Source organism: Pseudomonas sp. NPDC088885 (genome assembly GCF_044750025.1).
Taxonomy (GTDB): Bacteria; Pseudomonadota; Gammaproteobacteria; order Pseudomonadales; family Pseudomonadaceae; genus Aquipseudomonas; species Aquipseudomonas rustica.
The window spans coordinates 1-56,627 of sequence record NZ_JBIVJB010000017.1 but is presented as its reverse complement, the minus strand read 5'-3'; the positions used below and the strand labels follow the sequence as shown (position 1 = coordinate 56,627).

General features: G+C 59.4%; 52 protein-coding genes (1 of these 52 running past the window's edge). 28 read left to right on the top strand and 24 right to left on the bottom strand.

What is annotated here, in order from left to right:
- Positions 1-275, bottom strand: the 5' end (the start) of a protein-coding gene (locus tag ACIP1X_RS10710) for an ABC transporter permease (RefSeq protein WP_400751789.1). 547 nt of this gene lie to the left of the window's left edge; the window shows 275 of its 822 coding nt (coding positions 1-275); the start codon lies at positions 273-275; its stop codon lies beyond the left edge, outside the window.
- Between the two features lie 693 nt (positions 276-968).
- On the opposite strand from ACIP1X_RS10710, the gene ACIP1X_RS10705 reads away from it, so the two are divergent.
- The 4 genes from ACIP1X_RS10705 (at position 969) to fabF (ending at position 5,714) form a co-directional block, all read left to right on the top strand.
- On the top strand, positions 969-2,963 hold the full coding sequence (locus tag ACIP1X_RS10705) for a polysaccharide biosynthesis protein (RefSeq protein ID WP_400751787.1): 1,995 nt from the start codon (positions 969-971) through the stop codon (positions 2,961-2,963).
- Positions 2,964-3,075: 112 nt separating this feature from the next.
- Positions 3,076-3,411: a ComEA family DNA-binding protein gene (locus ACIP1X_RS10700; RefSeq protein WP_400751784.1), complete on the top strand. Its 336-nt coding sequence runs from the start codon at positions 3,076-3,078 to the stop codon at positions 3,409-3,411.
- Positions 3,412-3,611: 200 nt separating this feature from the next.
- A complete protein-coding gene (locus tag ACIP1X_RS10695) occupies positions 3,612-4,406 on the top strand; it encodes an SDR family NAD(P)-dependent oxidoreductase (protein ID WP_400751782.1) in 795 nt (264 codons plus the stop codon).
- Between the two features lie 33 nt (positions 4,407-4,439).
- Positions 4,440-5,714, top strand: a complete 1,275-nt coding sequence (gene fabF / locus ACIP1X_RS10690) for a beta-ketoacyl-ACP synthase II (protein ID WP_400751780.1) — start codon at positions 4,440-4,442, stop codon at positions 5,712-5,714.
- On the opposite strand, the gene ACIP1X_RS10685 is transcribed toward fabF, so the two are convergent.
- From ACIP1X_RS10685 to eat, 3 genes are all read right to left on the bottom strand, one after another.
- Positions 5,711-6,268, bottom strand: a complete 558-nt coding sequence (locus ACIP1X_RS10685; protein WP_212543728.1) for a TetR/AcrR family transcriptional regulator — start codon at positions 6,266-6,268, stop codon at positions 5,711-5,713. The two genes, fabF and ACIP1X_RS10685, sit on opposite strands and share 4 nt — an antisense overlap.
- 139 nt (positions 6,269-6,407) lie before the next feature.
- Positions 6,408-6,575 carry a DUF2897 family protein gene (locus ACIP1X_RS10680; protein ID WP_080896048.1) on the bottom strand — a complete coding sequence of 56 codons (168 nt, stop codon included), beginning with the start codon at positions 6,573-6,575 and terminating at the stop codon, positions 6,408-6,410.
- A 222-nt stretch (positions 6,576-6,797) separates the two neighbouring features.
- Positions 6,798-8,162, bottom strand: a complete 1,365-nt coding sequence (eat, locus tag ACIP1X_RS10675) for an ethanolamine permease (protein ID WP_400751777.1) — start codon at positions 8,160-8,162, stop codon at positions 6,798-6,800.
- A gap of 400 nt (positions 8,163-8,562) precedes the next feature.
- Here eat and kdpF point away from each other — a divergent pair, with 400 nt between their 5' ends.
- From kdpF to ACIP1X_RS10645, 6 genes are all read left to right on the top strand, one after another.
- A complete protein-coding gene (kdpF, locus tag ACIP1X_RS10670) occupies positions 8,563-8,652 on the top strand; it encodes a K(+)-transporting ATPase subunit F (protein ID WP_007899818.1) in 90 nt (29 codons plus the stop codon).
- An 8-nt stretch (positions 8,653-8,660) separates the two neighbouring features.
- Positions 8,661-10,355: a potassium-transporting ATPase subunit KdpA gene (gene kdpA, locus ACIP1X_RS10665; RefSeq protein WP_159811558.1), complete on the top strand. Its 1,695-nt coding sequence runs from the start codon at positions 8,661-8,663 to the stop codon at positions 10,353-10,355.
- Positions 10,356-10,365: 10 nt separating this feature from the next.
- A complete protein-coding gene (gene kdpB, locus ACIP1X_RS10660; protein WP_400751773.1) occupies positions 10,366-12,423 on the top strand; it encodes a potassium-transporting ATPase subunit KdpB in 2,058 nt (685 codons plus the stop codon).
- Positions 12,424-12,652: 229 nt separating this feature from the next.
- A complete protein-coding gene (gene kdpC, locus ACIP1X_RS10655) occupies positions 12,653-13,198 on the top strand; it encodes a potassium-transporting ATPase subunit KdpC (protein ID WP_159811560.1) in 546 nt (181 codons plus the stop codon).
- Positions 13,199-13,334: 136 nt separating this feature from the next.
- Entirely contained in the window at positions 13,335-15,986 is a 2,652-nt protein-coding gene (locus ACIP1X_RS10650) for a DUF4118 domain-containing protein (RefSeq protein WP_400751770.1), read from the top strand.
- Positions 15,987-16,034: 48 nt separating this feature from the next.
- Positions 16,035-16,730, top strand: a complete 696-nt coding sequence (locus ACIP1X_RS10645) for a response regulator (RefSeq protein WP_400751767.1) — start codon at positions 16,035-16,037, stop codon at positions 16,728-16,730.
- Between the two features lie 100 nt (positions 16,731-16,830).
- On the opposite strand, the gene ACIP1X_RS10640 is transcribed toward ACIP1X_RS10645, so the two are convergent.
- Entirely contained in the window at positions 16,831-17,877 is a 1,047-nt protein-coding gene (locus tag ACIP1X_RS10640) for a patatin-like phospholipase family protein (protein WP_212543723.1), read from the bottom strand.
- A gap of 217 nt (positions 17,878-18,094) precedes the next feature.
- Between ACIP1X_RS10640 and ACIP1X_RS10635 the strand changes: the two genes are divergently transcribed.
- From ACIP1X_RS10635 to ACIP1X_RS10625, 3 genes are all read left to right on the top strand, one after another.
- A complete protein-coding gene (locus ACIP1X_RS10635; protein ID WP_053122404.1) occupies positions 18,095-18,373 on the top strand; it encodes a hypothetical protein in 279 nt (92 codons plus the stop codon).
- A gap of 76 nt (positions 18,374-18,449) precedes the next feature.
- Entirely contained in the window at positions 18,450-19,217 is a 768-nt protein-coding gene (locus ACIP1X_RS10630; RefSeq protein ID WP_400751765.1) for a CHAD domain-containing protein, read from the top strand.
- A gap of 202 nt (positions 19,218-19,419) precedes the next feature.
- Positions 19,420-20,214, top strand: coding sequence for an acyl-CoA thioesterase II (locus ACIP1X_RS10625; RefSeq protein ID WP_053122383.1), 795 nt, complete (start codon positions 19,420-19,422; stop codon positions 20,212-20,214).
- Position 20,215: 1 nt separating this feature from the next.
- On the opposite strand, the gene ACIP1X_RS10620 is transcribed toward ACIP1X_RS10625, so the two are convergent.
- The 3 genes from ACIP1X_RS10620 to ACIP1X_RS10610 all read right to left on the bottom strand — a co-directional run bounded on the left by ACIP1X_RS10620 (position 20,216) and on the right by ACIP1X_RS10610 (position 23,282).
- Positions 20,216-20,581, bottom strand: a complete 366-nt coding sequence (locus tag ACIP1X_RS10620; protein WP_053122382.1) for an Mpo1-like protein — start codon at positions 20,579-20,581, stop codon at positions 20,216-20,218.
- A 203-nt stretch (positions 20,582-20,784) separates the two neighbouring features.
- Positions 20,785-22,266, bottom strand: coding sequence for a methyl-accepting chemotaxis protein (locus ACIP1X_RS10615; RefSeq protein WP_400751762.1), 1,482 nt, complete (start codon positions 22,264-22,266; stop codon positions 20,785-20,787).
- Between the two features lie 209 nt (positions 22,267-22,475).
- Positions 22,476-23,282: a TatD family hydrolase gene (locus tag ACIP1X_RS10610; protein WP_400751759.1), complete on the bottom strand. Its 807-nt coding sequence runs from the start codon at positions 23,280-23,282 to the stop codon at positions 22,476-22,478.
- 236 nt (positions 23,283-23,518) lie between these two features.
- Here ACIP1X_RS10610 and ACIP1X_RS10605 point away from each other — a divergent pair, with 236 nt between their 5' ends.
- Complete coding sequence (locus tag ACIP1X_RS10605) at positions 23,519-24,940, top strand: transglycosylase SLT domain-containing protein (protein WP_053122376.1); 1,422 nt, start codon at positions 23,519-23,521, stop codon at positions 24,938-24,940.
- 109 nt (positions 24,941-25,049) lie between these two features.
- Positions 25,050-25,484 carry a DoxX family protein gene (locus tag ACIP1X_RS10600; RefSeq protein WP_053122374.1) on the top strand — a complete coding sequence of 145 codons (435 nt, stop codon included), beginning with the start codon at positions 25,050-25,052 and terminating at the stop codon, positions 25,482-25,484.
- Positions 25,485-25,568: 84 nt separating this feature from the next.
- Here ACIP1X_RS10600 and htpX read toward each other — a convergent pair whose 3' ends face one another.
- A complete protein-coding gene (gene htpX / locus ACIP1X_RS10595) occupies positions 25,569-26,456 on the bottom strand; it encodes a protease HtpX (protein ID WP_053122372.1) in 888 nt (295 codons plus the stop codon).
- Positions 26,457-26,761: 305 nt separating this feature from the next.
- Positions 26,762-27,973 (bottom strand): pyridoxal phosphate-dependent aminotransferase, encoded by a 1,212-nt coding sequence (locus tag ACIP1X_RS10590; RefSeq protein ID WP_400751756.1) that lies wholly within the window; start codon positions 27,971-27,973, stop codon positions 26,762-26,764.
- A gap of 226 nt (positions 27,974-28,199) precedes the next feature.
- On the opposite strand from ACIP1X_RS10590, the gene msrB reads away from it, so the two are divergent.
- From msrB to ACIP1X_RS10575, 3 genes are all read left to right on the top strand, one after another.
- Positions 28,200-28,595, top strand: a complete 396-nt coding sequence (msrB, locus tag ACIP1X_RS10585) for a peptide-methionine (R)-S-oxide reductase MsrB (protein ID WP_400751753.1) — start codon at positions 28,200-28,202, stop codon at positions 28,593-28,595.
- A 185-nt stretch (positions 28,596-28,780) separates the two neighbouring features.
- Positions 28,781-29,266, top strand: a complete 486-nt coding sequence (locus tag ACIP1X_RS10580; protein WP_053122369.1) for a glutathione peroxidase — start codon at positions 28,781-28,783, stop codon at positions 29,264-29,266.
- Entirely contained in the window at positions 29,263-29,724 is a 462-nt protein-coding gene (locus ACIP1X_RS10575) for a MarR family winged helix-turn-helix transcriptional regulator (protein WP_400751750.1), read from the top strand. The genes ACIP1X_RS10580 and ACIP1X_RS10575 overlap by 4 nt, the downstream gene beginning before the upstream one ends.
- Here the strand turns inward: ACIP1X_RS10575 and ACIP1X_RS10570 are convergent.
- Complete coding sequence (locus ACIP1X_RS10570) at positions 29,708-32,029, bottom strand: response regulator (protein WP_400751747.1); 2,322 nt, start codon at positions 32,027-32,029, stop codon at positions 29,708-29,710. The genes ACIP1X_RS10575 and ACIP1X_RS10570 overlap by 17 nt on opposite strands.
- A gap of 166 nt (positions 32,030-32,195) precedes the next feature.
- Between ACIP1X_RS10570 and ACIP1X_RS10565 the strand changes: the two genes are divergently transcribed.
- On the top strand, positions 32,196-33,086 hold the full coding sequence (locus ACIP1X_RS10565) for an ATP-binding protein (protein ID WP_400751744.1): 891 nt from the start codon (positions 32,196-32,198) through the stop codon (positions 33,084-33,086).
- Positions 33,083-33,565 carry a GAF domain-containing protein gene (locus ACIP1X_RS10560; protein ID WP_053122361.1) on the top strand — a complete coding sequence of 161 codons (483 nt, stop codon included), beginning with the start codon at positions 33,083-33,085 and terminating at the stop codon, positions 33,563-33,565. The genes ACIP1X_RS10565 and ACIP1X_RS10560 overlap by 4 nt, the downstream gene beginning before the upstream one ends.
- Here ACIP1X_RS10560 and ACIP1X_RS10555 read toward each other — a convergent pair whose 3' ends face one another.
- The 8 genes from ACIP1X_RS10555 to ACIP1X_RS10520 form a co-directional block, all read right to left on the bottom strand.
- Positions 33,566-36,511 carry an HD domain-containing phosphohydrolase gene (locus ACIP1X_RS10555; protein WP_400751742.1) on the bottom strand — a complete coding sequence of 982 codons (2,946 nt, stop codon included), beginning with the start codon at positions 36,509-36,511 and terminating at the stop codon, positions 33,566-33,568.
- A 48-nt stretch (positions 36,512-36,559) separates the two neighbouring features.
- Positions 36,560-40,204 (bottom strand): transporter substrate-binding domain-containing protein, encoded by a 3,645-nt coding sequence (locus ACIP1X_RS10550; protein WP_400751739.1) that lies wholly within the window; start codon positions 40,202-40,204, stop codon positions 36,560-36,562.
- Positions 40,205-40,212: 8 nt separating this feature from the next.
- The gene (locus ACIP1X_RS10545; RefSeq protein ID WP_053122385.1) at positions 40,213-40,839 is read right to left on the bottom strand and encodes a response regulator transcription factor; all 627 of its coding nucleotides are present in this window, start codon (positions 40,837-40,839) and stop codon (positions 40,213-40,215) included.
- A 329-nt stretch (positions 40,840-41,168) separates the two neighbouring features.
- The gene (locus ACIP1X_RS10540) at positions 41,169-42,497 is read right to left on the bottom strand and encodes a deoxyguanosinetriphosphate triphosphohydrolase (RefSeq protein ID WP_053122321.1); all 1,329 of its coding nucleotides are present in this window, start codon (positions 42,495-42,497) and stop codon (positions 41,169-41,171) included.
- A gap of 69 nt (positions 42,498-42,566) precedes the next feature.
- Entirely contained in the window at positions 42,567-43,730 is a 1,164-nt protein-coding gene (locus ACIP1X_RS10535) for an EAL domain-containing protein (protein ID WP_400751736.1), read from the bottom strand.
- Positions 43,731-43,853: 123 nt separating this feature from the next.
- Positions 43,854-44,192, bottom strand: coding sequence for a hypothetical protein (locus tag ACIP1X_RS10530; RefSeq protein ID WP_053122317.1), 339 nt, complete (start codon positions 44,190-44,192; stop codon positions 43,854-43,856).
- The gene (locus ACIP1X_RS10525) at positions 44,189-44,575 is read right to left on the bottom strand and encodes a phage holin family protein (RefSeq protein ID WP_008079909.1); all 387 of its coding nucleotides are present in this window, start codon (positions 44,573-44,575) and stop codon (positions 44,189-44,191) included. The genes ACIP1X_RS10530 and ACIP1X_RS10525 overlap by 4 nt, the downstream gene beginning before the upstream one ends.
- 2 nt (positions 44,576-44,577) lie before the next feature.
- Entirely contained in the window at positions 44,578-44,892 is a 315-nt protein-coding gene (locus ACIP1X_RS10520) for a YqjD family protein (protein WP_053122315.1), read from the bottom strand.
- Between the two features lie 307 nt (positions 44,893-45,199).
- On the opposite strand from ACIP1X_RS10520, the gene ACIP1X_RS10515 reads away from it, so the two are divergent.
- The gene (locus ACIP1X_RS10515; RefSeq protein WP_400751734.1) at positions 45,200-46,408 is read left to right on the top strand and encodes an ammonium transporter; all 1,209 of its coding nucleotides are present in this window, start codon (positions 45,200-45,202) and stop codon (positions 46,406-46,408) included.
- On the opposite strand, the gene ACIP1X_RS10510 is transcribed toward ACIP1X_RS10515, so the two are convergent.
- Complete coding sequence (locus ACIP1X_RS10510) at positions 46,405-48,117, bottom strand: cation:proton antiporter (RefSeq protein ID WP_400751731.1); 1,713 nt, start codon at positions 48,115-48,117, stop codon at positions 46,405-46,407. The two genes, ACIP1X_RS10515 and ACIP1X_RS10510, sit on opposite strands and share 4 nt — an antisense overlap.
- Before the next feature lie 209 nt (positions 48,118-48,326).
- On the opposite strand from ACIP1X_RS10510, the gene ACIP1X_RS10505 reads away from it, so the two are divergent.
- The 4 genes from ACIP1X_RS10505 (at position 48,327) to ACIP1X_RS10490 (ending at position 50,526) form a co-directional block, all read left to right on the top strand.
- Entirely contained in the window at positions 48,327-48,563 is a 237-nt protein-coding gene (locus ACIP1X_RS10505) for a glutaredoxin family protein (RefSeq protein ID WP_053122310.1), read from the top strand.
- Positions 48,564-48,728: 165 nt separating this feature from the next.
- Positions 48,729-49,046: a transcriptional regulator gene (locus ACIP1X_RS10500; RefSeq protein WP_053122309.1), complete on the top strand. Its 318-nt coding sequence runs from the start codon at positions 48,729-48,731 to the stop codon at positions 49,044-49,046.
- Between the two features lie 71 nt (positions 49,047-49,117).
- Positions 49,118-50,008 carry a pseudouridine synthase gene (locus ACIP1X_RS10495; protein WP_400751728.1) on the top strand — a complete coding sequence of 297 codons (891 nt, stop codon included), beginning with the start codon at positions 49,118-49,120 and terminating at the stop codon, positions 50,006-50,008.
- A 209-nt stretch (positions 50,009-50,217) separates the two neighbouring features.
- On the top strand, positions 50,218-50,526 hold the full coding sequence (locus ACIP1X_RS10490) for a class I SAM-dependent methyltransferase (protein ID WP_212549039.1): 309 nt from the start codon (positions 50,218-50,220) through the stop codon (positions 50,524-50,526).
- Positions 50,527-50,530: 4 nt separating this feature from the next.
- Here ACIP1X_RS10490 and greB read toward each other — a convergent pair whose 3' ends face one another.
- The 3 genes from greB to ACIP1X_RS10475 are packed head-to-tail and all read right to left on the bottom strand — an operon-like array spanning position 50,531 to position 54,250.
- On the bottom strand, positions 50,531-51,028 hold the full coding sequence (gene greB, locus ACIP1X_RS10485; protein WP_053122307.1) for a transcription elongation factor GreB: 498 nt from the start codon (positions 51,026-51,028) through the stop codon (positions 50,531-50,533).
- Positions 51,029-51,062: 34 nt separating this feature from the next.
- Positions 51,063-53,567, bottom strand: a complete 2,505-nt coding sequence (locus tag ACIP1X_RS10480; RefSeq protein WP_400751725.1) for an ABC transporter permease — start codon at positions 53,565-53,567, stop codon at positions 51,063-51,065.
- Entirely contained in the window at positions 53,567-54,250 is a 684-nt protein-coding gene (locus ACIP1X_RS10475) for an ABC transporter ATP-binding protein (RefSeq protein WP_159811583.1), read from the bottom strand. The genes ACIP1X_RS10480 and ACIP1X_RS10475 overlap by 1 nt, the downstream gene beginning before the upstream one ends.
- Positions 54,251-54,260: 10 nt before the next feature.
- On the opposite strand from ACIP1X_RS10475, the gene ACIP1X_RS10470 reads away from it, so the two are divergent.
- From ACIP1X_RS10470 to ACIP1X_RS10460, 3 genes are all read left to right on the top strand, one after another.
- Positions 54,261-54,866 (top strand): arylesterase, encoded by a 606-nt coding sequence (locus ACIP1X_RS10470; protein ID WP_053122303.1) that lies wholly within the window; start codon positions 54,261-54,263, stop codon positions 54,864-54,866.
- Between the two features lie 57 nt (positions 54,867-54,923).
- Complete coding sequence (locus ACIP1X_RS10465; RefSeq protein WP_007908575.1) at positions 54,924-55,217, top strand: hypothetical protein; 294 nt, start codon at positions 54,924-54,926, stop codon at positions 55,215-55,217.
- 200 nt (positions 55,218-55,417) lie between these two features.
- Positions 55,418-56,389, top strand: coding sequence for a L,D-transpeptidase family protein (locus ACIP1X_RS10460; protein WP_053122301.1), 972 nt, complete (start codon positions 55,418-55,420; stop codon positions 56,387-56,389).
- A 126-nt stretch (positions 56,390-56,515) separates the two neighbouring features.
- On the opposite strand, the gene ACIP1X_RS10455 is transcribed toward ACIP1X_RS10460, so the two are convergent.
- The coding region (locus ACIP1X_RS10455; RefSeq protein WP_400751831.1) for an alanine-zipper protein at positions 56,516-56,627 on the bottom strand (112 nt) is incomplete at its 5' end.

The window sequence follows — 56,627 nt, the reverse complement described above, 5'->3', positions numbered from 1 at the left end:
AATAAGCCATGGATGAGTAGTCCTACGAATAGAATGATTGCAAAGTCAGTTTTGCTTTCGTCGGCAGATACACCCCAGCGTGCTTTGAATACGACCGAAAATACGAAGGTGTATATGACAAGCATTAAAATCGGGTTGAAAAAAGACCATGATAGACCCAGCGTCGAACCGCGGTAGCGTCCGAGGACTTCGCGTTTGCTCAATTGCATTATCAAACGCTTGTTGCACCAAAAACTATTTATCATTTCTAACGGGCTAGCTGAATAATTTTTCATCAGTGTTTGACTCGATTTCTAATGCAGAGGCTTTGCGGCATTCAATTTTGGCAGTGATGAAATGCTACCCGTTTGTTGAGCAAGTCGGAAAAAGCTCAAATTGTTGGTACGAATCCATGCGTATATTGCCTTGAAAAAAGGAGCGACAGGTCGCTCAAGGGCTCGCCCGGTTCGGTGAGCTCAGGGTTACGTTCGAGACGCGCATGGTATCGTATCGGGCTATGGAATTTCACCCTGTAATCGCCGTTTTTGATGTATTTAAAGTAGGCTCGGAACCCCCACGAGAATTCGGCGCTCAAGCCGGTCGGGCGTAGATAAACGCGGGCCATGGGAGAACGATGTCCTGTAATTTCGACGAAGGGTAGGCGTTTTGAGTGGGCTGGCAGTAGGCCGTATTAAAGGAAGCAGTGCTATGGACGAAAAAATTCGATGAGTTTTTGAGTTTTTTCCCAACCTTTCGTAAGGTTTTGAAGGCTCTGGCTACATATTTTTGCCCGACGCTCACACATTTTAAAGTCGGAAGCTCTGGAAGTGACGCTGGCATATTGCCTTCTTCCAGGTGTCGCTGGGGGGGCTCCCCCCTCGAAGCCCAGTCGCCGCTCTTCGCGAGCCGCGTGGGGTACTTATTTCGTGTAATACTACATTTGATTTTGCAAAGAAAAATTCGATGAGGTGAGGGGGAGCGCCAGATTTATGGATAAATTCAGGGTTTTCTTGCTGAGTCTGCCTCGACGGCAAAAACGGCTGCTGCAAGTGACGACGGACTGCTTGCTTGTTTGGTTAGCGCTGTGGCTCGCCTTTATCGTCCGCCTCGGCATAGACGATATGTACAATCCTTTTCGGGTTCACTTTTGGCTATTTCTCTGCGCTCCCTTGGTCGCCATTCCGTTGTTTATACGATTTGGCATGTACCGGGCGGTAATGCGTTATTTCGGTAATGATGCGCTAGTTGTCATCATTAAGGCGGTGAGTCTTTCGTCTTTGATTCTGGCATTGGTGGTCTATTGGTACAGCAACCATGAAGCGGTGATTCCGCGTTCCATTATCTTCAATTACTGGTGGCTGAGCCTCGTGATTATCGGCGGATTACGCTTGTGTATGCGTCAATATTTCATGGGTGACTGGTTCATTGCTGCCCAGCACGTACCCTTTACCAGTCGGGATGACGGCCTCACCAAGGTCGCAGTTTACGGAGCCGGTGTTGCGGGTAATCAACTGGTTGCTGCGCTTCGAATGGGGCGCACCATGCGCCCGGTGGCCTTTGTTGATGATGATGCCAGTATCGCCGAGCGTTCTATTTCCGGGCTTCAGGTCTACAAGCCCAGACACATCCAGCAGATGATCGACGTGACCGGGGCTGAGGAAATACTTCTGGCGCTGCCGTCTTCTACCCGCGCTAGACGTCGCGAAATCCTTAATTTATTGGAGGGGTTTCCCCTTCATGTCCGAAGCGTACCTAATTTTACAGACCTGGCCAGTGGGCGAGTTAAAGTCGATGATATACAGGAAGTTGATATCGCCGATCTTCTCGGGCGAGATGCGGTTCCAGCGCAGCCTGACCTTTTAGCGCGCTGCATTACGGGAAAAACTGTCATGGTCACGGGCGCAGGGGGGTCCATAGGATCCGAACTGTGCCGTCAGATTTTTTCACTCAGCCCGACCACGCTGTTGTTGTTTGAACACAGTGAGTTCAATTTATACAGTATTCTTTCTGAACTTGAGCAGCGTGGATGTCGGGAAGCTGTCGCCGTGCAAGTGTTGCCGATTCTTGGCTCAATCCGCCATGTAGAAAAGTTGCACGACATCATGCAAACGTGGAAGGTTGATACTGTCTATCATGCGGCAGCCTATAAACATGTACCCATGGTTGAGCACAATATCGCTGAGGGCGTTCTTAATAATGTCATCGGCACGCTCAATACAGCACAAGCGGCATTGCAGTCAGGTGTTTCTAACTTTGTTCTTATCTCGACCGACAAAGCCGTCAGGCCAACCAATGTAATGGGAAGCACTAAGCGGCTTGCAGAGTTGACTTTACAAGCGCTCAGCAGGGAAATTGCTCCGGTCATGTTCGGCGATAAGGCGAATGTCTCACAGGTCAACAAAACCCGCTTCACAATGGTGCGTTTCGGCAATGTGCTAGGCTCGTCCGGCTCGGTGATTCCGTTATTTCACAGTCAGATCAAGTCTGGTGGGCCACTGACAGTTACACACCCGAAAATCACTCGTTACTTCATGACTATTCCAGAGGCCGCGCAACTGGTTATTCAGGCCGGTTCAATGGGGCAAGGTGGCGACGTCTTCGTACTGGACATGGGCGAGCCGGTCAAAATTGTCGAACTGGCCGAGAAAATGATTCACCTGTCCGGCTTGAGTATTCGCTCTGATCGTAATCCGCATGGTGACATTTCTATTGATTTCACCGGATTGCGCCCTGGCGAAAAACTCTACGAGGAGCTTTTGATTGGCGATAACGTCGCAGCGACTTCGCACCCGATGATCATGACGGCCAGCGAAGATCATCTGCCCTGGGATGTTTTGAAGGGGCGCTTGAGCGAGCTGTTGGTTGCTGTCGAGAAGGATGATTACACCCGCGTCCGCCAACTCCTGCGAGAAACCGTCTCCGGCTACACCCCCGACGGCGAGATCGTCGACTGGATCTACCAGCAACGCCGCCTCGAGCCCTGATTGTTTCACATCCAGTAACGTACACACTTTTGACTTGTGCCCACCATGACCTAGGGTTGAGAAGCAGCTTGGGAAAAGCTGCTTCTCAATTCGATGTCATGGAGCTTCAACTATGCGTACCAGTTACTTCTATTCTTTGATTTTTGCTCTGTTTGCCAGCGTCTCGATCGCCGCCGCAGCGGCGCCAGCGACGATCTCAGAGACTTCAAAGGCGCCTCTCGTCATCGAGACGGCAGCGATCCCAGAGCATTCGAAACTTGATCTAAATGACGCGGATGCGGCGACCCTGCAGAAGGAACTGTCGGGTGTCGGGGCAGCCAAGGCTAAAGCGATTGTTGCGTATCGTGAAACAAATGGCCCGTTCGCATCGGTGGATGAATTGCTGGAAGTGAAGGGCATCGGTAAAGCGATACTTGATCGTAATCGTGAAAAGCTGGAAGTGAACTAAGCTGATTGTTCAACGCCAAGGGGCCGGTCATTGACCGGCCTTTCTGTTTTCTGGCGGGCAGACCCAGTAGGGGATTTCGCGAGCGTTCGTCGGACAGCTAAAAATTACGGCTATCATATTGCGTTTAAATTATGCCTATAATAATTTCGCGATCAATGATCGAAACCCATTTTCCTTTTGTGAATTTCAGGAGCACCGTCATGAATGCTGTTAAGCCCCAAGGTACCGCTCTCGTCACCGGCGCATCGTCAGGCATTGGTGCGATTTACGCAGAAAGGTTGGCTACCCGCGGGTTCGATTTGCTGCTGGTGGCGCGTGACAAGGAGCGTCTGGAAACCACCGCGAGCCATTTGCGCGAGGCCCACGGCATTCAGGTTGAAGTGCTTAAAGCGGATCTGACGCAAAAGGATGATGTGCTCAAACTCGAGCAACGTCTTCGCAGCGACTCAAGCATCAGCCTGTTGGTGAACAATGCCGGGGTTGCCGCTGATGGTCTGTTGGCCAATGCCGATATGGATAAGCTCGAGCGTCTGATTCAGCTTAACGTCACCACGGTGACTCGTTTGGCTTCGGCTGCGGCAGCGAGTTTTGCCAAAGCCGGACGCGGCACGATTATTAATATCGCCTCAGTAGTGGCGCTGTTCCCCGAGCGTTTCAACGCCACGTACAGTGCGAGCAAGGCTTATGTGTTGAGCCTGACTCAATCGCTGCATGCTGAACTCGACGGCACGGGCGTCAAGATTCAAGCCGTGCTGCCTGGCGTGACCCGAACCGAAATCTGGGAACGCTCCGGCATCGATGCCAGTGGCATTCCTGCAGAAATGGTCATGGAAGCGGGCGAGATGGTCGATGCTGCACTGGCCGGTCTGGATCAGGGCGAATTGATCACCATTCCTTCCCTGCCTGATGCTGGCGAATGGCAAGCGTTTGTTGCGGCCCGGCATGTCATGGCGCCGAACCTGTCCCGCAGTGCTGCTGCCAGTCGTTATAAGTAAGTCCCTTGCAAGTTGGTCAGAGGAAAGCGCGGTATGAATCAGCGTCGAATTGTAGTTACCGGGATGGGTCTGGTTTCGCCTTTGGGCAGTGATGTCGAAGTCGTTTGGCAGCGGTTACTGGGCGCGCGATCTGGTTTGCGCACTCTACCGGAAGCGGTGAGCGCTGATTTGCCCACCTGGGTCGGCGGCATAGTGCCAACGCTGGCGGAGGACGCCGAAGGCGGTTTCGATCCCGATCGCGCCACGCCGCCGAAAGAACAGAAGAAGATGGATCGCTTCATTCTGTTCGCCATGGAGGCGGCGCGGCAGGCGTTGGAGCAGGCAGGATGGCATCCGACCGACGCTGCGGGTCAGGAGCGTACGGCGACGATCATCGGTTCCGGCGTAGGTGGCTTCGGTGCGATCGCCGATGCAGTACGCACCACGGACAGCCGTGGCCCGCGACGTTTGTCGCCGTTCACCATTCCGTCATTCCTGGTGAATCTGGCCGCTGGTCATGTATCGATCCAGCATGGTTTGAAAGGCCCGTTGGGTGCACCGGTAACGGCATGTGCTGCTGGCGTTCAGGCAATCGGCGATGCGGCGCGCATGGTTCGTGCGGGCGAAGCGGACATTGCTGTGTGCGGCGGTGCGGAGGCGGCGATTGATCGGGTCAGCCTTGCTGGTTTTGCGGCAGCCCGAGCCCTGTCCAGCGGTTACAACGACACGCCGGAACGTGCCTCGCGTCCATTCGACAGTGGTCGTGACGGTTTTGTGATGGGCGAGGGCGCCGGGCTGCTGGTCATTGAGTCACTGGAGCATGCGCTTGCGCGCGGGGCAAAACCGCTGGCCGAATTGGTCGGTTACGGTACCAGCGCTGACGCTTATCACCTGACTGCCGGGCCTGAAGATGGCAGCGGTGCGCGACGGGCGATGGAGCTGGCACTGGCTCAGGCCGGCATTAAAGCTTCTGATGTGCAGCATCTCAACGCCCACGCCACTTCAACGCCGGTCGGGGATCTCGGCGAGTTGGCGGCGATCAAAAGTGTGTTCGGTACAGAAAACAAAATCGCCGTGACTTCGACCAAGTCATCGACCGGGCATTTGCTCGGCGCTGCGGGCGGGTTGGAGGCGATCTTCACGCTGTTGGCGATTCGTGATCAGGTGGTGCCGCCGACGCTCAATTTTGAAAATCCGGATCCTGCGAGTGAAGGCGTGTACATCGTGCACGGCAAGGCGCGTTCGATGCCAATCGAATATGCCTTGTCGAACGGCTTCGGCTTCGGTGGGGTCAATGCCAGCGTGTTGTTCAAACGCTGGAAAGACTAGTCCTGCTGATTTTTCAGATGCGCGCGCGTAACGCCGAGGATGCGCTGGGCCAGCTCCGGATCTTCGACGCTACGCGCAAGTACCAATGCTCCCAACAGAGTGGCCATGATCACGATGCTGCGATCAGCGGCACTCTCGCCACCGAGGGTGTTCTGCACTTGCTCGAGTCGCGCATTAAGCACAGCGTCGGTGGTCGGGCTTGGCTGTCCGCGCAAACCGAGCTCCGAAGACATGGTCGGTAACGGGCAGCCTTCATGGGGCGAGGTGTAGTGCCATTCGGACAGGTAACTGTCGATGAAGGCTTCCAGAGGTTGTTCTTCAGAAAACAACATCGCGCAGTGCGCGTCGAGTTGTGCGCCGGCTTCTTGCAGGGCCTTCTCCACCAATTCGTCCTTGGATTTGAAGTGCGAGTAGAAGCCACCGTGGGTCAACCCCAGTGCCTTCATCAAGGGTTGCAAGCCTGTGGCGCCGATTCCGTCCTTGCGAAATCGTGCCGAGGCCTCCTTGATGATGCGCTGATGGGTCTGGGCTTTATGGTCCTGCGAGTAACGCATCTGAAACTCTCTCCGCAACAATGCCCCCATCTTAACCACACAAAATTAAATGGTGACTGTACTTCTACTTCTAAAAAGCATGCAGATAAGTCCAAAGCGTGTAAAAAACACAAACCCCGCCGATTGGGCGGGGTCTGGTTCAGCGGTCTTGCGCTTCTTTGGCGTCCGCTTCGGCGTTGCGTGCAGCCACGCGTTTGCGTTCTTCATCAGTCAGTTCGACCTTGTTGGCGGTGTCTCGCAACATCATCAAACCGCCAACGATCGAGCCGATTGCAACGACCAGAATCAACCAGGCATACCAGGGCATAACGGCTCTCCTTAATAGCAGATCGATCGACGAGGATTTCGCCGTGCGACGCTGCGTACCACTTTTGAGCGAAGCGACTTCGCAGTGGTTCCATTCTAGGCCTGATATCCCTGCAGCACCTTAATTCCCTGTAGGAGCTGCCGAAGGCTGCGATCTGTTGATCTTGTGTTTTTAACAAGCAAAGTCAAAAGATCGCAGCGTGCCGCAGCTCCTACAGGGGACTTATTGGCCCGTGAGCATGGCGTCGGCCGGCGCATTGGCGCGCAACTGGCCGGTGAGCAGGAAGTAGCCGAAGCCCACGGCCATGAAGCCGAGGAAAATCAGCCCGATCAACGCGTTGAACCACGCCATCGCCACCAGGCACACCACCGCCAAAACCAGCGCGATCATCGGGATCAACGGATAGCACGGCGCGCGGAAAGTACGCTCCAGGTTCGGCTCCGATTTGCGCAGTTTGAACAGGCTGAGCATGCTCATGATGTACATGACGATCGCGCCGAACACCGCCATGGTGATCATCGCGGCGGTGAGGGTCATGCCGCCGAGATTGATCAGGCCGTCGCTGTAGATCGCCGCGATGCCGATGATGCCGCCGACAATGATCGCGCGGTGCGGCGTCTGGAAGCGCGAGAGTTTTGCCAGCGAAGCGGGCAGGTAACCGGCGCGGGCGAGGGCGAAGAACTGCCGCGAGTAGCCAAGGATGATCCCGTGGAAACTCGCCACCAGCCCGAACAGGCCGATCCAGACCAGCATGTGCAGCCAGCCCGAATTGTCGCCGACCACGGTTTTCATGGCTTGCGGCAGTGGGTCGTTGATGTTGGCCAAGGTGCGCCAGTCACCGACGCCGCCGGCAAAGAACATCACGCCCATTGCCAATAAAACCAGAGTGAGAATGCCGCTGATGTAGGCCTTGGGAATCGTGCGTTTCGGATCCTTGGCTTCTTCGGCGGCCATCGCCGCGCCTTCGATGGCGAGGAAAAACCAGATCGCAAACGGAATCGCCGCGAACATCCCGGCAATCGCGGGTGCGCCGAATACGTCGGAACCGGCCCAGCCATTCAGAGCGAAGTTGCTGAAGCTGAAGGCCGGCGCGACCACGCCCATGAACACCAGCAACTCGGCGACGGCCAGCACGCAGACGATCAATTCAAACGTTGCCGCCAGTTTCACCCCGAGAATGTTCAGACCCATAAAGACGATGTACGCGCCGACCGCTGCGTGTTTTGGGTCGAGCCCCGGAAACTGCACATTCAGATAAGCGCCGATGGCCAGCGCAATCGCCGGTGGCGCGAAGACGAATTCGATCAGCGTCGCCAACCCTGCGATCAGCCCACCTTTCTCTCCGAAGGCGCGACGGCTGTAGGCAAACGGCCCGCCAGCATGGGGAATCGCGGTGGTCAGTTCGGTGAAACTGAAGATAAAGCAGGTGTACATGGTCGCGACCATGAACGAAGTCACCAGAAAGCCCAGCGTGCCAGCGACGCCCCAGCCGTAACTCCAGCCGAAATATTCGCCGGAAATCACCAGGCCGACGGCGATGCCCCACAGGTGCAACGTGCCCAGCGTGGGTTTGAGTTGTGTGTTCATGCGCTTGCTCCCTGAACGGTTTGGAAAGCTCGGGGGAGGGCGCGTGCAGTGGGCGTGCCATTGCGGTGAAATAAGTCGTAATAAGTTGAATGGGGTCGTATCGGGGATGGTTGCAGTGAGATAGCTGCATTTTGTGCGCCAGTTGAGTGCGGTGTTGGTTGTGCTGCCGTCTTCGCGAGCAAGCCCGCTCCCACAATTTGGAATGCATTCCCCCTGTGGGAGCGAGCCTGCTCGCGAAGAGGCCGGCCCAGACACCGCAAAACCCAGATGTAACGGCCGCTTAAACCCACTCTTTACGCTTTCTTTATGCCCAGCCAACCCCCTCGGTCTCGTTCCTTTACAGCCTCCTTTCCGACAATCACCCCACACGCGGCAATACGCCGTAACACGGAGATCTTCCATGAGCGTTCTGGACGGGGTGTCACTGCTACTGGCAGTGGGGCTGTTCATTTATTTGTTGGTTGCGCTGTTGCGCGCGGATCGGAACTAGGAGCGGCTATGCACAGTTATGACTATTGGCTGATCCTCGCGTTTTTTGCGTTGGTCTTGCTGCCGGCGCCGTTCCTCGGGCGCTTCTACTACAAAGTGATGGAAGGTCAGCGCACCTGGCTGACGCCGATTCTTGGCCCGGTCGAGCGCGGTTGCTACCGCATCTCCGGTGTCGATCCCGAGGCTGAACAGAGCTGGCAGAAGTACACCCTGGCGCTGCTGGCGTTCAACCTTGCCGGTTTCCTGCTGCTGTTCGCGATTCTGTTGTTCCAGGATCACTTGCCGCTGAACCCACAGAACCTGCCGGGCCAGGAATGGACGCAGGCGTTCAACACCGCGATCAGTTTCATGACCAACACCAACTGGCAGTCCTACAGCGGCGAAGCGACCCTCAGCTACCTGAGCCAGATGGTCGGCCTCACCGTGCAGAACTTCGTCAGCGCCGCCACCGGCCTCGCCGTACTGGTCGCGCTGTGCCGTGGCATCGGTCGCAAATCGACGAAAACCCTCGGCAACTTCTGGGTCGACATGACCCGCGCCACCCTCTATGGCCTGCTACCGCTGTGCCTGCTGCTGGCGTTGTATCTGGTCTGGCAAGGCGTGCCGCAAACCTTCGCGCAGTATGTGCATGCGGTAACGATGCAGGGCGTTGATCAAGTGATTCCGCTCGGCCCTGCGGCCAGCCAGATTGCGATCAAACAACTGGGCACCAACGGTGGCGGCTTCTTCGGCGTCAACTCGGCGCATCCATTCGAGAACCCGACCGCGTGGAGCAATCTGTTCGAAGTCACGTCGATCATTCTGATCCCGGTGGCGCTGGTGTTCACCTTCGGCCATTACGTCAAAGACCTGCGTCAGAGCCGCGCGATCATCGCCTGCATGCTGGCGCTGTTCCTGATCGGCGGCGCGACCTCGTTGTGGGCCGAGTACCAACCGAACCCGACCCTGAACAACGCCGCCGTTGAACAGACCGCGCCGCTGGAAGGCAAGGAAGCACGTTTCGGCACCACCGCCACCGTGCTGTGGTCGGTGACCACCACGGCCGCGTCGAACGGTTCGGTCAACGGCATGCACGACAGCCTCAACCCGCTCAGCGGCATGGTCGCGCTGGTCAACATGATGGTCGGCGAAGTGATCTTCGGCGGCGTCGGTGCCGGACTCTACGGCATGTTGCTCAACGTGCTGATCGCGGTGTTCCTCGCCGGTTTGATGATCGGACGTACCCCGGAATACCTCGGCAAAAAACTCCAGGCGCGGGAAGTGCAATTGCTGGTGGTGACCTTGCTGGTGATGCCGGTCGGCGTGCTGGTGCTCGGTGCGATTGCCGCAGCGGTGCCCAGTGCTGCGGCGACCATCAGCAACCCCGGCCCGCACGGTTTCAGCCAGTTGCTCTACGCCTACACCTCGGCGAGTGCCAACAACGGCTCGGCGTTCGGTGGCCTGAGCGCGAACACGCCGTTCCACAACTTGATGTTGGGTCTGGGCATGTTGATCGGTCGCTTCGGTTACATCCTCCCGGTTCTGGCCTTGGCTGGCAGTCTGGCGATGAAGAAAACCGCACCGATCGGCCAGAACAGCTTCCCGACCCACGGCCCGCTGTTCGTGACCCTGTTGACCGTGACCATTTTGCTGGTGGGCGGCCTGACCTTCTTGCCGACTCTGGCGCTCGGCCCAATCGCCGAACACCTGAGCATGGGCTTCTGAGGACTTATCGATGAATATGCCCGCAATCAAACCCGCTGCCGTCAAGGCGCCGGAACAAGCGAAAACCGCGATCTCGGCCCTGTGGCGGCCGGCGCTGGTGCAAGCTTTCGTCAAGCTCGACCCTCGGCAATTGAAGCGTTCGCCGGTGATGCTGGTGGTCGAACTGACCGCGATTTTCACCACCGTGCTGTGCTTCCTCCCGGATGCCGATGTACCGACCTTCGTCGCCGCACAAATCGCTCTGTGGCTGTGGTTCACCGTGCTGTTCGCCAACTTCGCCGAGGCCTTGGCCGAAGGTCGCGGCAAGGCCCGCGCCGACAGCCTCAAGGCTGGCAGCGAAGGCCTCAGCGCTCGACGCAAACAAGCCAATGGCAGCTTTCAGGTCGTGCCTGCGGCAAGTCTGCGCAAGGGCGATGTGGTGCGCGTCGAAGCCGGGGAAATGATCCCCGGTGACGGCGAAGTCATCGAAGGCATCGCGGCGGTCAACGAAGCGGCGATCACCGGTGAGTCCGCGCCAGTGATTCGCGAGTCCGGTGGCGACCGTTCGGCCGTCACCGGCAACACCCGACTGGTATCCGACTGGTTGCTGGTGAAGATCACCGTCAACCCGGGCGAGTCGACCCTCGATCGCATGATCGCCCTGGTCGAAGGCGCCAAACGCCAGAAAACCCCGAACGAAGTGGCGCTGGATATTCTGCTGATCGGCCTGACGTTGATCTTCCTGTTGGTCGTGGTGACCCTGCAACCGTTCGCCCATTTCGCTAACGGCAGCTTGCCGCTGGTGTTTCTGGTGGCGCTGCTGGTCACACTGATTCCGACCACCATTGGCGGTCTGCTGTCGGCCATCGGTATTGCCGGGATGGATCGTCTGGTGCGCCTCAACGTCATCGCCAAGTCTGGCCGCGCGGTGGAAGCGGCGGGCGACGTGCACGTGCTGCTGCTCGACAAGACCGGCACCATCACTTTCGGTAACCGTCGCTGCAGCGCGGTGTATGCCGCGCCGGGTGTGAATGGTCGTGAGTTGGCCGAGGGCGCGCTGTTCGCCTCGCTGGCCGACGACACCGCTGAAGGCAAGTCGATCGTCGAATACCTGCGCGGTCTGCATCCGCAAGCTGAACCGGCGCCGGAAACGCTGACGGGCGTGCCGTTCAGCGCCGAGACGCGTTTATCCGGCGTCGACTATCAGGGCCGTGTGTATCGCAAAGGCGCGGTGGATTCGCTGCTGAGTTTCCTCGGTCAGAAACGCGCGGATCTGGCCCCGGCGCTGGCGCGAGAAATCGACAAGATCGCGCAGAGCGGTGGCACGCCGTTGCTGGTTTGCGCGGGCGGTAAATTGCTCGGTGCGATCCACCTCAAGGACGTGGTTAAACCAGGGATTCGTGAGCGCTTTGCTGAGCTGCGCAAACTCGGGATTCGCACCGTGATGGTCACCGGCGACAACCCGCTGACCGCTGCGGCGATTGCTGCTGAAGCAGGTGTGGATGATGTGCTCGCCGAAGCCACGCCAGAGAAAAAACTCGCGCGTATTCGTCACGAGCAAAACGACGGTCGTCTGGTTGCGATGTGCGGCGACGGCGCTAACGATGCTCCGGCGCTGGCCCAGGCTGACGTTGGTATGGCGATGAACGACGGCACACAAGCGGCGCGTGAAGCGGCGAACATGGTCGATCTCGACAGCGACCCGACCAAGCTGCTCGACGTGGTGCAGATCGGCAAGGAATTGCTGGTGACCCGTGGTGCGCTGACGACCTTTTCCATCGCCAACGACGTGGCCAAATACTTCGCCATTCTGCCAGCGCTGTTTGCCTCGATTTATCCGCAACTGGGGGTGCTGAACATCATGCAGTTGACCAGCCCGCAGAGCGCGATTCTCTCGGCGATTGTGTTTAACGCATTGATCATCGTTGTGCTGATTCCGCTGGCATTGCGCGGTGTGCGCGTGCAGGCAGCGAGTGCGGCGGCGTTGTTGCGGCGCAATCTGTTGATCTATGGATTGGGCGGGATTCTGGTGCCGTTTGTGGGGATCAAGGCTATCGACATGTTGCTCACGGCGTTGCATTTGGTTTGATTCTTGAAGAGCCCCTCACCCTAGCCCTCTCCCGGAGGGAGAGGGGACTGACCGAGTGGTTTATCAGAGGTACGTCGACCTGAGCTATCGAGTCGAACTCAGGTTTTGAAAAGCACAGCGATCGGCTCCCTTTCCCCTCGCCCCCTTGGGGGAGAGGGCTGGGGTGAGGGGGAAGCGATCCCCCTGACACCCCACAAAAAGTTTGCCCAACGAATTCGAGGATTTTGAAATGTCCACAATGATACGTCCCGCCCTCAGCCTGCTGGTGCTGATGACCCTGGTCACCGGCGTCGCCTACCCGCTGGTGGTCACTGGCATCGCTCAGGTCGCTTTCCCCGAGCAAGCCAACGGCAGCCTCGTCCACGATGCCACCGGCAAAGTCCGCGGCTCGTCCCTGATTGCTCAGGATTTCGTCGGCGACGCCTGGTTCCATCCACGTCCTTCCGCCGGCGCTTTCGCCACCGTGTCCAGCAGCGCCAGCAACCTCGCGCCGAGCAACCCGGCACTCGCCACGCGTGTGATCGACGACGCCAACAAATTGCAGGTGCCAGGCCAGGGCCCGGTGCCGTTGGCGCTGTTGACCACCTCCGGCAGCGGCCTCGATCCGCACTTGCCACCGGCGGCAATTGCCTATCAACTGGCGCGAGTCGCGGCAGCGCGCAACCTGCCGGTAGCGACCGTGCAGCAACTGCTCGATGCGCACATCGAACAGCCGCTGGTGGGGCCGCCGGTGGTCAATGTGCTGGAGCTGAACATGGCACTGGAAAAACTGTAGAGATGATCGTTCCCACGCTCTGCGTGGGAATGCATCAATGGACGCTCCGCGTCCGCTTTGGTGGGACGCAGAGCGTCCCGGGCTGCATTCCCACGCAGAGCGTGGGAACGATCATCAGGAAGAGAGAGCATCAAGCATGAGCGACTCCGGCCGCGCCGACGCACTGTTAGCAGATCTGCCCCGCGATGGCCGGGGCCGGCTCAAGGTTTTCCTCGGCGCCGCCCCCGGTGTCGGCAAAACCTACGCCATGCTCCAGGCCGCGCACACGCAACTGCGCCAAGGCGTAAAAGTACTCGCCGGCGTCGTCGAAACCCATGGCCGTGCCGAAACCGAAGCGCTCCTTGGCGGCTTGCCGCAGCAACCGCTGCTGCGCTCGGAATACCGTGGCGTGATGCTCGAAGAGATGGATCTCGACGGCATCCTCGCGGCCAAACCGAAACTGGTGCTGGTCGATGAACTGGCCCACAGCAACGCCCCCGGCAGTCGCCACGACAAACGCTGGCAAGACATTCAGGAATTGCTCGCCGCCGGTATCGACGTGTTCACCACGGTCAACGTCCAGCACCTCGAAAGTCTTAACGATCAGGTACGCGGCATCACCGGTGTGCAGGTGCGCGAAACCCTGCCGGACTGGGTGCTGCAAGAAGCCTACGAACTGCTGCTGATCGACCTGCCGCCACGCGAATTGCTTGAGCGTCTGCGCGAAGGCAAGGTCTACGTGCCGGAGCAGGCGCGTGCGGCGATCGATGCGTTTTTCACCCAGACCAACCTCACTGCATTGCGCGAACTGGCGATGCAAACCGCCGCCGCGCAAGTCGATAACGATCTTGCGCAAGGTTATCGCCAACTCGGTCAAGCCGCGCCGGCGGTGCGTGGCAGATTGTTGGTCGGAGTCGATGGCGACGCGCAGGCCGAACGCCTTGTGCGCCACGCCAGCCGCGTCGCGCAGCGTCGGCATTTGCCGTGGAGTCTGGTGCACGTCGACAATGGCAGTGTGCGCGACGAGCAATCGCGGCTGCGCCTGCAAAGCGCTCAGCAACTGGCCGAACGCCTCGGCGGTGAAGTGGTTTTGTTGCGCGCCGGTGAGGTGGCGAAAACCCTGATCCAGCATGCCGCCGAACGTCGCGCGAGTCTGGTGCTGGTCGGCCAGTCGCGACCGCGTTTGCGTCGTCGACTGTTCGGTGGCGGTCTCGCAGCGCGTTTGCTGCGCCAGGCCCACGGTCTGGAAATCAACGTCCTCGACAGCGATCACCAACAGCATCAACCGCGCCAACGCAATCCGCTGACGCTGGTGTGGTTCGATTACGCGCTGGCACTGGTCGCCACGCTATTGGCCAGTGCCTTGGCGTGGGCGGTGTCGAGTGTGTTGCCGCTGCCGAACATCTCGCTGGTGTTCCTCGCGGCGGTGTTGCTGGTGGCAGTGCGCAGCAGCCTCGGCCCGGCGCTGGCCTGTGCGGCGCTGTCGTTTCTGACCTACGATTTTTTATTCATTCCGCCGAATTTTTCCTTCAGCATCCAGCGCGAAGAAGACGTGCTGACCCTGCTGTTTTTCCTGTTGATGGCGGCGCTCACCGGCAACCTTGCGGCGCGTCAGCGTCGACAATTGCAGGCGTTGCGCGACACCCAGGAAGAGACCACCGAACTGCTCGATCTGTCGCGCAAACTCACCGCCGCCACCGATCGCCAGGCCGTGGTCAGTGCCGCTGCGCAACACCTCAACGGCTGGAGCGATCTGCAACTGTGCCTGCTCAATCGTGACGATCAGGGCGGCTGGAAAGTCGAGACCGGCGGGCCGCTGCAATTCACTGAATCCGAACGCGCCGCCGCCGATTGGGCCTGGCAACACGATCAACCGGCGGGCATGGGCACCGGCACGTTGCCGCTCGGGCGTTGGTGGTGGTGGCCATTGTCGGTCGAGGATGGCCCGCTGGCGCTGCTCGGCGTTTGCGCCAAAGAAAGCCAGACCTTGAGCGGCCAGCGCCGACGTCTGCTGACCGCGTTGAGCCAGCCGCTGGCGCAGGCACTGGCCCGCGCGCAACTGGCCGACGATCTCGAAGCCGCACGCCTGCATGGCGAAACCGAGCAATTGCGCAGTGCGCTGCTGGCCTCGGTTTCACATGATTTGCGCACACCGTTGACCGCCATGCGCGGCAGCATCGACAGCCTGTTGGCGCTCGGCGAAGCGATCCCGTTGGAGGATCGCCGCGAGCTGCTCGAAGGCACTCGTGATGAAGCCGAACGCCTCGACCGCTATATCCAGAATCTGCTCGACATGACCCGCCTCGGCCACGGCGCGTTGAAGCTGGCGCGGGACTGGGTGTCGCCGGCGGACATCGTCGGCAGTTCGCTCAATCGTCTACGCGCGGTGCTGGCGCCGTTGCAGGTCAGCACCGAGGTGCCGGCGGAGTTGCCGTTGCTGTTCGTGCATGCAGCGCTGATCGAACAGGCGCTGGTCAACGTGATGGAAAACGCCGCACGGTTTTCGCCAAATCACGGTCGTCTGGAATTACGCGCCGGCGCCGATGACAGGGAGATTTTCTTCTCGGTCAGTGACGAAGGCCCGGGGATTCCCGAAGACGAGCGCGCGAAGATTTTCGACATGTTCTACACCGCCGCTCGCGGTGATCGCGGCGGGCAGGGCACCGGTCTCGGGCTGGCAATCTGTCAGGGCATGGTCGGTGCGCATGGCGGACGCATCACCGTCGCTGACGGCATCGAAGGGCGCGGCACCTGCATCACCCTGCACTTGCCGTTGCAGGCGCAACCGGGGATGGACAATGAAGCCTGATGCCGACTGCGCTACTCTCTTGCCCATCTTTTCTGTTGATGTGAATTCATGAGCCAGATCGCGACCATTCTGGTCATCGACGACGAACCGCAGATCCGCAAATTCCTGCGCATCAGCCTCGCCTCACAAGGCTACAAAGTGCTCGAGGCTGGCACCGGCGCCGAGGGCCTGGCGCAAGCGGCGCTGAATAAACCGGACTTGCTGGTGCTCGACCTCGGCCTGCCGGACATGGACGGCCAGCAAGTGCTCCGTGAGTTTCGCGAATGGGCCACGGCGCCAGTGCTGGTGCTGTCGGTGCGTGCCAGCGAAGGGCAGAAGGTCGAGGCACTGGATGGCGGCGCCAACGACTACGTGACCAAGCCGTTCGGCATTCAGGAATTTCTTGCGCGGGTGCGGGCGTTGTTGCGTCAGGCGCCGGCGGGGGAGGCGCAACAAGCGGCGTTGAGTTTTGGCCCGCTAACCGTGGATCTGGCCTATCGGCGGGTGCTGCTCGACGGCGTTGAAGTGGCGCTGACCCGTAAGGAATACGCGGTGCTGGCGCAACTGGCGCGGCATCCGGGAAGGGTGATCACCCAGCAGCAATTGCTTAAGGATATCTGGGGGCCGACGCACACCGAGGACAGTCATTATCTGCGGATAGTGGTGGGGCATTTGCGGCAGAAACTGGCGGATGATCCGACGCGGCCACGGTTTATTGTGACGGAGGCGGGGGTTGGGTATCGGCTGTTGAGTGAGGTTGGCTGATCTGACGCCTTCGCGAGCAAGCCCGCTCCCACAGGAGGAATGCTTTCCAAATGTGGGAGCGGGCTTGCTCGCGAAGAGGCCCTTAAATCTCACAAAGCAATCAGCTCCGATCTCCCTGCTCACTCTCATACCGATCCATCGTATCCCGCGCAATCTCCCGCCCCAGCGCGATCAATTCCGGCGCTTTGTAAAACTCGAAAAACCGGCAAACCCGCTTCGGCACGTTGATCAAAATATCCGGTGGATACCCGGCAATCTTGTACTGCGCCAACGAAGTCTGCATCACCTCGAAACTCTGGTTGATCAGATCCAGCAATGACGCCGGCCCGACGTTATCGATGATGAACGAACCCGTCGCCGATTTCGGTGCGCCTTCACGCTCAGGCGCGGCGGCCGGTTGCTGATTGTCGGGGTCGGCGCCTTCCAGCCACGGATTGATATCCGCTGCCTCAGCACGCAACGCTTCCTGTTCCAGCTTCAACAACTGTTCAGCCTGGGTGCGGCGAAACGGCATCTTCGAGCCCAACGAACTGATCAAACTGTCGAAACGCGAACGAAACGCCGGCGGACGCTGGATCACCGGCAGTTTGTAATGCCGCTGGTTGGTCGAGTTGAGATTGACCGCGATGATCAAATCACAGTGGCTGGACACCACCGGCACGATCGGCAGCGGGTTGAGAATGCCGCCATCGACCAGCATGCGATTGCCTTGCATCACTGGCGTGAACAGGCTGGGAATCGCCGCCGAAGCGCGCATGGCCTGGTGCAGACAGCCTTCCTGAAACCAGATTTCCTGTTGATTGGTGAGGTCGGCGGCGACGGCGGTGTAGGGGATGCGCAGGTCTTCGATATTGATCTCGCCGACGATTTTGCGGATCTGCCCAAAGACTTTTTCACCGCGAATCGCGCCGAGGCGGAAGCTCACATCGACCAGTCGCAGCACGTCGAGGTAGTCGAGGCTTTCGATCCAGTTGCGGTATTCATCGAGTTTGCCGGCGGCGTAGATACCGCCAACCACCGCGCCCATCGAACAACCGGCAATGCAGGCGATTTCGTAACCGCGTTTTTCGATTTCTTCAATGACTCCGATATGGGCATAGCCCCGGGCGCCACCGGAGCCCAGTACCAGCGCGACACGCTTTTTCATCCAGCTTCCTCCCGACAAGGTTGCACAATGCACCCATCGGGCAAGCGGCTCAATCGCCGAGGTCGCTCAGCGGCGCGGTCGCGTCGTTTTTTCGATACTTCATGGCCGCGCGGGGCTATCCTTTTCGCCACCGCAGAATCACGGCCGCACAAGGCACTTTTTCGCCGCCGAACCGTCTTACCTGCACGACTGTTGACCTATTTTTGAGGTGTAAGTGATGAAAGCCTGGATCTGTGTGCCCTTGATCGCCCTGGCATTGGCCGGTTGCGCCGGCAAGACTGCGTACCGCGACAGTTGCGGCAGCCAGCTCGACACGGCGTGGCATGAGCTGGATCTGGCCAAGGCCGAAGGCTTTGCCGGCACCGTCAGTTATTCCAAAGCGCTGTCGTTGCTGACGGCGGCCAAAACCCAGCAGCAATTCGAAGGTTTCGAAGGTTGCGCGAGCAAGGCCGAGAAGGCGCGTTTCTACATTCGCGAATCCCGCGCCGGCCGTTAAGCGGCTTACCTGAAGCAAGGATGCTGCGCTGACGAGGCGCCAGACTCCTCCCCAAGACGTTCTGAAGGAGCAAGTGATGTCTGCGTTGGTTGATCGGTTGGTGGCTCATATCCTGAGCATTGAAGTGCGATTGCTCAGTTGCCAGGCGCGGCTGACGGCGCGTACTGATCCTGAGGCGCTGCACGATCTGCGCACCACAGTGCGTCGCTTGCGCAGCTTGTTGCGGCCGTTGCGCGGCTTGCCCGGGGTTGAGCAACTGGAAGACGCGGCCTCGGCAGTCGGTCAATTGACCACGCCGTGGCGCGATCGTGAAGTGCTCGCGGCTTACTTGCTCGAACACGATCAACCCGAGGCGGCGCAACGGCGCATGGCGCAGATGGCGGAGGCGTATCCGGCACTGGCGGCGAGTGCCGAGGTGGCCTCGCTGCTGATGATTCTCGACGCTTTTCCACGGTTTATTCGTGCGTCTCAGCGTCAGGGCTTGCTCAAAGGTCTGGCTAAACGCATCGAAAAACGCCTCGGCAAACAATGGAAGAATCTCGATCAGGCGCTGCATGATCCGGCGCATGATCGCCATCGTCTGCGTCTGTTGATCAAGCGTGTGCGTTACGGCATCGAGGCGTATCCAGAACTGGATCGCCTGCCGGAAGCGGCGCTGCCACGCTTGAAGTCTGCGCAAGGGGCTCTGGGCGATTGGCACGATTGCTGGCAGTGGCTGGCGAAATCCGAACTGGAAACCGATCTGCAACCGTGTGTCGCCACCTGGCAGGCAGGTTTGATCCAAGCCGAGACCAAGGCGGATCGTGTGCTCGAAAAACTCAGCAGCACCTGCTTCAAATCCTGAACACACCGCATCACCCCCTGTAGGAGCTGTCGCAGGCTGCGATCTTTTGATCTTGTTTTTCAACATCAAAAGATCGCAGCCTGCGGCAGCTCCTACAGGGAGTGGTGTCTGATCTGTCAGCGCATTTGACCGGAATAGACGCTGCGGTGCTCTCCGGCTGTGGTTAAGATCCCTCCATTCATTTTCGTTTTCTGAGGTTGCCATGCGCTTTTGTGATCTGCTCGATGCGGTGCGCCGCCAGCCGGAACTGTCGATCCCCGCCGAATGGGCTCAGGGCCGCGCCAGTTTTGGTGGCCTCGTCGCCGCGCTGCAATACGAAGCCATGCGCGCGAAAGTGCCGGCGGATCGACCAGTGCGTTCGCTGGCGATCACCTTCGTCGGCCCGGTCGAGCCGGAAGTCCCGGTGAGTTTTGAAGTGGATGTGCTGCGTGAAGGCAAAGCCGTCAGCCAGGTGCTGGGCCGGGCGATGCAGAACGGTCAGGTGGTCACGCTGGTGCAAGGCAGTTTTGGCGCCTCGCGTCCTTCGGAAGTGGCGATTGCCGCTGAGCCTGCGCCGGACATGAAGCACTGGGACGAATGTCAGGAACTGCCGTACATCAAAGGTGTGCTGCCGGAATTCATGCGCCACCTGGCGATGCGCTGGACGATCGGCGGTTTGCCGTTCACCGGTAATTCTTCGCGGGACATGGGCGGTTGGGTGCGTTTGCGTGGCGACGTGAAGGAAGAGCCAGTGACCGAGGCGCACATTCTCGCGCTGGTCGACGCATGGCCGCCGTCGCTGCTGCCACATCTGAAGAAACCGGCCATGGGCAGCACGCTGACCTGGACCATCGAATTCGTTCAGCCATTACGTGAATTGAGCACACTGGACTGGTGCAAGTACCGCGTGGAAACCGAGTACGCCGCCGACGGCTACGGGCATGCCGCCGCGAAACTGTGGAGCGCGGAAGGTGAGTTGATTGCCATGAGTCGGCAGACCGTCACGATCTTCGCCTGACTCAATGCCGACGGTGACGCTCTCGCCAGGCGCGCCACCAGCCGCCGCTGAGAAAGAACCGTGGAAAAGTCAGAAACTGCTCGACCAGCAAACGTGAAATCGCGTCTTTGCGATCACTGAACGGCTCGGAGGCTTGCGCCTCCAGGCGGTGACCATGGCGTTGCAAGCCCAGCGCCGCGACGATGCCAATCACGCCGATGGCGACACTGGCCAGGCTCAGACTGAACACGCCAGAGACGATCAACAAAAACGCCACGATGAACAACGGCACGGCAATCAGGTGCAACACCAGATTGGTCGGGTGCTGATGATTGCCCGGGTACGCGCGCCATTGCCACGCGGGAAGGTTGGGGTGACGTTTGCCCATGATGTGGCTACTCCTCGATCCATGTTGATTGCATGGATGAAGAATAGGCCGGGCCGGGAAGGGCGGCGAATCGAGGTTGGCTATTGAAGTGATAGGCGTCATGTTCGGATTCGATGTCGGCCCATCTGACGCCTTCGCGAGCAAGCTTTGCTCCTACAGATCCGTGCACAACTGTAGGAGCAAAGCTTGCTCGCGAAAGGCCCTCAGAGTTTCAACTGCCCAATCGCCTTGCTCAATTCCCCAGCCAACGTCGCCAACTCATTACTGGTCGTCGCCGAATCCACCGTCTGCTGCACGGTGTTCTCGGTCACATCGCGAATGCTCACCACCGCCCGGTTCATCTCCTCGGCAACCTGACTCTGCTGCTCAGCAGCCACGGCAATCTGCGTATTGCTCTCGCGCATCTGCGCCACCGCGCCGGTGATCTCGGCCAGCGCCGCGCCAGCTTCCTGCGCCTGCTGCACACAATCGTCTGCCTTATACGAACTCTCTTGCATGAAATCCACCGCATCGCGCGTGCCGGCCTGCAAAGCCGACACCATCGTGGTGATCTCATCAGTGGAAGCCTGCACACGTTTCGCGAGGTGGCGCACTTCATCGGCGACCACCGCAAAACCACGGCCCATTTCCCCCGCACGCGCGGCCTCGATGGCAGCATTGAGAGCAAGCAGATTGGTCTGTTCGGCGATGCTGTGAATCACGCTGACCACACCGTTGATCTTCTGACTGTCCTCAGCCAGGCGTTGAATCATCTCGGCCGTCTGCTGTACGCCGCTGGACAGACCGGCGATCGAATGCTGCACCCGCGCGACCACTTGCTGACCACTGCCGGCCAGACCGTCAGCGGTCTGCGACAAATCGCGGGTGGCGCCCGCGTGCTGGGCGATGTGATAGACCGTGGCGGTCATTTCATTGATCGCCGTGGCCGCTTGATCGGTTTCACTCTGCTGACCGAGCATGCCGTGACGCACTTCGTCCATGCTCGCCGCCAGCCGCGCCGCGCCGACGTCCAGTTGCCGCGCGGTGTTGGCAACGGTGGTGACCACACGCTGATAACCCGCCTGCATCGCGTTGAACGCACTGGCCATCTGCCCGACTTCATCTGTGCAGGCCAATGGCACGCGGGCCGAGAGGTCGCCGCTTTTCTCGACGTGAAGCATCACGTCTTTCAGGGTGTTGAGTTGGCTGAGCAGGAAGCGGATTAGCAGTTGTGAGGCGCCGAGCATGGCCAGCATCAGGATCAATACGGCCACGGCGAAGTTGGCAAAACGCTCATCGAATACCTGCGTCAGGCTCGGGCCATAAGCGATCACGGCGACGCGTTGACCGTCGGCACGGCTGAACACCTCGGCGCCCATCAACGGGTTTTTGCCGAACAATGGCATCGGGTTGATCTCGATCCAGCCGTTGCTGTCGGCGATTTCCAATAACGGTTGATCGTTGAGGCGCGGCGCTTCACCGCGTTTGAAGGTCAGCACTTGATCGGCTTTGGGCAGCGCTTGCCCGACCGGCCAGGCCTTGAGCAACTGCGCCTGGGCCTGCGCGGAGGCCTTTGACGCATGACTGCGCGCCTGTTGTTCGAGGTGTACGGCGTACAACACCAACAACAACGTGGTGACGAAGGCGACCGCATTGACCGCCCAGAATTTATATTTCAGCGAGATATTGCTAAGCCAGGCACCCATGGAGGTCTTCTCTGATAGCGGAAACAGCATTGGCAAGGTGCCAGTATTGTGCCGCTATGCAGATCTGCAGAACTTGATGTACATCAAAAGACCACACAGTCCCCTGTGGGAGCGGGCTTGCTCGCGAATGCGGTGTGTCATTTAAATCATTTTTGCCTGACACAGCGCTTTCGCGAGCAAGCCCGCTCCCACAGGAGGAATTTGGTGGGTCAGGGGAGGGTGGGGAGATTGAAGAATGCGCGGGCGCACGCGGTGGTGTGCGCAGCCAGGTCTTCCCCGGTTTCCCCGCGATGCAGAGCAACCTCGCGCAACACCTCCGTCAGATACGCCGGCTCATTACGCCCGTTCTTCGGTTTCGGTCGCAACGTACGCGGCAACAAATAAGGCGCATCGCTTTCCAGCATCAGCCGTCCGCGTTTGATTTCTTTTACCAGCGGATGCAAATGCGTGCCCCGACGCTCGTCGCAGATCCAGCCGGTAATGCCGATGTGCAGATCCATGTCGAGATAACTGAACAGCGCTTTTTGCTCACCGGTAAAGCAATGCACCACCGCAGCAGGCAACTGATCGCGGAAGCCTTTCAGTATCTCCAGTAGTCGCTGACTGGCATCGCGCTCATGCAGGAACACCGGCAACTGCAGCTCAACGGCCAGCGCCAGATGCTCTTCCAACACCTTCTCCTGCTGCGGGCGCGGCGAGAAATCGCGATTGAAATCCAGCCCGCATTCGCCCACCGCGACCACGTTCGATTCCTTCAGCAAACTGCGCAAACGCCCCGCGCTATCAGCGCTCCAGTCGCTGGCCGAGTGTGGGTGAATGCCAGCGGTGGCGAACAGCCGTTGACCGCTTTCATCCAGTTGCTGGCTCAGCTCCAGCGCCTGTTCGCTACCCTCGACGCTGGTGCCGGTCAGCACCAGTTGGCAGACCCCGGCGGCGTAGGCGCGGTCGCGTACGGCCTGGTGTTTGTCGGCGAAACTTGGGTTGGTCAGGTTGACGCCGATATCGATGAGTTGCATGGTTGCTACCTCGGGCCGAAGGCCGGAAAGCATACCAGAGCTGTAGATTCATAAGAAAAGCCAAGAACTACAGCGAGTTAAAGCTGTCTTTTGATGCCGCGAGACCCGTCTGATTGGCAGCAATGCCAACGCTGTGCCAGTCTCTCGCACCTTGCCAGCGCTCCAGGCGCTCTGTTTTCGTCGGTGATTTCGACCGTTCAGCGGTGAAATTGCCCCGTATTCTTTCCGGAGAGTGGATGGTTCGTCCCTCGGTTTTGTTGCTGTTGTGTGGATCGCTGCTGCTGCCGATGACGGCGGTTGCGCGCCTGCCCGGGCCGCTGCAAGCCGTGCCGGCCGCCAAAGTGCGCGATCTCTCGGAGATCCGCAGCAGTCGCGTGTTGCGGGTGCTGGTCAACCAGAGCCGCAACAGCTCCGGCGAAGTCCAGGGCCAGGCCATCGGCGTCGAATACCATCGCCTGCGCGCCTTCGAGCAATACCTCAACGGTCACGCCCGTGACGGTCAGGAAATCACCCTCAAGATCATCCCCAAATCCAAGGATCAATTGCTCGGCGCCTTACAGCGTGGCGAAGGTGATCTGGTGGCGCCGGGAGAATTGCTCGACCTGCAACCGGGTCACGCGGTGGCCAGCAGCGAACCGATCGCCAGCAACGTGCCGCTGATCCTGGTCGGCATCAAGGGCGAGCGACGCTACACCAAGGTTGAACAGCTCTCCGGTAAAACCCTCGCCTTGCCGACCGGCAGCGCAGCGGGGGAGGCCGTCAGCCAGCTGAATCAGAAACTGGCGCTGCATAAACTGGCGCCGATCAAGATCGAATGGGTCGACCCGACACTGGCGGTCGAGGATGTGCTGGAGATGGTGCAGGGCGGGATTTTCCACCTGACCATCGTCGAGCAACCCATCGCCGAGCGTTGGGGCAAGATCCTGCCGAAATTGCGTTTTGATCGGCAGTTGATGATCAGCGAGCCTGGCGAAGAGTACTGGTTCGTCCGCCGCGACGCCTCGATGCTGCGGGCGAGCATTGATCGCTTCTTGACCGGTTACAAAAAACCGTCCAACGAAGATGCGGCGTTTCTGCGCATCTACCGTCGCCTCTATCAAGTTCACTATCCGTTGGCCAAGGCTGACCGACAGCGTCTGGAAAAACTGCGCCCGACCCTGCAAAAACACGCTGACGCGCAAAAAATGGATTGGCTGAACCTGGCGGCGCTGGCGTTCAAGGAGTCCGCGCTGCAACCCAATGCCCGCAGCGGCAGTGGCCCGACCGGGCTGATGCAGATCACCCCGTCCGCCGCGCAACGCGTCGGCGTCGACAATATTCAGAATCTCGATGCGAACGTGCAGGCAGGGGCCAAATACCTCGCGATGATCCGGCGCAAGTTCTTCAACAGTCCCAAGCTCAACGAGCGCGAGCGCATGGCCTTCACGCTCGCGGCTTACAACATCGGCCCGGAGCGGGTGCAAGGCATGCGCGCCGAAGCGCGACGGCGTGGCTTGAACCCCAATCAGTGGTTCTTCCAGGTCGAGCGCATTGCCATGGAGCAGGTGGGAATGGGGCCGGTCAGCTATGTTAATAGCGTGAACAAGTATTACTTGGCGTTCGACCGGGAGCGGGAGTCGTTGGAGCCCGGAGGACAAAAAGTAGCCTCACGGAAATGATCTAATAATTTGATTGTTATGGCGGAATAATTGCGCTTTTATCATGAAATTAACTGATTAATATAGCGGCCAACCAACACACATTTCTCGCAAAACAAGGAACGCTTTCATGAGCTCACTGATCAACAAAGTTCTGTTCACCCGCGCCGGTTACGGTCTGACCATTCTGCGCATCGCTGTTGGTGTGATCTTCGCGGCTCACGGTTCGCAAAAGCTGTTTGGACTGTTCGGTGGTTATGGCTTGTCCGGCACTGCGCAATACATGGACAGCATCGGTCTGCACCCGGGTTACCTGATGGCGACGCTGGCGGGTGGTACCGAGTTCTTCGCCGGTCTGGCGCTGATCATCGGTTTGCTGGTTCGTCCGGCGGCGCTGGGCCTGACCTTTCTGTCGCTGGTGGCGATCTTCACCGTACACATCAGCAACGGTTTGTTCATGGCCAACAACGGTTACGAATTTGCCCTGGCCCTGCTCGGTGGCAGCCTCGCGGTACTGATCGAAGGCGCCGGCAAACTCTCGGTGGATCGCGCCATCGCTGGCTGATCGCTAAACCCGGACAAAAAAAGGCCCGTATCGTGAGATACGGGCCTTTTTGTTTGTTACTGCCACTGGCTTGCTGCGCCGGGTTTAACCGCGACGGCGCAGGGCGTCGATACGCTCTTCCAGCGGCGGGTGGCTCATGAACATGCGCGCGAAGCCCTGCTTGATGCCACCGTTGATGCCGAAGGCATTCAGGGTGTCCGGCATATGCACTGGCAGGCCCTGTTCGGCGCGCAGACGCTGCAGGGCACCGATCATTGCGCTGGTACCGGCCAGACGTGCACCGGCTTCGTCTGCACGGAATTCACGTTTACGCGAGAACCACATGACGATCGAGCTGGCCAGAATGCCCAGCACCAGTTCGGCGAAGATGGTCGCCACGTAGTAGGCGATGCCTTGGCCTTCTTCGTTTTTAAAGATCACTTTGTCGACGAAGTTACCGATGATCCGTGCAAAGAACATCACGAAGGTGTTCACCACGCCTTGGATCAGCGCCAGCGTGACCATGTCACCGTTGGCCACGTGGCCGATTTCGTGAGCCAGCACGGCCTTCACTTCGTCGGGCGAAAAACGCTCGAGCAAGCCCTGACTGACCGCGACCAGCGCGTCGTTCTTGTTCCAGCCAGTGGCGAAGGCGTTCGCCTCGTAGGCCGGGAAAATACCGACTTCGGGCATCTTGATCCCGGCTTCGCGGGACAATTGCTCGACGGTTTGCAGCAGCCATTGCTCATGCCGGGTGCGTGGCTGGCTGATGATCTGGGTGCTGGTGCTCATCTTCGCCATCCACTTGGAGATGAACAGCGAGAACAGCGAACCGGCAAAACCAAAGACCGCACAGAAAACCAGCAGCTGACTAAGGTTGAGATCAACCCCGTTGGCCGCCATGAACCCGTTGAAGCCGAACAGGCTCAGGGTGATGCTGGCTATCAGCACGACCGCCAGGTTAGTGGCCAAAAACAGCAGGATGCGCATCATGGTTGTAGAAATCTCCTCAAGCTAAAGATGTAGCGTACTGCGGGGTATATAAGGTGCTGCAGCGGGCTATTCAACTGAGTGACTATTTCAAACTGTGTCCTACAGTGAATTCTTCGGTGCAAGGTTCATTTCCCACAACGTAAACCGACAGGGATGACAAACAGCCGCGACCCGTCGCGACTACGTCAGACGCACGTGATCGGTACGAGTCGCAAGTGTAGAAGGCGTACGCAAAGGGTGGGGCGCAGAAGTGTTGCCGAATCAGACAGTGCGCAACGTTCGGGGCGTTGCGCACTGCTGGCCTATTACTGGCGGTAGGACTTGAGGAAGTTGCCGATGCGGCCGATGGCCATTTCCAGATCATCGACGCGCGGCAGGGTGACCACACGGAAGTGATCCGGCCACGGCCAGTTGAACGCCGTGCCTTGCACCACCAGCAGCTTCTCGGAGAGCAGCAGATCGAGAACGAATTTTTCGTCGTTATGGATCGGGCAGACCTTTGGATCGATTTTCGGGAACGCGTACAGCGCGCCCATCGGCTTGACGCAACTCACGCCCGGAATGTCGTTGAGCAATTCCCACGTGCGATTGCGTTGTTCCAGCAGACGCCCTTGCGGCAGCACCAGATCATTGATGCTCTGATAGCCGCCGAGTGCGGTCTGAATCGCGTGCTGGCTCGGCACGTTGGCGCACAGGCGCATGTTGGCCAGCATGTCGATGCCTTCGATGTAGCTCTGCGCGTTGTGTTTCGGCCCGGTGATGGCGATCCAGCCCGAGCGGAACCCGGCCACGCGGTAGGACTTCGACAGACCGTTGAAGGTCAGGCACAGCAGATCCGGGGCCAGCGAAGCGGTGCAGATGTGCACGGCGTCGTCATACAGAATCTTGTCGTAGATTTCGTCGGAGAACACCACCAGGTTGTGTGCGCGGGCGATTTCCAGCATGCCCAGCAACACTTCCTTGGAATACACCGCGCCGGTCGGGTTATTCGGGTTGATGATCACCATCGCTTTGGTGTTCGGGGTGATCTTGGCCTTGATGTCGGCCAGATCCGGGAACCAGTCGGCGCCTTCGTCGCACAGGTAATGCACGGCGTTACCACCCGCCAGGCTCACGGCCGCGGTCCACAGCGGATAGTCCGGGGCCGGCACCAGCACTTCGTCGCCGTTGTTGAGCAGCGCCTGCAGCGACATCACGATCAGCTCGGACACGCCGTTGCCCAGGTAGATGTCTTCGATGCCGACACCTTCAACCTGCTTCTGCTGGTAGTACTGCATCACCGCTTTGCGCGCGCTGAACAGGCCTTTGGAATCGCTGTAGCCTTGCGCGGTCGGCAGGTTGCGGATCACATCCTGAAGAATTTCGTCCGGCGCCTCGAAACCAAACGGTGCCGGGTTGCCGATATTCAGCTTGAGGATGCGCTGGCCTTCCTCTTCCAGACGTTTGGCGTGCTTGAGCACCGGGCCGCGAATGTCGTAGCAGACGTTGGCGAGCTTGTTCGATTTGCTGAACTGCATGGCGATGTGATCCCGAAAATGAACGATCCAGACGCTGTATGAACTACCGTACTGGGATTCCTGCGTTTGCATGCCAACCGGGTGCCGGAACGTGACGCTGCAAAAAATCCGTTTGAGTGCATGTAACGCGGCTGCCAGACTGGCATCAAATGAGGCGCAATCATACGTGCCGCTCGATCCGTGGAAAAGGTACAGATCGGGCTTTTTCAGCCGCTGAGGTGTGATGATGGAAAAGTTGGATAAAACCCTGGAAGAATGGCGTGAGATGCTCGACCCCGAGCAGTACAACGTTTGCCGTCTCAGTGCGACCGAACGACCGTTCTCCGGCAAGTACAATGCGACCAAAACCGACGGTGTTTATCATTGCGTGTGCTGCAATGAGCCACTGTTCGATTCCAAGACCAAATTCGACTCCGGCTGCGGCTGGCCGAGCTTCTACGCGCCCATCGGCGAAAGCGCGATGACCGAAATCCGTGACACCACTCACGGCATGATTCGCACGGAAGTGAAATGCGCTCGCTGCGACGCTCACTTGGGTCACGTATTCCCGGACGGCCCGCCGCCGACCGGTCTGCGTTATTGCATCAATTCGGTGTGCCTGAACCTCGAACCACGCGAGTAACCTCACGATAAAACCCCTGTAGGAGCTGCCGAAGGCTGCGATCTTTTGATCTTGCTTTAAAAAACAACGTCAAAAGATCGCAGCCTTCGGCAGCTCCTACAGGGGTGTAATCCGATAAATTAAATTGCACACAATTTAATTGCTCGCTATGTTTGCCCTTTGCCACTTCCTGCGGAGCCCGACCCATGAGCGACAACCTGCTGAATATCCCGTGCACAACCATCAAGGGTGAGCAAAAGACCCTGGCCGACTACGCCGGTAAAGCGGTGCTGGTGGTCAACACGGCGAGCAAGTGCGGTTTCACCCCGCAATACAAAGGCCTCGAAGAACTGTGGCAGACCTACAAGGATCAGGGCCTGGTGGTGCTGGGCTTTCCGTGCAATCAGTTCGGCAAGCAGGAGCCGGGCAATGAAGGCGCGATCAGTGAGTTCTGCGAGCTGAATTTCGGCGTTAGTTTCCCGCTGTTCAAGAAGATCGACGTCAACGGTGCTGATGCGCATCCGCTGTTCGTGCAATTGAAAAAGCGCGCGCCGGGTCTGCTGGGTTCGCAGGGCATCAAGTGGAATTTCACCAAGTTCCTGATCGGCAAGGATGGTCAACTGGTCAAGCGTTTCGCCCCGACCACCAAACCACAGGATCTGAACGGCGAGATCGAAGCGCTGCTGAAATGAACAGCCTGTCCGTCGATTCGATGCAGCTCGACAACCAGTTGTGTTTCAAGCTGTACGCCGCATCTCGCGCAGTGATTCGCGCCTACAAGCCGATGCTCGATCAGCTCGGCCTGACCTATCCGCAATATCTGGTGATGCTGGTGTTGTGGGAGTGGCAGGAAAGCGCCCCGGAGCAACCGACGGTGAAAGCGCTGGGCGAACGTCTGGCACTGGATTCCGGGACGCTGACGCCGTTGCTCAAGCGTCTGGAGCAAATGCAATGGGTGCAGCGCCAGCGTTCGGCTCGCGATGAGCGTGAGGTGCATTTGAGCCTGACGCCCGCCGGGCAAGCATTGCGCGAGCAGGTCGGGCCGCTCAAAGCAAAATTGTTGTGCGACAGCGGCGTGGATCTCGATCGGCTCAACGAATTGCGCAACGGCCTCGATCACTTGCTCGGGCAGATCAAGGCTTTGGCGTAACCGGCACCCATTGATCAAGCAGCGCTGCCAGTTCTTCGCGGCGAAACGGTTTGGCCAGATAGTCGCTCATGCCCGCCGCGCGGCAGCGTTCTCGCTCTTCGGACATGGCGTTGGCGGTCAGGGCGACGATCGGCAATTGTGGCCAGCGCCCGCTCTGGCGAATCTGCCGACTCGCTTCGTAGCCGTCCATCACCGGCATGTTGCAGTCCATCAGCACCATGTCGAAATCATGGAATTCCAGTTGATCCAACGCCTCGGCACCGTGAGCCGCGACCACCACTTCGCAGCCAAGCTTGCCGAGCATGCCTTTGGCTACCAGTTGATTGACCGGGTTATCCTCGACCAACAGAACCCGAGCGCGTCGAAGCGAGGGTGCAGCCTCCAGAGGTGTGTCACCAACGTCGGCGATGTCCGCTTGCAAGGTTCTGCGCAAATTCTGATACAGCGCGTTGCGAGCCAGCGGTCGCGCTTGCTGCTGCAGTGGCGCCAGCGCCGCGGCTTCTTCGCTGGGCAGAAAGCTGCCGTAAGCCGTGACGAGGAGAATCGGTGCCTTGATTGTAGGGCGCAGGCCGAACAGGCATTCCGGGCAATCGGTGATCAATACGTCAGGCGTGCGGCCCAGCAATGAATCATCAATCGTGCACTGGTCGTATTCGATGCCCCAGCCCGGCAGCAAACTTTTCAGCAGTTCTGCCAGACCACTGCTGCCAGCGGTGATGGCGAGGACTTTGCCGTGCAGCGGTGCCGGAGCGATCGCGCGGGTATGGCTGGGCAGCGGCAATTCGGCGCAGAACTGGCTGCCGAAACCGGCTTCCGAACTGATCGTCAGACGGCCCTGCATGGCTTCGCACAGGTTGTAGGTCAGCGCCAGACCCAGCCCGGTGCCGCCATATTGCCGAGTGATGCCAGCGCCAGCCTGAGTAAACGGCTGGAAGATTTTCACCTGCGCTTCCTGCGCGATGCCGATCCCGGTGTCACAGACTTCGATGCGCACGCCATCCTTATAGGCCGACAAGCGCACATCGACGCGACCGAAACGGGTGAACTTCAGCGCGTTCGACAGCAGGTTGCTGACGATCTGCCGAACCCGGGTCGGGTCGCCGAGTACCAGCGCGGGGAAGTGCGGATCGATCAGGCAGGTCAGTTCGACGCTCGGCGCAGCGTTCTGCGAGAGCAGATTGGCGGTGTCTTCGACCAGCGCACCGAGGTCGAACGGAATGTGTTCGAGCTCCAGTTGCCCGGCATCGAATTTCGACAGATCGAGAATATCGTTGAGCAATTCCACCAGCACTTTGCCCGAGTCGTGGGCGATCGCCAGTTGTTGTTGCTGTTCGGCATTCAGCGGGCCGTCCAGCGATAGCGCGATCATCCCCAGCAAGCCGTTGAGCGGCGTGCGAATTTCATGACTCATGTTGGCGAGAAACGCTGAGCGTGCCTCGGCCATGTCCAACGCGGTGCTGCGGGCGACTTCGAGTTCCTGATTGGATTGGCTGAGCCGCGTGTTGATCGCCTTGAGTTCAGCGGTGCGCGAGGAAACGATGGTTTCCAGTTGGCTGAGGTAATCGGTCAGGCGGTTTTCCGCGTTGCGCCGCTGCTGAATTTCCGTGGCGATGTTTTCGAATTGCTGATTGGCGACTTTGACCAGCACACCAATTTCGTCATTGGCATGCCCGGCGGGGCATTCGAGGGTTGTCGGTTCTGCGCTGCGCGGGTCGCGACTGCTGAGTTCGCGAATCACCCGCACCAGTGGTTTGGTCAGCATCACGTAGAACAACGCCAGCAGAATGCCGGTAAGAATCAGGCTGCGGGCGAAACCGTTGAGGAGGGTGATTTCCGCTCGGCGCAGGAAGCGGCTGCCAAAGGCATAGGTGTCGACTTCAAGGCTCAGCACCCCCAAGGATTCGGTGGGCAGGTGGTCGAGGTAGAGGCGGTCTTCGAACTGGCGTTTGGCGCCGAACAGGGCGTCGCTGATCATCCGGTAGCCGCTTTGCAGTTCGGGACGTTTGACGCTGGCCAGTACCGTATCGTTGTTATCGGTCAGTTGCGCGGAAATGATGGCCGGCGAACGCAGCAGGCCGAGGGTGAGTTCCTGGGCCAGTTCGGCGTCGATGTTGTAAGCGATGCGAGACGCCGGATTGTGGCTGATTTCCAGCAAAGACAGGATTTCACGGTTGATGGAAGCGTCTTCACTGGCATAATCGATGCCGATTTGCAGCAGGCTGAGCAGCGTGCCCAGAATGAACCCGACCAGCACAGTAAGCTTGGCTTGCTTGTACGACAGCCGTTGGGTGAATTTGATATCCATGGGGTGTTGAACCACTTCCGTTTCCCTTCGCTGCTCAAGCATAGTCGATCATGTATGGATACCGAGGTTCCCGAATCGCCTTGTAACAAGGCAGGGTGCGGGACTTTAAGTCTGTGTGTCGTGGCTGGATCGCCATCATCACTGTGAACGAGCCCGAGGAAAAGACGTGGATTCCCGATTGAATGCTTTTCTTGAACGCGCCGAGTCGGTTCTGGCGCGGATCGAACCCTTGTTGCCGGCACCGCGTCCGGTGATCGACTGGAACACTTGCCTGGCCGCGCGCTGGCAGCGTGACGGGCGCAGCGGTTATTTGCTGCCGCTGGAAGTCCGCCTCGACATGCGTCTGTCCGACCTGATCGGCGTCGACCGTCAGCTCGATCAACTGGGCCGCAACACCCAGCAATTCCTCGACGGCATGCCGGCCAACCACGCCTTGTTGTGGGGCTCGCGCGGCACCGGTAAATCCTCGCTGGTGCGCGCATTGCTGGCGGAACACGCCGCAGCCGGCCTGCGTTTGATCGAGATCGAACGCGATCATCTGGTCGACCTGCCGCGCGTGGTCGAGCAGATCGGCAAACTGCCACAGCGCTTTGTGTTGTTCTGCGATGACTTGTCGTTCGAATCCGGTGAAGGCGATTACCGCGTGCTGAAAAGCGTGCTGGACGGCTCGCTGGAACAGGCGCCGGACAATGTCTTGTTGTACGCCACATCGAACCGTCGTCACCTGGTGCCGGAGAAGGAAAGCGACAACGAAAACTGGAAACGCGTCGACGGCGAGCTGCACCCAAGCGAAGCGGTGGAGGACAAGATTGCTCTGTCGGATCGCTTTGGCCTGTGGCTGTCGTTCTACCCATTCACCCAAGAACACTTCCTCGACGTCGTTGAACACTGGATCGGCCAGTTGGCAGCCAAGGCCAATCTGAGCTGGCAGCGCGACGAAGAGCTGGACATCCTCGCCGTGCGTTGGGCCACTGGCCGCGGCAATCGCAACGGACGTTGCGCGTACCAATTCGCCCGCTACTGGGTGGGACTGAAATTGTTGGAGCACAAGGCATGATTGATTTGCAACAAAGCGGCCAAGGTCTCGAAGGCTATGGCATGTTGGCCGCGCAACTGGAATCGCTGCTGGCGGACGAACGCGATTTCATCGCCAACGCCGCGCAGTTTTCGGCGTTCCTGTTTAACCAGCTCGATGACCTGAACTGGGCGGGTTTCTACCTCAACCGCAACGAAGAGCTGGTGCTCGGCCCGTTTCAAGGGCAGATCGCTTGCGTGCGCATTCCGTTTGGTCGCGGTGTCTGCGGCGCGGCGGCAACAACCTTGCAGACGCAGCGAGTTGAAGACGTTCACGCGTTTCCCGGCCATATCGCTTGCGACAGCGCGTCGAACAGTGAACTGGTCGTGCCGTTGGTCAAGGACGGCCGCCTGATTGGCGTGCTTGACCTCGACAGCCCGAAGCTGGCGCGTTTTGGCGCTGACGATCAGGCTGGCATCGAGCAACTGGCGGCGATTTTCCTGCGCCTGACCGACTGCTGATCATGCGCTGACGCCAGCCTTGCGGAGCAGGCTGGCGGGATCCACCGCATCGATCTGCTGCGGATCAAGAAAGCGCGTGGCGTACTGCAAATACACGCCTTCGTTGATGAACAGGCCGAACAGCTCAGGATCAATGTGCGACTCGTGGCTCATCGTCGCCATGATATTCAGCGCCTCGCTCAAGGATTTGGCCTTTTTGTAAGGCCGATCCGCCGCCGTCAACGCCTCGAAAATATCGGCAATCGCCATCATCCGTGCCGGCAGGCTCATTTCTTCGCGTTTCAGCCGTTTCGGGTAACCGGTGCCGTCCATTTTTTCATGATGGCCGCCGGCAATTTCCGCGACGCTGTCCAGATGCCCGGGGAAGGGCAGGTGGCTGAGCATCAGGATCGTCTGCACCATGTGATGGTTGATGATGTAGCGTTCTTCGCGGGTCAGCGTGCCGCGGGTGATGCTCAGGTTGTACAACTCGCCGCGGTTGTATTTGTAGCGTGGCACGTCGAGTTTGAAACCCCACGGATTGTCTTCCGGAATCAGTTCGCTGTCGGCGCGTTCGAGCAAGTGTTCGGGCTTGTCCGCCAGCAGTTTTTCCCGCACGGGCAGAGTCGGCGCCGAGGTTCGCGACTGGCGACGGTTTTCTTCCCATGACACCCCCAAACGATCGTCGAGTGTGCGCATCCATGTGCGCTGGCCCAGCTCATTCAGTCGTTGCAGATCCGCTTCGGCCATCGCCTCACTGCCCAAATTGCAGCGGGCGACGAAGGCGAAATCGTCATCCAGTGCCGACAACGTGGTGTCGCGCATAACGCTCAGCTGTTCTTCGTTTCCGCCCATGGCCAGTGCTTGCCAGTAGCTGATCCACGCATCGCGTTTGAGCACCTCAAAGCGCGTGCGAATCTCATGGATACGGTCGTTGATGGTCTCCAGTTTGGTGGCTTTGTCGACTACGTATTCAGGCGTGGTGACCTTGCCGCAATCGTGCAGCCACGCGGCAATGTGCAGCGCCTCCCATTCATCTTCGCTGGGTTGATAGGCCTTGAAAGCTGGCGCATGGCTGGCGGCTGCTGCGTGGGCGAGCATTAGGGTCAGTTCCGGCACGCGCTGGCAATGGCCGCCGGTGTAGGGGCTTTTTGCATCGATGGCGCCGGCCAGCAATTGAATGAAGGCGTCCAGCAGTTGTTTCTGTTTGGCCTGCAACCGTTGGCTTTCGATGCTCACCGCGGCGGCGCCGGACACGGCCTGGAGAAAGGCGATGCGATCCGGTCGCAGTTTTTCCAGGTCGGCGGACGTGCCGCTGTCGTTCACCAGCAAGATCAGCAGGCCGATGGTTTCGTTGTGGCGGTTGCGCAGGCGAATGCCGATCAGGTGCACGCGCGGCGAAGCCATCGCGAGCAAGACTTTTTGCAGGTCGCCGGCCTGTTCGAAACCCAGGTTGCTCACCACGTTGTCGGCGTGTGCCAGTTGCTGAAACCATGGCGGAGCTTGATGTGCCTGCAGGTCGTGGCCCTGAATTTCGAAATCTTCGAGGGTTTGCGCGGTACCGTCGATGACCATCCCGTAAGGTTCCATGCGGTTGCCGTCGCTTTCGCGCAGGTAGATCAGCCCTGCCTGAGCCTGGGCGATCTGCACGGTTTCGAACAGCACTCGCTGTAACAGCGGCGCGAATCGGGTTTCGGCACAAAGGCTGTCGGTGATGCGGAAGAAACTCGCCAGCGTGTCTTTCATTCGCGCCATCGACACACTCAACTGATCGACTTCCAGCACCGGTGAGCGCCGGGTCAGGGGGAAATTGAAATCGAAACTGCGAATTGCGTCGGCCTCCTTGACCAGCGCGTGCAGGGGTTTGACCAGAATTCGTGAGATCAACCAGCCCAGCGGCAGGCACAGCAATAACGTCGCGAGGGTAATCAGCGCACCTTGCCAGCGCATGCGATAGGCGTCGACCAGCAACTCGTCCTCTGGCACCAGCAAGGCCAATTGCAGACCGCGCGGCCCACCTTCCTGCATGCTGCTGCGGGCGACGATCCATTGGCGACCTTCGGATTTCAGGCGATTGCCTTTGTGCGCGCCGGACAGCAACGCATGCAATTGCGGACTGAGATCAGTCACCTTGGCCAGCCGTGCGGTGCGATCGTCGACGATCAGACGACTGCTGTCGGGGTAGGCCACGGCATTGCCGTCGGCATCGAACAAGGCGATTTCGGTGGCCGGGGTGACCACGTGTTTGGTCAGCGTCGCGGACAGCGCTTCCAGCGTCAGGTCGGCGCCAATCACGGCGTTTTCGCCACTGCGCCGGGCGAGGGTGGTGCCTACATTGTGGGTGGAGAAAAATACGTAGGGTTCGGTGGTGATTTGCTCGGCCTGCTGTCGGGCGCTGGTAAACCAGGCGCGGGTACGCGGGTCATAAAGGTCTTCGGGGTTGTCCTGCCGGCTGATGGGCGTGAGCGATTGATCAAAGAACAGCGATTGCGACCGTGGCTGGCCATCGGCACCGTGCTCAATGCTCCAGACCTGAAACGCTGCGGCCTCCGGAGCTTTGAGCAGGGTTTTCAAAGCACCATTGCGCAACGGTCGCACCATGAAGAAATCACCGTTTGCATAACCCAGATACAGCGAGGCCAGATCCGGATTGTCCGTCAGTGACTGGCTGAATGGCCTGAGCAAAGGCAGCCGCTGTTCCAGCGCCAAAGCTTGCGTGGCCGGGTTTTCTGCCAGCAGGCTGAGCAGATGGCGAATCGGCTGATAGGTGGCGTGCAGGTCGACGCGTACATCCTGTTCGATGCGGTTGAACAGCTTTTCGCTGCTCGAGAGGATGATTTGCGTGGTCTGTCGGTAATTGAACAGCCCCAGGATCACCCCGGTAAGCAGCAACAGAAATGTGAACATGACGCTGATGTGCACATGCAAGGGAAACCGGCGTTGTTCCGGGCGCAGTGGGCTGGGCATTTCTGGCTCTCCAAAAGGTTTAACTCACTGCTCAGCGCCCAAGCATAGTTAAGGCACAGTCATTTTGCCTTGGTCGGCCAATGCCAATTGTTGCTGCAACGCCTGCTCCAGTTCGAGCATCACCTGATTGCTCGCCGCACAGCGCCGCGCAATCTCGTCTGCCGACATTGACTGGTTGCAGGCTTGTTCCAGTGCGTCGCAGCATTCGATCACTCGCGAAGCCTGTGCAATGCGTGCCGCGCCTTTGATCTTGTGGGCGACCAGCGCCAATGCCTGGCAGTCGTTCTGCGGCGACAGCGCGAGTAATTCTTCACGGTCGAGGCGGCTGCTTTTGAGCAACTCGGCCAACAATCGCTGACCCTGTGCAGGGTTGCCGCCGGTCAGCAAGTTCAGGCTTTGCAGGTTGAATGCCGGCGATTGGGGGGCCGGGGTGATGCCGTCCACCCAGTGGCTCAGTTGGCTCAGGCTCAAGGGTTTGAACAGGCAGTCGTCCATCCCGGCCTGTTTACAGCGCAGGATTTCCTCGGGTTGAGCATTAGCGGTGAAACCCAGCACCGTGCACGGCGGGCTGTGGTTCAGCTGCTCATGCAGGCGTATCGCGCGGGTCAGGTCATAGCCGTTCATCAACGGCATGTTGCAGTCGGCGATCACCAGATCGAATTGACCTGCTTTCCACATGTCCAGTCCGCTGCTGCCGTTTTCGGCGAGGCTGCACTGGTGCCCCAGAAACTCCAGTTGCTGACACATCAGCAGACGATTGGCGGGGTGATCATCCACCACCAGTACGTTGAGTGGGGCGAGTGATGCCTTGATCGGCGGCTCGGCTTTGCGGGTGATCACTTCGGCGGGAAATGTTTCCAATGGCAGGGAAATACACACCTGAGTGCCGATCCCGGGATGGCTGCTCAACTGCAGTTTTCCACCCATCATTTCGCACAGGCTGCGACTGATCACCAGACCCAGACCCGCGCCACTGCGGGCTTGCTGAGCGCTGTTCTCCGCTTGGGAAAAAGGCTCGAACAGACGCTGCTGATCTTCGGCGCTAATGCCCACGCCACTGTCTTGAACGGTCAGTTGCATCAATGAACGCGCCGGATCGTCGGTTTTCATCAGATCGAGAGTGATCCTGATTTGGCCATGCTCGGTGAACTTGATCGCGTTGCTGATCAGGTTTGACAGCACTTGCTTGAAGCGCAGCGGATCCAGTTGCACGTCGACCGCCAGTTGCGGCGGGTTGAACGTCATGTGCAGTGACAGGTTTTTTTGCCGCGCCAGACCATCGAAGATGCGCGTAACAGACGCCACCGTTTCGACCAGGTTGACCCGCTCCGGGCTCAGGCTCAGGCGCCCGGATTCGATTCGCGCGATATCCAGAATATCGCCGATCAGACCCAGCAGATCCTTGGCCGAGTGGTAGGCGGTGTCGATCGATGAGCGATCGGGGTGCTGCTGATCCATGCGTTTGAGCGTCAGTTCGAGCATGCCGATTACCGCATTCATTGGCGTGCGGATCTCGTGGCTCATCGTCGCCAGAAAGGTACTTTTCGCACGATTCGCATCGTCGGCCTGCTCTTTGGCCGTGCGCAGTTCCTCGAACAGCTGGCGGCGTTCGCTGATGTCGATCCAGCCGCCGATGATGCCTTGCACGTCTGCGCTAGAGTCACGATAGGGCAGGATCCAGTGATAGATCGTCAGCCGCCGATTGCCGATGTGCAGGGGACGGTCGAGCACCAGCGGCTTGCCTTGGGCGATGACTCGCTGATAATCCGCCTGGAATGCCTGGGCTTCGAAGGCGTTGCTCAGCGTGCCCTGCATGACGCTTTTGCCGATCACGTCTTCTCGTTTGGCGTTGAAGGCTTCGAGGTAGCTGTCATTGCAGCTTTGCAACAGTCCTTGCCGGTCACGCACGTAGATCGGGTGCGGCGTGCCGTTGACCAGTGAACGCATGAATTCGAACTGGTCGTTGAGCGCCCGTTCAGCGGCTTTGCGCTGGTTGATCTGGCGGCGCATATAAGCGTTCCACGCCAGCAACAACAGCAGAACCACGCCGGCAGCCCCGATGACTTGATAGAACAGGCGTTGATAATTGCGCCAGGTGTTCTGCGAGGCCGAGGTGTAGCCGCGCCAGCGACCATTGATCACACCCAGTTCTTCGGGGGCGATGCTCAGCAGTGCTTTGTTGATGATCGAACTCAACTCGGTATTGTCGCGCGCCGTGGCCAGAGAAAAGGCAGCCTGACCGGTGCCGATGGTGGTGGTGATCTGCAGCGCCCGCTCGAAAATCCGCGAAGAGATGAAGTAGTTGGCGATCACCAGAGAATTCACCGCGCCTTCAACATGACCTTCGGCCAGCAGCGAAACCGCGCTGAAGGTGTCCGGTGTCTCGATCAACTGGATGCGTGGAAATTCGCGGCGCAGGTACTCGACCATTGGATTGCCTTGCGCAATCGCGATCGGTTTGTCTTTGAGCTGGCCCAGATTGGTCGGGCTGCCCGCACTCTTGCGGGTCAGCAGGACGTAAGAGTTTTCCAGATAAGGGCGACTGAAAGTCAGGGTCTCTTCGCGCTCGGCGGTCGGCAGAAGCGCGGCGATGAGGTCGGCCTGGTGGTTGTCGATCTGTTTGACCATTTCGGCATCATTGCGGCTGCGTCGGATGTCGAAACGCAGGCCGGTACGCAGACGGATCAGCTCCAGCAGGTCGGCGCTGATGCCGCGAAAATTGCCATCGCCGTCGAAGAACGTCAGCGGCGCGTAAGCCTCGTTGACCAGCACGCTGACCACGGGATGCTGCTTGAGCCAGGCCTCTTCGCGGCGGGTCAGTTGCAGTTTCTGATCGGTCAGCAACATGTCGCTGCCGGCGCTCCAGCGTTTGGCGATGTTCTCGCGCACACTGCGCGGCACCGCTTTGAGTACCGTGTTGATGACGTCCAGCAGCTGCGGATTGTTGCGGCGCACGGCGAAGCTGAACCCTTGGGCTTCCTGTTTGCCGAAGTTGGCCATGCGCACGTTGTTGAGGTAACCCTTGTTGATCATGTAGTGCGTCGACAGGGTGTCGCCGAGAAAGACATCGGCCTGGTCGAATGCCACCGCGTTAATTGCGTTCTGGTACGACGGATAGCAGGTGATCAGCGCTTTGGGGTACAGCGCCTTGACCTCGGCCAGCGGCAGATAGTGATAAACCATGCTCAAACGCAGGCCGGCCAAGCCTTCGCTCAGGGAGCGGGTTTCGCCTTCGCGCGTCACCAGCACCGGCTGGTCGACCGCGTAGGGCTCGGACAGAGCCAGATTGGCGTTGCCGGCTTCGTAGCCGTTCGCCGTTCCGAGCAGATCGACCTGGCCGTCCAGCAATGCGCGAATGGCGGCATCCCGCGAGGGGAATCGTTGAATGCGGATCGGCAGGCCGGTGGCTTCGCTGAGGAAACCGGCGTAGTCGGCAGTCAGGCCTTCATAATCGCGGCCACTGACGGTCATGTCGAACGGCGGGTAATCCGGTGCCGAAGTGCCCAGCACCAGTTCGCTGCGGGTGTGCAACCACTGTCGTTGCGACGCCTCGAAGGTGACCGATAGCGATTCGCCGGTCGTGCGACTGAATAAGGCATACACCGGTGATTCGCCAACCATGGCGAACACGTTTGAGCTCAGCAACAGGCTTGCACTCAACGCTATTAAATAGTCCTTTAAACGACTGGGCATGCGGGCTCTCACACGAGTGCGTTACGTTTGGCCATTTCGATTAGTTCAACAAGGGATTTGGCTTTGAGTTTTTGCATTAAGCGTTTTTTGTAAGTGCTTACGGTTTTATTGCTGAGAAACATGCCTTTGGCGATTTCCTTGTTAGTACGGCCTTGGGCAAATAGTTGTAACACCATGAGTTCGCGGTCGTTGACCGATTTGAATAATTCAAGTTCAGCATAACGAATGTCATCGCTACGTACAGGATTCAATGCCTGACTCGGGAAATAGTTGTAACCGGAAAGTACTGCCTTGATTGCACTGACCAGTTCACTCAAGTCTTCCTGCTTGCACACGTAACCCGAAGCGCCGGACTGCATGCAGCGAATGCCGAACAAGGTCGGGCACTGGGCGGTGAGCACCAGGGTTTTCAGGCAGGAACCCATGGCGTTGAAGCGGGCCAGCACTTCGAGCCCGTCGAGCTTGGGGATGCTGATGTCAAGGATGATCAGGTCAGGCATGCACTCGCGCACCATTTGCATGGCATCGACCCCATTATCGGTTTCGCCGACGACCTTATAGCCTTCATGTTCCAGCAGCATGCGAACGGCAAGACGGATGACCGGGTGATCGTCGACAATAAAAACGGAGTTCATAATCAAATCCCATACAAGCACGAATAAAGCGCGCACCTTAGCTCAGATGTATGAACGCTCGTATGAGCGGACATGGCTCTAGGTGCGTTATAGGATAATTCCTACAATTACTTGGGAATGGGACTACGGGTGATTAGGTTTGACGTAAGGAAGGGCTGTTTCAACTGTCGCGGGTTTGCGCAGAGTGTTTTGCAAGTGCGGGTCGCAACTGGGGTTTTATAGTGTGTTTAATATTTGTTTGAATTACGCCGCGAAAGAGGGTGCATCATAGCTAGCAGAGACCTTCGATAATGGTTACACCCGACCGGCGCCGGTCGGGTGCAAACGGATCAATGACTGGAGCGCCCGGTCATTTCCAGTGCCATGTCGCTGGCGTAGCTGTCGGTCATGCCGGCGATGAAATCGATCATGCGCAGAAACGAACTGTGTAACGACGCCTGTGGATCCGGCGCGTTATTGCCCAACAAGTCGAGGATGCGGCGGCTTTTGAACGACGGCGTGCGGCCATTGTGTTGTTCCAGCGCGGCGCCACAGAACGAGTTGAGGAGGATTTCCAGCGTGGTGTACGCGCCGATTTCATGCAGGGTTTTGCGCTTGTCCTGAAAGATCTTTTTGCGCGCAATGTCCTTGGCATTTAGTACGCAACGCTTGGCCGGACCGTGCATGTGTTCCACCAGGTCGCCGTGCAAGGTGCCGGCGAGGAGGGCGTCTTGCTGTTCGACGAAGGCTCGCGCCGCCGCGTTTGTCAGGTGTTCGATGGCTTTGCCGCGCAGGATTGCCAGTTTGCGCCGACGTGAATCCTGCGGGCCGAGCTGGCGATAGGTTTCCGGCAGGTCGTCACCGACCAGACCGAGCAGCAGCGATTCGACCTCGGCGTACTCCAGCAGCTCCATCTCGAGGCCGTCTTCGAGGTCGATCAGCGCGTAGCAGATGTCGTCGGCGGCTTCCATCAGGTACACCAATGGATGTCGCGCCCAGCGCTGGTCTTCGATTTGCGGCAGACCGAGTTTGTGGGCGATCTGCTCGAGCAGCGGCAGTTCGCTCTGGTAGCAGCCGAACTTGTGCTTTTTGTAACCGAGGGAATCGGCGTGACGCGCAGTCCACGGGTATTTCAGGTAGGTGCCGAGGGTGGCGTAGGTCAGCCGCGTACCACCGTCGAACTGGTGGTATTCCAGTTGCGTGAGCACGCGGAAACCCTGGGCGTTGCCTTCGAAATTGAGGAAGTCTCCGCGCTCGGCCTCGCTCATGCCATCGAGCCAGCCACGTCCGGCGGCCTGTTGGAACCAGTGGCGAATCGCATCTTCGCCGGAATGGCCGAACGGCGGATTACCGATGTCATGAGCCAGACACGCCGATTGCACGACCATACCGAGGTCAGCGGGGTCGCACCATTCCGGCAGAGCACTGCGCAGGGTTTCGCCGACGCGCATGCCCAGCGAGCGGCCGACACAACTGACTTCCAGCGAGTGGGTCAGGCGCGTGTGAATGTGATCGTTGCTGGTGACCGGGTGCACTTGCGTCTTGCGTCCCAGGCGACGAAACGCGCCGGAGAAAATAATGCGGTCATGGTCTTTGTGAAAAGGGCTGCGCCCGAGTTCTTGCGGGCTGTGCAGCGGCTTTCCGAGGCGTTCGCGGTTGAGCAGGGTCTGCCAATCCAAGGCTGATTCTCTCTGTCTGGATAACTGATGCCCTAGCTTCCCGGTTCAGCCCCGTGCCTGCAAGCGGAACTACAGTCCCGCCGCATCTATGTCGATCAGCAGCAGCCGTTCACCGTTGTCGAAAAACTGTCCGGCGGTGAGGCAGTACTGGTTGCTGGTGGCATCGCGGTAGGTGTTCGACAGGGTCAGACGCCGTTCTTCCCAGCCTTCGGCGAGCAGATGGTAGAAGTACGGGCGCCACGACCAGTTGTGCCCCAGATAACGGTTGTCGGCGAACCAGCCGTTCTGCCGCCATTCCAGATTGGGCGTCAGTTGCGTGCCGTGGCGGTCGCATTGGTAAAACCGCAGCAGCCACGGAAAGGCATCCAGTTGCGGCAATGCAGTCAAGGGCGCGCGGGCCTGAGCCCAGGTTTGCAGGATCGTCATCAGTTCGCTGAGTTGCTGGCGCATCTGCATCAATCGCCCGCGTTCGTTGAGTTTCTGCCGGACATAGCGTTGGCGAAGTTCAGCGAAGCGTTGCACAAATGCGTCGGCGGGGAAGAAGTCTTGCTGGGCACGTGCGAACAGAAAACCCTGCACGTAACGCGAGCCACACTCCAGGGCAAAATTCAGCTGCGCTTCGGTCTCGACACCTTCGGCGATGATCCAGCAGCCGGTCTTTTCTGCCATCTGTGCCAGCGCTTTGACCACGTCACTGCTGGGCCCGCCCAACGCGGCCGCCTGGAACAGGCGCATGTCGAGTTTGAGGATGTCTGGCTGCAAGGCCAGCACTCGATCAAGCTGCGAATAGCCCGCGCCAAAGTCATCAATGGCGATTCGCGCTCCGGCCTGACGATAGCGCGCGACCACTTCGGCCAGGCGTTGGCTATTGCCGCCCAATTCAGTGATTTCGAAAACGATGCGCTGCGGATCGACGCCATGCCGGGCCAGTTGCTTGAGACTGGGCAAGGCTTGGTCGGGGCGCAGACGACTGATCCAGCGCGGCGACATGTTCAGACTGAGAAACCAGTCTGCCGGCGCTTCATGCAGACGGCTCAAGGCGTTGTCACGGATCTGCCGGTCGAGGCGGCGCAGGCCGATGGCCGGCACGCGCGGGTCGGCGAAAAGCGGCCCGACCGAATTCAGTTGTCCATCAGCCTGACGCAGGCGGCCCAATGCTTCAACGCCGGCAATGCGTCCGGTGGCAGTATCGATAAAAGGCTGAAAGCAGGCGAGCGGTTGCCCGTCGATCACGGGGCCTCCTTAGTCGTTCTTGTTCTGGTTGAACCCTGTCGACCGGGTAGGCATGCAGGATTGAACCTCTGGATAAGAGGTTCATCCCGCCGGTGTTGCAAGAATGTAGCCAGATGCGTCAGTTCAGCGTTTGCCAGAGCTTTGCATGACCAGTCTGATCAATGGCCCAAGGCTGGTGCCGAGACGGATCAGACGGGTCAGACCACCGACGCCGCCGCTTTTCGCGCCTTTGCCGGTGATGAAACCCAGCAGCGTTACCGCCGCCACACCCCATAACGGCGCGTGTTTGATGCCGAAGCCGCCTTGCAGATTTTGCGTCATGCCGCGCATGCGCTGCAGGGGTTGCAGCACTTGCGCGGTTTCGTGGCGGATTTCCTGACGGTGCATTTCCATGCGCAGACGGATCAGTGCCTTGCGCATTTCCCGTCGCGAACCATTGTGCGGAAGTTGAGGCAGGCTCATGGCAGCAGGCGCTCCCGGTCGTTGGCCAGCTCTTCGAGCGTGCCGTGGAAGGGTGAGGACTCATCGAAGATCGCGGCTTTCAGGCGTAGCCCGCAGAAGATCGAGGCCAGGGTGTAAAAGACGCACAGGCCAATGATCGCGGCAAGACGATAGGTGTCCCAGAAGATGATCATCACCAACGTCGATAAACCCACCAGCAACAACAGGGCAAAGACCAGCGCCAGACCCGCGAACAGCAACAGGCTGACGGTACGTGATTTCTGCTCCTGCAATTCGATGCCGAACAATTCGACATGGCTGTGCAGCAGACCGAGAACGGCGGCGCCCAGACGCCGCGTGGAGGAGGCGGTGCCCGCTGTCGGGCCGGATTCACCGATCGACATGATCAGCGCCGAGTGGCCAGCAGGCCAATGAGGAAGCCGACGCCAGCGGCGATCCCCACCGATTGCCAAGGGTTGGCCGACACGTAGTCTTCGGTAGCGGAAACCGCAGCCTGACCGCGTTCGCGCAGGGTGTCTTCGGTCAGCTTCAGGGTCTCGCGGGCGCGCAACAGGCTGTCGTGGATCTGCTCACGCAGTTCATCTGCCTGATCGCCGGCCAGGGTGGCGGTGTGCTCGAGCAACCGTTCGGTGTCGGCGACCAGTGTCTGGAAGTCGTTCATCAGGATTTCTTGAGCAGTCTTTGCCTTGATGCTGGCCATGGGTGGATCTCCGTAGTTGGCTTTCTGATGCGTTCGAGTATGAGCCTTGCGCGAAGGTTCAGTACAAATGACTGGTACAACTTTTGCTATCTCGTGGTGCGTGGCCCGGTCGCTGTGCGCTGTTGCCGGGCGTACGCGCTGGAAAACCTTAACTCAAATAATCCCGGTACGTGTCAGGACATCGACCGCGTGCGCCAAAGCAGTTCACTGGACAAATCCCTTCAGTGACTGCGTGGTCGCAACTTGGTGCATGAAATGCCCGCATGAACCGCTTTGGTGCCTTTTTCGCCTTTAGGTCTGCCTGCTTATGGAAAATCTGCAAAGCGCTGTGGACACCCTGGTGCACAGCTCCAACACCTTGTTCATTTTGATCGGTGCAGTGATGGTGCTGGCGATGCACGCCGGTTTCGCCTTTCTGGAAGTCGGTACGGTTCGCCAGAAAAACCAGGTCAACGCCTTGGCGAAAATCCTCAGCGATTTCGCCGTCTCGACCCTGGCCTATTTCTTTATAGGCTATTGGCTCTCTTACGGCGTGACCTTCATGCAACCGGCGGCGGTACTCAACGCTGATCACGGTTATGGCTTGGTGAAGTTTTTCTTCCTGCTGACCTTCGCGGCGGCGATCCCGGCGATCATTTCCGGTGGCATTGCCGAGCGCGCGCGCTTCGTTCCGCAGTTGTGCGCGACGGCACTGATCGTGGCGTTCATCTATCCGTTTTTCGAAGGGATGATCTGGAACGGCAACTACGGTCTGCAAGCGTGGCTGACGGCGCAGTTCGGCGCGCCGTTCCATGACTTCGCCGGTTCCGTGGTGGTGCATGCGATGGGCGGCTGGCTGGCGCTGGCGGCGGTGTTGTTGCTCGGCCCGCGCAATGGACGTTATCGCGAAGGACGCTTGGTGGCGTTTGCACCGTCGAGCATTCCGTTTCTGGCGCTGGGTTCGTGGATTCTGATTGTCGGCTGGTTCGGCTTCAACGTGATGAGCGCGCAGACGCTGCAAGGCGTCAGTGGGCTGGTGGCAGTCAACTCGTTGATGGCGATGGTTGGCGGCACCATGGCGGCGTTGATCGTCGGGCGCAATGACCCGGGCTTCCTGCACAACGGCCCCTTGGCCGGGTTGGTGGCGATCTGTGCCGGTTCCGACTTGATGCATCCGGTGGGCGCATTGGTCACCGGCGCGATTGCCGGTGCGCTGTTTGTCTGGTGCTTTACCGCCGCGCAGGTGAAATGGCGTATCGACGACGTGTTGGGTGTGTGGCCGTTGCATGGTTTGTGTGGCGTATGGGGCGGGATTGCCTGTGGCATCTTCGGCCAGACCGCGCTCGGTGGACTCGGCGGCGTCAGCCTGATCAGCCAGTTGCTCGGCAGCGCGCTCGGCGTTGCTGTGGCGCTGATCGGTGGCTTTGTCGTGTACGGCGCGATCAAGGCCTTGCATGGGCTGCGCCTGAGTCAGGAACAAGAGTATTACGGCGCCGATCTGTCGCTGCACAAAATTGGCGCGGTGAGTCAGGACTAGGCTTCTTCATTGTCGGCACCGGGATAAAAACCGTGCAACAGGCGATAGCGGTCGATGCGCACTTGATCGACCTGTTCCTGCACCTGATGCGCGGGCAGACCGAGCATGATCAACGCGTGTGAGGCGAGCATCAGGCTCGACTCCAACAGCTCCGGCACCACCTCGGTGGCGCCGGCGGCTTTCAGTTCACTCCATTGGCTGTCGTCGCGGGTGCGCACCAGAATCGGTATGTGCGTGTTGAGTCGGCGCGCTTCTTTAAGAATGCCCAGGGCGACATCGCTTTGATCGACGGCGATCACCAATAAGCGGGCGCGCAACAGGCCGACGGCGGTGAGCAGATCACCGCGCGCGGAATCGCCATAATGCACATCGCTCTCGCCGGATGCCGCTTCCTGAACGCGCACCGGATCATTGTCCAAAGCAATGAACGGTTGTCCGGCGTTGCGCATGAAGCGGCCGATGGATTGGCCGACGCGACCGTAACCACAGATCACCACGTGCTTGTCGAGGTCCGCGTTGAGCGCGCTGATCTCTTCGATCTGCGCTTCCTGATTGGGCTTGCGGTGCAGGGCGGCGGCGATGCGTGGTGCGGCGCGTAACAGCAGCGGCGTCAGCACCATCGAGCAGAACGTCGCCGCCAGTAGCAAGGCGCCGAGTCTTTCCGGCAGCAGACTGCTTTGCTGCATCTGCGCCATCAGCGCGAAGCAGAACTCGCCGCCCTGGGCCAAGGCGAGACCGCTGCGCCACGCGGTTTCGCTATCGCTACCGCGCCACTTCACCAGCAGCGCGACGACGATCCCCTTGATCACCATCAAACCGACCGTGAGTCCGAGAATCAGCAAGCCATCGCTGGCAAACAGTTGCAGGTCGATCAGCATGCCGATGCTGACGAAAAACACCCCGAGCAAGATGTCGCGGAATGGCCGTATATCGGCTTCGATCTGATGCCGGTAATGACTCTCGCCGAGCAACATGCCGGCGAGAAACGCGCCGAGGGCAGGGGACAAGCCGAGCAAGTGCGTCAGCCACGCCGTCAGCAGTACGATCACCAGCGCCAACAGCACGAACAATTCCGCGGAGCGCGAAGCCGCCACTTCATGAAACAGCCGTGGCAGCAACCAGCGACTGGCGAGCAGCAGACCGACAAACAGCACCACGGTTTTCGCCAGCGTCAGGGGCAGGGCCCAGTACCAGGCCTGTGCGCTGCTGCCGGCGAACACCGGCACCAGCGTCAGCAGCAAAACCGCCACCACGTCCTGAAACAGCAACACGCCGATCGCGTTCTGGCCGTGGCTGCTGAACACTTCGCCGAGACTGCCGAGTTCCTTGGTGACAATCGCCGTGGACGACAACGACAGCCCGGCGCCGAGCAACAAAGCGGGCGTCACCGGCATGCCCAGCAAAATCAGGATCAGACCCAGAAGCGCGGTGCTGATCAGCACCTGCTGACTGCCCAGCCGGAATACCACTTGGCGCAACGCAATCATCTTCGACAGAGAAAATTCCAGCCCGAGCGAAAACAGCAGGAACACCACGCCCAATTCAGCCACGTCCGGCAGATGCTCACTCTCGTTGACCCAGTCGAACGCACTCGGCCCGACCAGCAAACCCACGAATAGGTAACCCAGCACCGGCGGCAATCGCAGACGGCGGAACAGGGCAATCACCACGAGGGACGAGGCGAGGATGATCAACAGGTTGGCAAACACTAGACACTCCGATGTCAGGCTCTGGCTGTTCAAGCGTAGAGGCAAAAAGAGCGGGAGGATCACGTAATTGCGATTTCTGTGGACTGATTTGCATCAGGGTTTTGCGCGCAAGCGCTGTCGGAAAGGCTCAAGCCTTTGGGCGGCGGTGGGTCGACGGGTTTTGCGCTGCGGCCTAGAATAGGCGCACTTTCTTTGTGGTCGAGCCCATCATGCCTCCTGAATGTCAGCTGTTCGGCACCCTTGGATGCCATTTGTGCGAATTGGCCGAAGCCGAGCTGATGCCTTTTGTCGAGCACGGTTTGCTGGTTGAACTGGTCGACATTGCTGACGACGAGTCGTGGTTCGAGGCTTACAGTCTGCGCATTCCAGTGCTGCGCCGCGTCGACACCGGCGCGGAGTTGGGCTGGCCGTTCAACGCTGATCAGGTTGTGGCGTTCCTCCAATAGTGGATTTTTTGCATCCTCCCCGCCGGTCGCGACCGCGCATCCATTCCTTGGCAGTTTGCCAAATATTCGGTTACTGTATGTTCATACAGTAATTGGGTTGACCTGCTGCATTCTGTGTTTTTTGCAGGGTGTGAGCAGGTGAGCCGGACGTCAGAGGGATGCACCGTGGTCAATGTCGAACAGTTGAAGAACAGCGTGAACCGGATGTCGGTTGACGTGGTGCGCGAGGCCGTCGCCGAATTGCGCCTCGACGGCTTGGTCACGGAAGGCAAGACGCCCTTCAATAAAGTCCATTTCAATACGTGCTTTGCCGAGATCGAGGCGCTGTTTCAGCGTGCCGGTTATCACAAGCAACTCGACGTTGTCGGTTATCAGGGCTTGCTCTACGCCTTGTATGACCCGGGTCGCTGGGAGGCGGTCGAGGTGTTGCGCTGGCTCAAGGAGTTCACTGAGGCGGCGGCGCTCAAGTCGATTCCGGCGTGAGGATTCTGCGCTAGGTTCGTTTCCCTCAGTGTTGGATAATGCCGGCCTGCACTGAGGGTTAGAATTTTCGTATGTCCACATCTCCATTTTCCGCTGCACACAATCAGGCCAGCACCCTGTATCTGCCACCGGGTTCCTGGTCGACGGTGCTTGATTGTTTGTGCGAGCACTTCCGGGCAATCGGCCGTGAGCAGTGGCTGGATCGTATCGCCCGTGGCCGAGTGCTCGACGGTAATGGTCAACCGATCTCGGTGGATCTGCCGTACAAGGAAGGTCTGCGCATTCACTACTTCCGTGAAGTGCCGGACGAGAAACCGATCCCGGTGGTCGAGGCGATTCTTTATGCCGACGAGCATCTGGTGGTGGCGGACAAACCGCATTTCCTGCCAGTGACCCCGGCTGGCGAGTACGTCGAACAGACGTTGCTGCGGCGCTTGATTCGGCGTCTGGACAATCCTCATCTGGTGCCGCTGCACCGCATCGACCGGCACACCGCCGGCCTGGTGATCTTCTCGGCTAATCCGCAAACGCGCTCGGCGTATCAGTCACTGTTCCCGACCCGGCAGATCGACAAGCGCTACGAAGCCATCGCGCCAGCGCTGCCTGAGCTGAATTTCCCGTTGGTACACAAAAGTCGACTGGTCGATGGCGAGCCGTTTTTCCGCATGCAGGAAGGGCCGGGCGTCAGCAATACGGAAACGGCGGTCGAAGTTCGCGAGAAGAACGGCGATCTGTGGCGCTATGGCCTGTACCCGGTCACCGGCAAAAAACATCAACTGCGTGTGCACATGAGCGCATTGGGCGCGAGCATCTGCAACGATCCGTTTTATCCGGATGTGTTGAAAGACGTTGAAGATGACTACGCCAATCCGCTGAAACTGTTGGCGCAGGGCCTGCGCTTCATCGACCCGGTCACTGGCGAGGAGCGCGAATTCGAAAGCCGCATCACCTTGCAGTGGTGATGTCGCTTATAGCTGCTGATTCTTGACACTGTACGGTCACGTTATCTAGCATGTGTTTATGCGCCGATTTAAACAGCTACTTGCGGGGCGCCAGGTGACTTCAACAGTTGCCGTCAGAAGCCGGAACAGGGCTTCGAAATACCGCTAAAGCGCTGGTTCGGTGTTGCCTCTCACCTGCCATGCAGACTTTTGAGGCAGAGACACGACCAATGAATGCACTACGCCCTCCTGCACGTCCCGCGCCGATCACCGCGCATATCACTCAACGCAACCCGAAAATCCTGCTTGGCGGCAAACATCAGCCGACGCTGTTGCGTTATCTCGATGGTTGGCCACGCCGCAGCGGCGGCCCTGCCGCATTCCTGATCCAGTTTGTTGAAGACGGCGAGTCGCTGGCGCGGTTTACCAGTGACAGTTTTGATCTGGCAGTGATTCAGGCGCCAAGCGCGGAAGACGCGCCGGAAATGATCAAGCAACTGACCCGCGTTGCGCGGCAAGGCCTGATCACCCGCCGCTGACTTTTCAGAGATATTCGATCGCCACGATGTAAACGAACTGTTCTCCGGTCGGCGTTTGCACGCGCACCTCAGCGTCCAGCGCCTTGCCGATCAAGGCGCGGGCCAGTGGCGAATCGATGCTGATCAAACCGAGTTTGAGATCCAGTTCATCGGGGCCGACGATGCGGTAACGCGATTGCTTGCCGTCTTCGTCCTCGATCGTGACCCACGCACCGAAGTAAACCTTGTTCGGGTCGCTGGGTTTTTCGCTGACCACCTTGAGTGCTTCCAGACGTTTGGTCAGAAAGCGCACGCGGCTGTCGATCTCGCGCAGCATCTTCTTGCCGTAGGTGTATTCGGCGTTTTCAGAGCGATCACCTTGCGCCGCAGCCTCGCTGACGGACTGAGTCACCTGCGGGCGACGCACATGCCACAGCTCATGAAATTCGGCACGCATCCGCGCTTCACCTTCGGGGGTGATCAGCGCGGTGCCAGCGGGGCGGGGAGGGCGGTAGCGACTCATGGCAACTTCTTGTGGTTAAGTCCGCTGGAGTCTATCAACCCTCGCGCAACACTGTCAGCGGACTTGCGTTGAGCGCCCGGCGCGTACCGAATACACCGGCGCCACCGATCAGCGCCGCGCCTATCAATGGCAGCACCAACAACCATGGATGCGGATGCCACGGCAGGTCGAAGGCGTAGCGATAGAGCACCAGACTCACCACTTCCGAACCGATGGCCGCGAGCAAACCGCTGACCGCGCCGAGCAAACCGAACTCGATACGCCGCGCCTTGATCAGCAATTGTCGTTCCGCGCCCAGCGCACGCAACAACGCGCCTTGGCGAATACGTTCATCCAGCGTCGCTTGCAGGCCGGAAAACAACACCGCCATCCCCGCCGCCAAAACAAACAACAACACATATTCCACGGCCAGGGTGACTTGGGCGAGGATGCTGCGCAGCTGTTCGAGCAGGGCTTCGACCTGCAGGATGGTCACCGCCGGGAAGGCGCGCGACAGCTCGACAATCTGTTGATCATGACCCGGTGCCAGATAGAAGCTGGTCAGGTAGGTCGCTGGCAGATCTTTCAAGGTGCCCGGCTGGAAGATCATGAAGAAGTTCGGCTGGAAGTTATCCCAGTTGATCTCGCGCAGGCTGGTGACCTTCGCTTCACGATTGACCCCGCCGACCGTGAATACCAGATGATCGCCAAGCTTCAGTTTCAGGCTCTCTGCGACTTTACCTTCGACCGACACACCGGGTACGTCGTCCGACGGTTGTCCGCTCCACCATGACCCTGCGGTGATTTTGTTACCGGTGGGCAAATCGGCAGCCCAAGTCAGGCTCAGGTCGCGTTGTATCGCACGATCCCCCGCCGAATCCTTGCTGACGATCTGCTGTACCGGATCGCCGTTGATGCTGATCAGTCGGCCCGGCACTACCGGATAAAGCGGCGCCGCTTGGGCTGACACATTGATCAGGTGATCGCTGAACGCCTGTTTATCGGCGGGCAGAATGTTCAGGGCAAAGTAGTTAGGGGCATTTTTCGGCAACTGGTTTTGCCAAGTGTCGAGCAGTTCGCCACGCAGTAGCGCGATCAACGCCATCGACAACAGGATCAAACCGAAGGCCAGCGATTGACCGGCGGCGGCCAAGGGATGACGCAGCAACTGGCCCAGACCCAGGCGCCACGGCAGCGAAGCGCGGGCGAGCATCCGGCGCAGACTTTTCAGCAGTAAGAGCAGCAAACCGCCAAGCACCAGCGCGGCAACCACACCGCCGCCGAGCAAGGCAAATGTCAGCAGCAGATCCAGACTCAAGCGCCACATGATCAAGCCGAGCGCGCCGAGTGCCACGCCATAAACCATCCAGGTGCTCGACGGAATCGGCAGCATGTCGCGACGCAACACGCGCAGCGGCGGTACGCGACCCAGTGCCGCGAGCGGCGGCAGGGCGAAGCCGGCCAAGGCTACGAGCCCGGTGCCGATCCCGGCAATCGCCGGAAACAATCCGCCCGCAGGCACATCGCTCGGCAGCAAATCATGCAGCAGCGCGAACAGGCCCAACTGCGCCAGCCAACCGAGCAGCGCACCGCTGAGGGCAGCGAGCAAGCCAAGTACGGTCAGTTGAATACTGAACAGCAGCATGGTTTCCCGGCGCGACAGTCCGAGGCAGCGCAGTAACGCGCTGGCATCGAAACGGCGACTGGCAAAACGGTTCGCCGACAATGCCACTGCAACGCCGGCCAATAGCACTGCGACCAGGCTGGCCATGTTCAGATAACGTTCGGCCTTGCCCAGCGCGCCACCAATTTGCCGGTTACCGTCGCGGGCATCCTGAATGCGCTGATTGGCCGCAAGGCCCGGTTTGATCAGTTGCCGATAGGTTTCCAGCGCCTGCGGTTCGCCGCGCCACAGTTCGCGATAACTCACCCGGCTGCCCGGTTGCACCACGCCGGTGGCGGCGAGGTCGTCGAGGTTGATCAGTACCCGTGGGGTCAGGCTATAAAAGTTGCCGGCGCGATCCGGTTCGTAAGTCAGGATGCGGGTCAGCTTCAGCGTCTTCATGCCGACGTCGATGCTGTCGCCGATCTTCAGATCCAGTGCGGTCAGCAGGCGTGCTTCGACCCAGGCTTCGCCGGGTTGCGGTTCGCCGCCGATGTCTTCAGGGGCGAAGGGTGCCGGTGCACTTTTCAGTTCACCGCGTAATGGATAGGCGCGATCCACGGCTTTGATGCTCGACAACTGAATGCCGTTGTCGGTGGCGATGACGCTGGAGAACTCCACCACTTGCGCATGATTCAGGCGCAACTCGGTGCCGCTTTTGATTTGCTCCTCGCGGGCCGGTGAGCTGCCTTCAAGCACCAGATCGGCGCCGAGAAACTCGGTGGCGCGCAACATCATCGCGCCGTTCAAACGTGCGCCGAAGTAACCGATGGCGGTACTGGCCGCCACGGCCACCACCAATGCAAAGAACAACACGCGCAATTCGCCGGCGCGGGCATCGCGCAGCAATTGGCGAATGGCGAGACTGAACAGACGCAACAGCGGCAAACGTGCCATCAAGGCTCCAGAGGGGCGACCAACAGCCCGGCTTCAAGACGGATCAGGCGCCGGCAGCGATGGGCCAGGCGTTCGTCGTGGGTCACCAGCACCAGGGTGGTGCCGCGTTCCTTGTTCAACTCGAAGAGCAAGTCGCTGATGCGCTCGCCGGTGTGGCTGTCGAGGTTGCCGGTGGGTTCATCGGCGAACAGCACATCAGGCTCGGCGGCAAACGCTCGGGCAATCGCTACACGCTGCTGCTCGCCACCGGAGAGCTGGCGCGGCGAGTGAGTCAGGCGCTGACCGAGGCCGACGCGCTGGAGCAATTCGGTCGCACGCTCACGCGCATCTTTGCGGCCGTCGAGTTCCAGCGGCAGCATGACGTTTTCCAGCGCATTGAGGCTGTCGAGCAATTGAAACGATTGGAAGACGAAGCCAACGTGCTCGGCGCGAATGCGTGCGCGCTGGTCTTCATCGAGATTGCTCAGGCTTTGCCCGGCGAGAATGACTTCGCCGCTGCTCGGCAGGTCGAGGCCGGCGAGCAGGCCGAGGAGGGTGGATTTGCCGGAACCGGACGCCCCAACGATGGCCAGGCTGTCGCCCTTGTTCAGTTCCAGGCTGAGTTCGTGCAGGATAGTCAGTTCACCTTCCGCGCTGGGAACCACTTTGCTGAGGTTCTTCGCGGTGAGAATGCTTGAGCCCATGGAGAATCCGATGCGTGTGTGGTTTTTGAGTGCTGGCCTGGCCGTTATGTGCATGGCCCAGAACGCAGCGGCGGGTACTGTCCTGATCGTTGGCGATAGTATCAGCGCCGGTTTCGGGCTGGATACCCGCTTGGGGTGGGTGTCGTTGCTCGAACAACGGCTCAAACAGGAGGGTTTCGACGATAAAGTCGTCAATGCCTCCATCAGCGGTGACACCAGCGCCGGAGGCCAGGCGCGCCTGCCGGCGCTGCTTGCAGAGCATAAGCCGGAACTGGTGATCCTCGAACTGGGCGGCAATGATGGCTTGCGCGGAATGCCGCCAACTCAATTGCAACAAAATCTTGCCTCGATGATCGACAGCTCGCGCCAGAGCGGCGCCAAGGTGTTGTTGCTCGGTATGCAGTTGCCGCCCAACTACGGCAAGCGTTACACCGATGCTTTTGCCGAGGTCTACGGCAAACTCGCCGACGATAAAAAGATCCCGCTGGTGCCGTTTTTCCTCGACGGCGTCGGCGGTCATCCGGACTTGATGCAGGCTGATGGATTACACCCGGCGGTCGGGGCTCAGGGCAAGTTGCTGGAAAATGTCTGGCCGACGCTAAAACCGCTGTTATGAGGCTTTTCTAAGGGCAGGCTTTCGGCTAATGTGGCGCCCCCTTATTCGGAGCCCCAGATGTCGCGTTCTGCCTGGTCCCTGTTTGCCTACCAACTGATCGAGCCTGACGAGCAGCTGGATCTGTTCGCCTGCCAGGAAGTGCGGGTGCATTTGGTGACGCGTCAGCTCGAACTCGGTGGCTCGGCTGATCGAACCCTGTGTGGCAGCCTGCTGCCGGCGCAACCGCGCTGGTCGAGTGTTGATCGCCGGGTGTTTCAGGATCAGCGCCTGTGCTCGCTGTGCCGGGCGATTCTGGAGTCGCAGAAGCGTGGCACGTCGCCGATCTGGCCGGAGCTGCGTTTCGAGCTCTGATCTTGTAGGAGCCGAGCTTGCTCGCGAAGAGGCCGTGTCAGTCAACACTTCTGGCGACTGACACACGGCCTTCGCGAGCAGGCTCGCTCCCACCCAAAGCACCTTGCATCGCCTGCTGCAGGGTGGTCTCCCCGAAATTTCAAAGTGCGGTGTACAATCGCGCTCTTATACCCTTGTTGATCATGCGAAGGATTTTCCGGATGTTGCCGCGCTTGCCTGCCGTCACCCGCTGCCTGTCACTTGCCGCCCTGTGTGTGGCCGGTCCCGTTGCTGCATTGGAGTTTCCCCTGCCACCACCCGGTGAAGACATCATCGGTCAGGTGCAGGTAATCAAAGCCAAGTACGAAGATACCTTCGCCGATCTGGGCACGACCTACGATCTGGGCTATTCGGAAATGGTCGCGGCCAACCCGGGCGTCGATGCCTGGTTGCCGGGCGCCGGCACAGAAATCGTCCTGCCGACCCGTTTCATCCTGCCGCCGGGCCCGCGCGAAGGCATCGTGATCAACCTCGCCGAGTACCGCCTCTACTACTTCCCGAAGGGCAAGAACGTGGTTTACACGTTCCCGCTGGGGATTGGCCGTGAAGGTTGGGGTTCGCCGATCGCGCACACCACCATCACCGCGAAGACGCCGAACCCGACCTGGACGCCGCCAGCGTCGATCAAGGCTGAGCACGCCGCTGATGGCGATCCGCTGCCGAACGTCGTACCGGCCGGCCCGGACAACCCGTTGGGGCCGTTCAAGTTCAACCTCGGCACGCCGGGTTACCTGATTCACGGTTCGAACAAGAAATTCGGTATCGGCATGCGTACCAGCCACGGTTGCTTCCGCATGTTCAACAACAACGTGCTGGAAATGGCCAGCATGGTGCCGGTCGGCACGTCGGTGCGCATCATCAACGATGCCTACAAGTTCGGCAGCAGTGGCGGCAAGGTGTACCTGGAAGCGCACACGCCAATCGACGACAAGGGCAACCCGTCGGTGGTCGACAAACACACGGCGGTCATCAATGCGATGCTCAAGCGTGAAGACGTCACCAGTAACCTGCGGGTGAATTGGGATGTAGTGCGCGACGTGGTCGCCGCTGAAGATGGTCTGCCGACAGAAATCGGCACGCCGAGTGCGTCGGCGCCGATTGTCTCGAGTGCGCCGATCGATATGCAGCAGTAAGCTGGCGATCAAGAACCCGTCGATGCCCAAAGCGTCGGCGGGTTTTTTATTGCCCGGACAAAAGTACCAGGCACAAAAAAGCCGATCCAGACATCGGATCGGCTTGATAACAATCCCGAAGGACTATTACTTGCGGCTAGCTTTGTCCAGCATGCGCAGAGCACGCTCGTTAGCTTCGTCAGCAGTCTGTTGTGCTTTTTGAGCAGCAGCCAGAGCTTCATCAGCTTTACGGTAAGCT

Excerpts from the sequence above, each read along its gene's own strand:
- ACIP1X_RS10515 (WP_400751734.1), top strand. The coding sequence starts at position 45,200 with ATGGAAAATCTGCAAAGCGCTGTGGACACCCTGGTGCACAGCTCCAAC.
- ACIP1X_RS10640 (WP_212543723.1), bottom strand. The coding sequence starts at position 17,877 with ATGAAAAAGCGTGTCGCGCTGGTACTGGGCTCCGGTGGCGCCCGGGGC.
- ACIP1X_RS10685 (WP_212543728.1), bottom strand. The coding sequence starts at position 6,268 with ATGCGTTACTCGCAGGACCATAAAGCCCAGACCCATCAGCGCATCATC.
- ACIP1X_RS10525 (WP_008079909.1), bottom strand. The coding sequence starts at position 44,575 with ATGTCGATCGGTGAATCCGGCCCGACAGCGGGCACCGCCTCCTCCACG.
- ACIP1X_RS10635 (WP_053122404.1), top strand. The coding sequence starts at position 18,095 with ATGAAAGCCTGGATCTGTGTGCCCTTGATCGCCCTGGCATTGGCCGGT.
- ACIP1X_RS10490 (WP_212549039.1), top strand. The coding sequence starts at position 50,218 with ATGAATGCACTACGCCCTCCTGCACGTCCCGCGCCGATCACCGCGCAT.
- ACIP1X_RS10495 (WP_400751728.1), top strand. The coding sequence starts at position 49,118 with ATGTCCACATCTCCATTTTCCGCTGCACACAATCAGGCCAGCACCCTG.
- ACIP1X_RS10505 (WP_053122310.1), top strand. The coding sequence starts at position 48,327 with ATGCCTCCTGAATGTCAGCTGTTCGGCACCCTTGGATGCCATTTGTGC.
- ACIP1X_RS10555 (WP_400751742.1), bottom strand. The coding sequence starts at position 36,511 with ATGCCCAGCCCACTGCGCCCGGAACAACGCCGGTTTCCCTTGCATGTG.
- kdpC (WP_159811560.1), top strand. The coding sequence starts at position 12,653 with ATGTCCACAATGATACGTCCCGCCCTCAGCCTGCTGGTGCTGATGACC.
- ACIP1X_RS10550 (WP_400751739.1), bottom strand. The coding sequence starts at position 40,204 with ATGCCCAGTCGTTTAAAGGACTATTTAATAGCGTTGAGTGCAAGCCTG.
- ACIP1X_RS10560 (WP_053122361.1), top strand. The coding sequence starts at position 33,083 with ATGATTGATTTGCAACAAAGCGGCCAAGGTCTCGAAGGCTATGGCATG.
- ACIP1X_RS10630 (WP_400751765.1), top strand. The coding sequence starts at position 18,450 with ATGTCTGCGTTGGTTGATCGGTTGGTGGCTCATATCCTGAGCATTGAA.
- ACIP1X_RS10680 (WP_080896048.1), bottom strand. The coding sequence starts at position 6,575 with ATGCCCTGGTATGCCTGGTTGATTCTGGTCGTTGCAATCGGCTCGATC.
- ACIP1X_RS10465 (WP_007908575.1), top strand. The coding sequence starts at position 54,924 with ATGTCGCGTTCTGCCTGGTCCCTGTTTGCCTACCAACTGATCGAGCCT.
- ACIP1X_RS10570 (WP_400751747.1), bottom strand. The coding sequence starts at position 32,029 with ATGGATATCAAATTCACCCAACGGCTGTCGTACAAGCAAGCCAAGCTT.
- greB (WP_053122307.1), bottom strand. The coding sequence starts at position 51,028 with ATGAGTCGCTACCGCCCTCCCCGCCCCGCTGGCACCGCGCTGATCACC.
- ACIP1X_RS10475 (WP_159811583.1), bottom strand. The coding sequence starts at position 54,250 with ATGGGCTCAAGCATTCTCACCGCGAAGAACCTCAGCAAAGTGGTTCCC.
- ACIP1X_RS10520 (WP_053122315.1), bottom strand. The coding sequence starts at position 44,892 with ATGGCCAGCATCAAGGCAAAGACTGCTCAAGAAATCCTGATGAACGAC.
- ACIP1X_RS10600 (WP_053122374.1), top strand. The coding sequence starts at position 25,050 with ATGAGCTCACTGATCAACAAAGTTCTGTTCACCCGCGCCGGTTACGGT.
- ACIP1X_RS10610 (WP_400751759.1), bottom strand. The coding sequence starts at position 23,282 with ATGCAACTCATCGATATCGGCGTCAACCTGACCAACCCAAGTTTCGCC.
- ACIP1X_RS10705 (WP_400751787.1), top strand. The coding sequence starts at position 969 with ATGGATAAATTCAGGGTTTTCTTGCTGAGTCTGCCTCGACGGCAAAAA.
- ACIP1X_RS10530 (WP_053122317.1), bottom strand. The coding sequence starts at position 44,192 with ATGAGCCTGCCTCAACTTCCGCACAATGGTTCGCGACGGGAAATGCGC.
- kdpA (WP_159811558.1), top strand. The coding sequence starts at position 8,661 with ATGCACAGTTATGACTATTGGCTGATCCTCGCGTTTTTTGCGTTGGTC.
- msrB (WP_400751753.1), top strand. The coding sequence starts at position 28,200 with ATGGAAAAGTTGGATAAAACCCTGGAAGAATGGCGTGAGATGCTCGAC.
- ACIP1X_RS10620 (WP_053122382.1), bottom strand. The coding sequence starts at position 20,581 with ATGGGCAAACGTCACCCCAACCTTCCCGCGTGGCAATGGCGCGCGTAC.
- htpX (WP_053122372.1), bottom strand. The coding sequence starts at position 26,456 with ATGATGCGCATCCTGCTGTTTTTGGCCACTAACCTGGCGGTCGTGCTG.
- kdpF (WP_007899818.1), top strand. The coding sequence starts at position 8,563 with ATGAGCGTTCTGGACGGGGTGTCACTGCTACTGGCAGTGGGGCTGTTC.
- ACIP1X_RS10695 (WP_400751782.1), top strand. The coding sequence starts at position 3,612 with ATGAATGCTGTTAAGCCCCAAGGTACCGCTCTCGTCACCGGCGCATCG.
- ACIP1X_RS10580 (WP_053122369.1), top strand. The coding sequence starts at position 28,781 with ATGAGCGACAACCTGCTGAATATCCCGTGCACAACCATCAAGGGTGAG.
- ACIP1X_RS10625 (WP_053122383.1), top strand. The coding sequence starts at position 19,420 with ATGCGCTTTTGTGATCTGCTCGATGCGGTGCGCCGCCAGCCGGAACTG.
- ACIP1X_RS10470 (WP_053122303.1), top strand. The coding sequence starts at position 54,261 with ATGCGTGTGTGGTTTTTGAGTGCTGGCCTGGCCGTTATGTGCATGGCC.
- ACIP1X_RS10645 (WP_400751767.1), top strand. The coding sequence starts at position 16,035 with ATGAGCCAGATCGCGACCATTCTGGTCATCGACGACGAACCGCAGATC.
- ACIP1X_RS10590 (WP_400751756.1), bottom strand. The coding sequence starts at position 27,973 with ATGCAGTTCAGCAAATCGAACAAGCTCGCCAACGTCTGCTACGACATT.
- ACIP1X_RS10605 (WP_053122376.1), top strand. The coding sequence starts at position 23,519 with ATGGTTCGTCCCTCGGTTTTGTTGCTGTTGTGTGGATCGCTGCTGCTG.
- ACIP1X_RS10650 (WP_400751770.1), top strand. The coding sequence starts at position 13,335 with ATGAGCGACTCCGGCCGCGCCGACGCACTGTTAGCAGATCTGCCCCGC.
- eat (WP_400751777.1), bottom strand. The coding sequence starts at position 8,162 with ATGAACACACAACTCAAACCCACGCTGGGCACGTTGCACCTGTGGGGC.
- ACIP1X_RS10460 (WP_053122301.1), top strand. The coding sequence starts at position 55,418 with ATGTTGCCGCGCTTGCCTGCCGTCACCCGCTGCCTGTCACTTGCCGCC.
- ACIP1X_RS10545 (WP_053122385.1), bottom strand. The coding sequence starts at position 40,839 with ATGAACTCCGTTTTTATTGTCGACGATCACCCGGTCATCCGTCTTGCC.
- ACIP1X_RS10700 (WP_400751784.1), top strand. The coding sequence starts at position 3,076 with ATGCGTACCAGTTACTTCTATTCTTTGATTTTTGCTCTGTTTGCCAGC.
- ACIP1X_RS10575 (WP_400751750.1), top strand. The coding sequence starts at position 29,263 with ATGAACAGCCTGTCCGTCGATTCGATGCAGCTCGACAACCAGTTGTGT.
- kdpB (WP_400751773.1), top strand. The coding sequence starts at position 10,366 with ATGAATATGCCCGCAATCAAACCCGCTGCCGTCAAGGCGCCGGAACAA.
- fabF (WP_400751780.1), top strand. The coding sequence starts at position 4,440 with ATGAATCAGCGTCGAATTGTAGTTACCGGGATGGGTCTGGTTTCGCCT.
- ACIP1X_RS10615 (WP_400751762.1), bottom strand. The coding sequence starts at position 22,266 with ATGGGTGCCTGGCTTAGCAATATCTCGCTGAAATATAAATTCTGGGCG.
- ACIP1X_RS10480 (WP_400751725.1), bottom strand. The coding sequence starts at position 53,567 with ATGGCACGTTTGCCGCTGTTGCGTCTGTTCAGTCTCGCCATTCGCCAA.